Raw genomic sequence first — 55211 nt, 5'->3', positions numbered from 1 at the left:
CGGCAGCGCGCCGGTAACCGCGCTGATCTGCAGGCGGAAGCTTTCATCCGGCTCGGCGATGGTGTCGCCTACCGCGTCCACCGCAATGCTGGCAGTGCGTTCGCCAGCGGCGATGCGCAGGGCAGTGGCGGGCAGGGCGACGTAGTCGCTGCCGGCGGTGGCGGTGCCATCGACGGTGGCAGCGGTGAAGCTCACCCCGCCCGCGCCGGCCGGCTGGCTCAGGCTCAGCGTGAACACGACGCTGCGGGTGCCGGTATTGCCCTCGGCCTGGCTGACATCGGCCAGCGTAGCGATCGGTTGGCCGCCGCCGCTGCACAGGCGCGCACCGCTGGCGCTATTGCGCGGTGCCGGCGCACCGGTGGCGAAATCGGCTGCGTTGTTGTCGGTGTCGGTGCAGCCTTCATTGCCGCGCAGCACCGCCAGCGTGTTGCTGGGCGCCGCCGTGGGTGCGTTGCCTTCGGCGCAGCTGGCATTGCTGCCGTAGCCGACCAGATCCGCGTAACCGGTGGGGCAGGTGCCGCTCAGCGCGGAGGCGCTATTGCTCAGCGCCACCTTGCCGGCGGTGCCGCTCATGGCCAGCGTGCCGGTGGCATCGGGCGTGGGCAGCGCCACGCTGCCGCCGCTGCCATCGGCCTGCTTGACCAGGTAGTAGCCGCCGGCCGGCACGCTGCCTGCCAACGGGGTGACCTGCCAGCTGCTACCGGCAGCCGAGGCGTACTGCACCGACCAGCCGTCCAGGCTGACTGTGCTGCTGCCGATGTTGTGCAGCTCGATGAAATCGCTGCGGAGGGTGGCGCCGCTATTGCCGCCACCGCCGTAAACCTGGCTGATGACGACCTGGGCATTGGCATGGCCGGCTAGCGCCAGCCCACACAAAAGTAAGGCTGCACGACACTGCAACACTGGCATGAGATGAGAGTCCCCTGGATCCTTGAGACGTGAAACGCTCCCCTGGTCCGGCCACGTCCCTGGCCGGCAGCGCCGTTCGATTCTGCATGAATTTGCAGACCTAGGTTGACGATAGGGTGACAGCGGCGCAGTGGATGCGACTGCGCCGGACCCCTGCTGAGTGGTTCAGAGGTGAAAGAAGCGGCCTCGACGCGGAGGGCTGGGTGTGCCACTCGTGCGTATGGGTTTTCTACGAGGTACCTGCGCAGGTATCTCGCTGGCCCCGATCCCCTCAGGGAAGCCCGCCGGGGCTGCAAGCAGCCAAGCCAAGGCCGGCATGGCCATGGCCGAATACTCCCCGCCATCCGCCATCCGCCATCCGCCATCCGCCATTCCCCATTCCCCATTCCCCATTCCCGAATCCCGAATCCCGAATCCCCGCCGCTGCGCTACCCTGCGTGGCCCGATCTTCAGCGCTGCGCCATGCCCGTCGACAAGAACCTGCGTGACCTGGAACCCGGTATCCACACTGATCTGGAGGGGCGGCTGACCTATGGCGGCTATCTGCGGCTGGACCAGCTGTTGTCCGCGCAGCAGCCGCTGTCCGAGCCGGCGCATCACGACGAAATGCTGTTCATCATCCAGCACCAGACCTCCGAGCTGTGGCTGAAGCTGCTGGCGCACGAACTGCGCGCGGCCATCGTGCACTTGCAGCGCGACGAGGTCTGGCAATGCCGCAAGGTGCTGGCGCGCAGCAAGCAGGTGCTGCGCCAGCTCACCGAACAGTGGTCGGTGCTGGAGACGCTCACGCCCAGCGAGTACATGGGCTTCCGCGATGTGCTCGGCCCCTCGTCGGGCTTTCAATCGCTGCAATACCGCTACATCGAGTTCCTGCTCGGCAACAAGAACCCGCAGATGTTGCAGGTGTTCGCCTACGACCCGCAGGGCCAGGCGCGGCTGCGCGACGTGCTGGAAGCGCCGAGTCTGTACGAGGAATTCCTCCGCTATCTGGCGCGCTTCGGGCATGCGATTCCGCAGCAGTACCAAGCGCGCGACTGGACCGCCGCGCACGTGGCCGACGACAGCCTGCGCCCGGTGTTCGAGCGCATCTACGAAAACACCGACCGCTACTGGCGCGAGTATTCGCTGTGCGAAGACCTGGTGGATGTGGAAACCCAATTCCAGCTATGGCGCTTCCGCCACATGCGCACGGTGATGCGGGTGATCGGCTTCAAGCGCGGCACCGGCGGCTCCAGCGGCGTGGGATTTTTGCAGCAGGCGCTGGCACTGACATTTTTCCCGGAACTGTTCGACGTGCGCACGTCGGTGGGCGTGGACAGCCGCCCACCGCAGGGCAGTGCGGTACGTTAGAGCGCGCTGAAGCCCCTCTCCCGGCGGGGCGATAAGGCATTGCTTGCGCGCACGGGCGCGCTTGCCTCGGAGCGCCCGCGCCGCGAGCGCGGGCCGGGGCGCGGAGCGGGGGTTGGGGTGAGGGTACGGGCTTCATCCTCTTGGATCAGCCAGAGCCAAAGCGAGTCCCGCAATCGGCACCATCCAGCGGCACCGCACCCTCATCCGCCCTACGGGCACCTTCTCCCGGCGGGAGAAGGGAATGCGGGCATGGCCGCCATGTTCTGAGCCCCTCTCCCGGCGGGGCGATAAGGCATTGCTTGCGCGCACGGGCGCGCTTGCCTTGGAGCGCCCGCGCCGCGAGCGCGGGCCGGGGCGCGGAGCGGGGGTTGGGGTGAGGGTACGGGCTTCATCCCTATGGATCAGCCAGAGCCGAGGCATGTCCCGCAATCGGCACCATCCAGCGGCGCCGCACCCTCATCCGCCCTACGGGCACCTTCTCCCGGCGGGAGAAGGGACGGCGCGGCGGCGATAGGGGATAGGGGGGGCACTGTCGACGCAAACACCTCGGCACCATCCTGGGCCCTGGCAATGGTCTCGCACACCCAGGTGAGAGACCCATCACAGCTGCCAAATCGCGCCCAATCCAACCACTGTCATCAAGCCGCCGACTCCGGCGAATTTGACGCGTACATGACGTCTAAGTGATCCTCGCGCGTCGCCCAGGGTTCGGCCCTGGTGCACCCAGCCATTACTGAATACGCAAGGGACTCCACATGAGCGTTGACGCAACTGCGCCGACATCCGCTTCCACTCCGCCGCAGCCGCCTGCGCCTCCCGAGTTCCCCACGTTGCTCGGCCACCCCCGGCCGCTGTGGATGCTGTTCATGACCGAATTCTGGGAACGCTTTGCGTTCTACGGCATTCGCTGGGCGCTGGTGCTGTACATCGTGGCGCAGTTCTTCGGCGGCGATGCCACCGGCCAGGCGCCGGCAGGGCGCACCTACGGCGCGTATCTGGCGCTGGTGTATGCGGCGGCGATCTTCGGCGGCTACGTGGCCGACCGTGTGCTCGGCTACCAACGCTCGATCCTGGTGGGCGCGGCGGTAATGGCCACCGGCCTGTTCCTGATCGCCATTCCCGACCACACCATGTTCGAGATCGGCCTGGCCACCGTGGTGGTGGGCAACGGCCTGTTCAAGCCGAACATCTCCACCATGGTCGGCAAGCTGTATTCGGTGGCCGATCCGCGCCGCGACAGCGGCTTCACCATCTTCTACATGGGTATCAACCTGGGCGCGATGATCTCGCCAGTGCTGACCCAGCTGCTGGCCGAAAAGGTGTTCGGCACCGAGGCGATGCCGGCGTACAAGATGGTGTTCATGGCCTCCGGCGTGGGCATGCTGGTGAGCCTGGTGTGGTTCTGGATCGGCCGCGCCCAGCTCAAGGGCATCGGCGCGCCGGCACCGCACGCGCAGGGCCTCGGTCGCGTGCTGACGGTGCTGGTGGGCTGCCTGCTGGCAATCCCGGGTGTGTACTTCCTGCTCGCCGTGGGTGCGGACGTATTGCAGATCGTGCTGACGGCGCTGTTCATCGGCCTGTCGGTGATGCTGCTGGTCGAAGGCATTCGCGAGGGCAAGGTGCAGCGCGACAAGGTGATCGCGATGCTGATCATCTTCGCCTTCAACGTGCTGTTCTGGATGTTCTTCGAGCAGGCCGGCAGCTCGTTCACCTTCCTGGCCGACAACATCGTCAACCGCAACTTCGGCAGCTGGACCTTCCCGACCGCGTGGTTCCAGTCGGTCAACTCCATCGCCATCATCGCGCTGGCACCGGTCATTGCCTGGATCTGGGTCAAGTCCGGCCGCTTCAATCCGTCGATTCCGCGCAAGTTCGGCCTGGGGCTGATCTTCAACGGCCTGGCCTTCCTGCTGCTGATGTTCGCGCTGTCCAGCCTGGTGAGCGATGCCGGCAAGATCCCGTTCTGGACCTTGTTCATGGTCTACGTCATCCAGTCGGTGGGCGAGCTGTGCCTGTCGCCGATCGGCCTGTCGATGGTGACCAAGCTGGCGCCGGTGCGCCTGGTCGGTTTCGGCATGGGTGGCTGGTTTTTGTCCACCGGCATCGGCAACAACCTGTCGGGTATCTTTGCCGGGCATGTCAGCGGAAGCGAAGGCATGAGCGTGGCGTCGGCGCTGGGCGGATATACCTTCGGGTTCTGGGCGCTGGTGGGCGCCGGCGCGCTGCTGTTCCTGATCGCGCCGCTGATCAACAAACTGATGCATGGTGTGAAGTGAGGAGAAAAGCGATGCCGATCAAACCCCTGGTCTGTGGCCTGTTGCTGACGGGCCTGTTGAGCGCCTGCGGGCAGCCCACCGAGCAACAGGAGGCGCCACGGCCGCTGGATACGTCGATGCAGAAACCCCCCAGCGCCGACCCCAGCCAGCCGGTGTCCTCGGGCAACACGCCAACCGCGGCCGATATCGCCGCGGCGGCCGCACTCAACGCGCAGTACGACCCCTCGCGCGATCCGGCGGCGGATCTGGAAACCGCCAAGGTCGAGGCCAAGCGCGGCGGCAAGCGCATCGTGCTCAATGTCGGCAACGCCGCCTGCGAGCCGTGCAAGGCCTTGGACGAGCTGATGGGCGGCGACGCCGAGCTGCGCAGCTTCCGCGATGCGCATTTTGTGGTGGTCAAGGTCAACCGCGATGCAGCCAATGAAAACGCCGCGTTCCTGTCGCAGTTTGCCCAGCTCAACGACTACCCGTCGCTGCTAGTGCTGGACAACGACGGCAAGCTGCTGACCACCCAGGCCGGCCCGGAGCTGCGCAAGGGCGAGGGTTTCGATCGCAAGAAGTTGTTCGATTTCCTCAAGCAGTGGGCACCGCCAGAAGCCTGAGCGCACCTCACGGTGCGGCCTGCGTGCGCAAGCGTGTGGCCGGGCAGTGTCTGCGAGGATGCGCCGAGGAGCGGCCCTCATCCGGCGCGTTGCGCCACCTTCTCCCGCAAGCGGGAGAAGGGAGTGCGGTTGGTTGCGCGTTGGCCGGAGCGCTTCCTTCTCCCGCAAGCGGGAAAAGGGAGAGTGGTTGGATGCGCATTGGCCGGAGCGCTTCCTTCTCCCGCAAGCGGGAAAAGGGAGCGTGGTTGGATGCGCATTGGCCGGGGCGCTTCCTTCTCCCGCTTGCGGGGGAAGGTGCCCGCAGGGCGGATGGGGGCGAGCGAAGCGCGTGCCGTCAGTCCTTGCCGACCATGCGTGACAGCCGGTCCCTGGCCAGCCGAACAATCAGGTGCTTCAGCAACGGCTGCCCATCGGCGCTGAAGATCGATATCAGCCACTGGTCCATCTCGCTGACCAACGCAGCGACGGTCTCGTAAACCTGGCGCCTTCTCCTTCTCTCGCGCGCGGGAAAAGGGAGTGTGGTTGGTTGCGCGTTGGCCGGAGCGCACCTTCTCCCGCAAGCGGGAAAAGGGAGCGTGGTTGGAAGCGCATTGGCCGGAGCGCTTCCTTCTCCCGCTTGCGGGGGAAGCTGCCCACAGGGCGGATGGGGGCGAGCGAAGCCTGCCCTCAGTCCTTGCCGGCCATGCGTGGTAGCCCATCCTTGGCCAGCCGGTCGATCAGCCGTTCCAGCAGTTGCTGTTCCTCGTCGCTGAACACCGACATCAGCCGTTGTTCCATCTCGTTGACCAGCGGCGCGACGGTCTCATAGACCTGGCGCCCGGCCGGCGACAGTGCCAGCATCGAACGGCGGCGGTCGTCGCCATGGGTTTCGCGGCGGATGAAGCCGCGCTCCAGCAGCCGGGCCACTGCGCGGCTCACTGCCACCTTGTCCATCGCCGTGCGGTCGGAGACCTCGCTGGCCGAAGAGCCCGGATACAGCGCCAGGATGGTGATCACCCGCCACTCCGGAATGGCCATGCCGTAACGATCGCCGTATACCTTGGCGATGTTGCTGCTGATGCGGTTGGACAGCACGCTCAGCCGATACGGCAGGAACTGCTCCAGGTTGAGCAGCACGGGGTGTTGCGGCGGATGGGGGGCGTCGTGATCGCTCATGTTGCACTGTGTCTTGATTTTGGTTTCATTTGCAACTAGAAACGGAGGGTGGCCTGCGCATTCTCGCGGGTCTTCTGCTAGTCCGCATAGCCCTGCGACGCCCCAGCGTGGAGAAACGACGATGAGCGCACAACCGAACACCACTGTAGCCCGCCCGAATCCGGGTATGCAGGTCACCACCTTCGACAATCCGATGGGCATCGACGGGTTCGAATTCGTCGAGTTCGCCGCACCGGCTGGCCAGGCGGCGCAGCTGCACGACTATTTCCGCGCGATGGGCTTCAGCGCCGTGCTGCGTCACCGCAGCCGCCCCATTACCGTCTATCGCCAGGGCGGGGTCAACTTCCTGCTCAACGAAGACCCCGATTCGTTTGCGGCCGATTTCGCCGCCGCGCACGGCCCCTGCGCCTGCGGCTTTGCCATCCGCTTCCGCACGCCGGCCGACACGGTGCTGCAGACGGTGCTGGGCAACGGCGGCGAAGCGGTGCAGAACAAGCCCGACACCCGTGCGGTGCCGGCGCCGGTGGTCAAGGGCATCGGCGACTGCATGCTGTACCTGGTGGACCGCTACGGCGATGCGGGCAGCATCTACGATGCCGACTTCGAACCGATCGAAGGCGCCGACCAGCACCCGGCCGGCTTCGGGCTGACCTTTATCGACCACCTCACCCACAACCTGTATTTCGGCAACATGCAGCGCTGGTCGGATTATTACGAGCGCTTGTTCAACTTCCGCGAGATCCGCTACTTCGACATCAAGGGCGCCAAGACCGGCCTGGTGTCCAAGGCGATGACCGCCCCGGACGGCATCGTGCGCATCCCGCTCAACGAATCGTCCGACCCCAAGAGCCAGATCAACGAGTATCTGGACGCCTACCAGGGCGAAGGCATCCAGCACATCGCCTGCTTCACGGACGACATCTATACCAGCGTGGAGAAGATGCGCGCCGCCGGCGTGAGCTTCCTGGATACGCCGGACACCTATTTCGACGTGGTGGACCTGCGCATTCCCGAACATGGCGAAGATGTCGAACGCCTGCGCCGCAACAAGATCCTGATCGACGCCGATCCGGATACCAAGCAACGCAAGCTGCTGCAGATATTCACCACCAACTGCATCGGCCCGATCTTCTTCGAGATCATCCAGCGCAAGGGCAATGAAGGCTTCGGCGAAGGCAATTTCCAGGCGCTGTTCGAAAGCATCGAGCGCGACCAGATCAAGCGTGGGGTGCTTTGAGGGCGGGGATTGGATATTGGTGATTCGGGATTCGGGTCAGCTGCACATTGGCACGTAGTGGAGCCCCCGCACTCCGTAACGCGGTTGCCTGACAACATAGGCCAATGAAACCGCACGTGCTTAAAGCCCCTCTCCCCACGGGAGAGGGGTTGGGGGAGGGTACGGTGGAGCGATGCGAATCAAACCGCCATTACCCACCGTTGGACTCACCAATGCGCGCGCGTTACGAACAGCAATGACCGACGCAGAACGCGCGCTCTGGCGCTGTCTGCGTGCGAATCAGCCCCGAGGCTTCAAGTTCCGACGGCAGCATCCGATTCCGCCGTACATCGCAGATTTCTGTTGTGTCGACGCAATGTTGATTGTTGAGTTGGACGGATCGCAACATCAGGAAGTCAGCGATCAAGCAAGAACGCAATGGCTGCAATCGAAGGGTTGGACAGTGCTGCGCTTTTGGAACAACGATGTACTGCTTTCGCTGGACGCGGTGGTTGAAGCGATCTTCAAAACAGTCGCTATACCGTACCCTCACCCCAACCCCTCTCCCGGTGGGAGAGGGGCTTAAATCCCAGCCTCCTTGGGGCTCATTCGGACGCATGCCATGCACAACCCACAGCGCTACATGACTGGCTTCGGCAACGAGTTCGCCACCGAAGCCGTTGCCGGTGCTCTACCGGTCGGGCAGAACTCGCCGCAGCGCGTGGCGCATGGGCTGTATGCCGAGCAGTTGTCCGGCACCGCGTTCACCGCGCCGCGCGGCGAGAACCGGCGCAGCTGGGTGTATCGCATTCGTCCGGCCGCCGTGCATGGCAGTTTCTCGTTCATCGAGCAGTCGCACGTGCACAACGCCTTCGGCAGCGGGCCGGTGCCGCCGGATCAGCTGCGCTGGAGCCCGTTGCCACTGCCATCCGTGCCCACCGATTTTGTCGATGGCCTGTACACCATGGCAGGCAATGGCGGCCCGGAAGCGATGACGGGCGTGGCCGTGCATCTGTATGCCGCCAATGCCTCCATGCACGAGCGGTTCTTCTATAACGCCGATGGCGAGTTGTTGCTGGTCCCGCAGCTGGGCCGGCTGCGCGTGTGCACCGAGCTGGGTGTGCTCGAACTGGAGCCGCAGCAGATCGGCGTGATTCCACGCGGCGTGCGGTTTCGCGTTGAATTGCTGGATGGCACCGCACGCGGCTATGTGTGCGAAAACTTCGGTGGCCTGTTGCGCTTGCCCGATCTGGGGCCGATCGGCTCCAACGGGCTGGCCAACCCGCGCGATTTCGAAACGCCGCATGCGGCCTTCGAACAACGCGAAGGCGCGTTCGAACTGGTCGCCAAATTCCAGGGTCATCTGTGGCGTGCCCACATTGGCCACTCGCCGCTGGATGTGGTTGCCTGGCACGGCAATTACGCGCCGTATCGCTACGACCTGCGTCGCTTCAACACCATCGGTTCGATCAGTTTCGATCACCCCGATCCCAGCATCTTTACCGTGCTGACCTCGCCCAGCGACACGCACGGCACCGCAAACATGGACTTTGCCATCTTCCCGCCGCGCTGGCTGGTGGCGCAGCACACCTTCCGCCCGCCATGGTTCCACCGCAACGTGGCCAGCGAATTCATGGGCCTGGTGCAGGGCGTCTACGACGCCAAGGCCGAGGGGTTCGCACCCGGAGGCGCCTCTTTGCACAACTGCATGAGCGGGCACGGCCCGGATGCGGCGACATTCGAGAAGGCTTCGCAGGCGGACCTGACGCGTCCGGACGTCATTGCCGACACCATGGCGTTCATGTTCGAAACCCGTGCGGTGCTGCGCCCCACTCAACAGGCGCTGCAGGCCAGTCATCGGCAGGGCGACTATCAGCAGTGCTGGTCCGGCCTGCGTGCTGCATTCACCAATCCGTCCACAGACTGAGCAGCGCCGCAGGAAATGCAGATCGCGCCAACTGGCGCAGAGTCGCAGAGTCGATCAGGTACGTGATCGCCAGTGATCCTGTCCTTGCGTCAACCGCCACGCATCGACAAGCGGCTGCAATCAGGCGGCCTGCAACGCCTCCGGAAGCAGTTCGCCGATACGCGCCCGCACGCGTTCGGCGTACGAGGCCGAGGTGAACTGCGGCAGCTCCTGCAATGCCACGCCGATGGCGATGCCGATCGCGTCGTCCGCACGCGCCGCCTGCAGCTGGCGATGCAGCACTGCGGCGGCCGGGTTGCGTTGCAATTGCAGGATGTCCAGCAGATACAGCCGGGCGTTGGTGGCCGCGCGCCGGCGCTGGCGGTGCAGGTCGTCGGCGGTGGGCATCGCTTGCAGGGTCTGGACCACCGTGGGCGCCGTCGCAATCAAGGAAGCTGCGGTCCGTGCAGCGGTCTCGGGCACGGCTGCCTTCGCGCTGTCGTCGGCAGGCGTCAGATAGCCCATTGCACACAGCGTCTGCACCAGCGCGGTGCCGTTGTCGCCGAGCAACTGCGCAAGTGCGGTCAAGTCACGTTGGCCATCGGCCAGGATCAACGCACGGCGCTGCAGCAGGGTCAGCGGGCTGCGATGCGACTGCAGCGCAGTCAGGGCGAGTGCGGTCTTGCGTGGGGTCATGGCGGCGATCCTGCGAAGCCGGCAGGGTGAGCGTTGCCAATGAAACGCCGATGACATTGGCGCGACACCTTGCACCATACGTGCCAGTGTCAGCATCGGTGGCAATGACCTCCACCTCCACATCGCCACCCTGCGCGCTGTGTACGCTTGGCCAACGCACAGGAGCATATCGATGACATCCAGATTGTCTGGCTTGCTGGGAATGGTGCTGGTCGTTGCAGGCTGCCATCGCGCGGACGACACGCCGGCTGCAGCAGCGCCGGCCGAGGCGGCCCACACGCCGGTGGCGTCCGCCAACGACCAGCCTGCGGATGCGGTACCGCCGGCCACGGCGCCGGTAGGCACGTTTCCACCGCAGGTGCGGCCGCAGCCCACCACGCTTGCGCGGATGGATGGCTACGGCGACCTGCGCCTGGGCATGGATGCCACGCAGGCGCGCACGGCGTGGGGTGGCGAGCTGCGCGGCAGTGCAGCCAGCGACGGCGGCTGCTACCTGCTGCGTCCGCAATGGGCCCAGGATGCACGGGAATTCGGTTTCATGTTCGAAGGCGATCGCCTGGTCCGTTACCAGACCACTGAGCCCAAGGAAGTTGCGCCAGGGGGCGGCAAGGTCGGCATGACGCTGGCGCAGCTGCGCGCGTTGTATCCGCAGGGGCTTGAAGCGCAGCCACACAAATACCTGCCGGGCGCGCAGACGCTGCGGCATGCCGATGCCGCCACCTCGTCGGCGCTGGTATTCGAGACCGATGCCGAGGGCAGGGTGAGCAGCTGGCGAGTCGGGCAGCCGCCCCAGGTGGACTACGTCGAGGGCTGCAGTTAGCCGCCTGCGTGCGAGCAGGGCGCGACGCCATCGGTCAGAAGCGTGGCACGCGACCTGCCGGGCATTGCCTCAATTACAACAACGCGTGCCAGACATGCAACGTGGCGGCGACGGGCCTGCAACGATGCGGGTGCGGGTGCGATCCGACTCAGTCGCAGTGCGCGATCCGGTGCAGTGCGCGCTCCGGCATGCCACGCGCAGCAAGAACACTGCGCCCTAGCCAGCGCAGCCGCAGCCGCTGCCGCAGCCGCACGCTCAGCGCGGCTCGGACGACGGCCGCTCGTGCTGCCCGGCGGTTTCCTCGTTCTCGCCGATATCGCCGTCGCTGGCCGGCGTGGGCAGGCCTTCGTTTTCCATCTCGCCGTGATTGGGCACTTCCGGGCGATCTTCCATCATCAGCGACAGCGCGGCCTTGGCCATCATGTGGGCGCTGATCGGTGCGGTAATGAACAGGAAGACGGTGATCAGCAACTCGCGCGGCTGCGGGTCCACGCCCAGGAACAGGTGATAGCCCACCGAGCCCAGCAGCACGCAGCCCACGCCTAGGGTGCTGGCCTTGGTCGGCGCATGCAGGCGCTTGAAAAAGTCCGACAGCTTCACCAGCCCGAAGGCGCCGATCAGGATGAAGAAGGTGCCGACCAGCAGCAGCGCGCTCAGCAGATATTCGGTGAGCGCGATCATTCGACGATGTCCCGGCGCAGCACGTACTTGCTCAATACCACGGTACTGCCGAAGCCCAGCATCGCAATCACCAGCGCGGCCTCGAAGTAGATCGGCGAATCCAGGTACATGCCCAGCAGCATCAACTCGGCGATGGCGGTGATGGACAGTGTGTCCAGCGCCAGGATGCGGTCGGGTACCGTCGGCCCGCGCAGCAGTCGCCACAGTGCCATGAGGATGGCCAGGCCCACCGCATGCATGCAGATGACGATGGTCGATTCGATGAACATGTGACCGGTCATGGAAAGATCTCCATCAGGGGCTTTTCGTAGCGGGCCTTGATCTCGGCGATCAATGCGTCCGGATCGTCCAGATGCAGCACATGCACTAGCAGGTACTTGCGGTCGTCCGACAGCGCAGCCGACACCGTGCCGGGCGTGAGCGTGATCATGCTGGTCAGCGCGGCAATGCCATGGATGTTGGCGATATCCAACGGCACCCAGATGAAACCGGGATGGATACGCGACTCCGGCCCGAGCACCTGCACCGCGACCTTGATATTGGAGCGCACGATGTCGCCTGCGGCCACCAGCAGCATGCGCGGCACCGAGCGTAGCGAGCCGATGCGGGCGAATTCGCGGTCCAGCCGTGCGGCGAAGATCGGTACCACCACGCCCAGCAGCGCGCCCAGCACCCACTGCTGCGGGCCGAAGCTGTCGCTGAGCAGCAGCCAGAACACGAAGACCATCACGCTCAACGGCGCGGATGGAAAAAGCCGGCGCCGCCACGGCACGCGTGCGTTCATGGCTGCCTCCGTTGCGGGGTGGTCGCGCGCACCTGTTCCACATAGCGGCCGGGGTCGCGCAGCTGCGCTGCGGCATCGTCGGTGTAGCGCATCAGCGGCCCGGCGCAGACCGTCATTGCTACCAGCCCGCTCAGCAGCAGCAGCGTGGCGGCCGTTTCCACCGGGCGCATGCGGCCACGGCGCTGCGGTTGCAGCTCGGGCGTGTCTTCCACCGCCGCCGGCACGCGCCAGAACAGGCGCACGCCGGCGCGGGTCAGGCCGATCACCACCAGCAGGCTGCTGCCAAGGACCGCGCTCCAGACCGGCGCCACCAGGCCTGCGGGCACGTGCTGCAGCAGCGCGGCCTTGGCCAGGAAGCCGGACAATGGCGGCAGCCCGGCGACCGCCACGGCAGCGACCATGAACATGGTGCCCGGAATGGCGCGGCCCGGTAGCGGTGCCACCACTTCCTTGCGGTCGCTGGCGCTGCCACGCCGCCGCCGGATCAGGTCCGAGACCATGAACAGCGCCGCGGCCACGAAGCTGCTGTGCGGCAGGTAATACAGGCCCGCGCCGAGCGCGCCTGCGTCGTCGAGCGAAAAGGCGATGAACAGGGTCGCCGCGGAAAACACCACCAGATACGACACCATCACCCGCAGCCGCGAGGCGGCCATCACCCCGAATGCGGCCATCAGCAGCGTGCCGATGCCCAGCCACAGCAACGCGTGTCGGCCGAAGTCGTGCAAGGCCCCGGCACCGGCGCCAAACCACAGGCTCGACACGCGCAAGACCGCGTACAGGCCCACCTTGGTCATGATCGCAAACAGCGCCGCCACCGCCGCCGGTGCGCGCGAGTAGGTCTCCGGCAGCCACAGGTACAGCGGCAACAAGGCGGCCTTGCTGCAGAACACCAGCAGCAACAGTCCGAGCGTGGCCTTGGCCATCGGCACATCCTGCGCCGGCAGCTCGGCGATGCGCTGCGACAGCTCGGCCATGTTGAGCGTGCCGAACACGCCGAACAGCAGCCCCAGCCCGATCAGGAACAAGGTCGAGGCGCACACATTGAACACCACGTAATGCAGACCCACACGCATCTGCAGGCCACGTCCGCCGCTGAGCAACAACCCATAGGAGGCGATCAGCATCACTTCGAAGAACACGAACAGATTGAAGATGTCGCCGGTCAGGAACGCACCATTCAAGCCCATCAGCTGGAACTGGAACAGCGCATGGAAGTGCGGCGCGCGGCGGTCCCAGCCGGCGCAGGCATGCAGCAGGCAGGCCGTGCCCAGGACCAGCGTGGTCAACAGCATCCACGCAGAAAGCCGGTCGCCCATCAGCACGATGCCCAACCGCGCCGGCCAATCGCCCAGCAGGTACACCAGCACGTTGCCCTCGGCAGCGCGGGCAAACAGCGCCAGCACCGCGGCGGCCAGCAAGCCCATGCTCACCCAGGCCACGCTGCGCTGCACGCGCGGCCCGTAGCGACGGTGCTCGACGAACAGCGACGCCGACGCCCCCAGTATCGGGATCAGGATCGGCAGGATCAGCAGATGGTTCATCGCCGCGCCTGCCGCGTATCGACACCGGTGGCGGCATCTTCATGCGCATCCACGTGGTCGCTGCCATTGTCGCTGCGGCTGCGGATCGCCAGCACCAGGCTCACCGCGGTCATCGCAAAGGCGATCACGATCGCGGTCAGCACCAGCGCCTGCGGCAGCGGGTCGGTGTAGTGCTCCAGATCCACCGGCACGCCATCGCGCAAGACCGGCGGCTGACCGGCGCGCAGCCGTCCGCCGGCGAAGATCAGCAGGTTGGTCGCATACGACAGGAAGGTCATCCCCAGGATCACATCGAAGCTGCGCGCACGCAGCAGCAGATAGATCGCCAGGGCGGTGAGGACGCCGATCGCGCTTGCCAATGCCAATTCCATCAATGCTGCTCCGCGGTGCGTGTCGAACGTTGGGTGGGATCGATTTCGCCGCGTTGCGAACTGCGCGTGCGCGACGGTTTGATCGTGCCCATCATCGACAGCATCAGCATCGCCGCACCGAACACCACCAGGTACACCCCTACGTCGAAGCCCAAGGCGCTGGCCAGCTCCAGCTCGCCCAGCAGCGGCAGCGGCAGATCGACATGGCCGCTGCTCAGGAATGGCAGCCCGAACAGCAGCGAACCGGCACCGCTCAGCAATGCGCACAACAGGCCAATACCGATCAAGCGGATGTAGTCGAAGCCGAAGCGCGACTCCACCGACGCGGTGCCCTGGATCACGTACTGCATCAACAACGGCACCGCCAGCACCAGGCCGGCAATGAAGCCCCCGCCAGGCGCGTTGTGGCCGCGCAAGAACAGGAACAGCGACACGGTAAGCGTCAGCGGGAACATGATCTGCGCTAGGTCCGCCGGTACCGGCAGCCGGATCGCCGGCCCCGGCATGGTGCGCTCCGGTGCCATCCGCGAGCGTCGCAGCAGCGCATGCACCACCAGCCCGGCAATCGCGAACACGGTGATCTCGCCGAAGGTATCGAAGCCGCGGAAATCCACCAGGATCACGTTGACCACGTTGCGCCCATACGCCTCGGGCAACGCGCGTTGCAGCAACTCGCTGGCCACGGTGTGGGTGGGTTGCGTCATCAGGGTATACGCCAGCGCGGCCAGGCCGGTGCCGCCAATGATCGCGATGGCGACATCGCGACACTTGCGCAGCCGCGCGCGCTCCGGCAACGAGCGCTCCGGCAGGTAGTTCATCGCCAGCAGCATCAGCACCAGCGTGACCATCTCCACCAGCAGCTGGGTCAATGCAAGATCCGGTGCGGACAGGAAGACGAAGGTCAGGCTGACCGCCAGGCCGGTGCCACCAAGCACCAGCACCGCCAGCAGGCGCTGCTTGTACAGGAACAGGCTGCCCAACGCGCACGCGATCAACAGCAGCCACACCGTCCAGCCCAGCAGCGGCATGGACGTGGGCGCAGGCCACTCCGGTAGCGCGCCCCCTTGCAGGAACGGCACCAGTGCCACCACCACCGCGCTCAGTACCAGCAGCATCAGCATACGCTGCAGGTTGCCGTTGGTCACCGCATCGGTCATGCGGGCGGTGGCGCTGAACAAGGTGCGCAGGTTCCAGTGGAACAGGGCCTTGCCGGGCGAGCGGTTCTGCACCGCGTACAGATCCAGCATGCGACGGATCGCAACGTACAGCAGCGCCCCGCCGATCATGCCGGCGATGCTCATCGCCAGCGGCCAGTTGACGCCATGCCACAGCGCCAGGCTGTACTCGGGCAGTGCATCGCCGAGAATGGCGCCGGCACCGGCGCGCAGCACCGGCGCCACGGTCCAGGCCGGCACGATGCCCACCGCCAGGCAAATCAGCACCAGCACATCCACCGGGATGCGCATCCAGCGCGGCGGCTCGTGCGGTGTGGTGTCCAGATCGAGCGGGCCATCGCCAAAGAACGTGTCGTGCACGAAGCGCAGGCTGTAGGCCACGCCAAGCACGCCGGCCAGCAAGGCGGCGATGCTCGCCAGGATGCGCATCAGCTGCGGCGCTTCGGTTTCCAGCGCCACCGCGAAGAACATTTCCTTCGACAAAAATCCGTTGAGTAACGGAATGCCGGCCATGGCCAGCGACGCGATGATCGCCAGCGCACTGGTGACGGGCATCAAACGGCGCAGATTGCCCAGCTTGCGCATGTCGCGCGTGCCGGTTTCATGGTCGATGATGCCCGCAGCCATGAACAACGAGGCCTTGAACACCGCGTGGTTGAGGATGTGGAACACGCCAGCCACCACCGCCATCGGCGTGGACAGGCCGAACAACATCGTGATCAGGCCAAGGTGTGAAATGGTCGAGTACGCCAGCACGCCCTTGAGATCATGCTGGAAGATCGCGTACCACGCTCCCACCAACAACGTGATCGCTCCGATGCTGGTAACCGTATAGAAGAACAGGTCGCTGCCGGCCAGCGCAGGGTGCAGCCGCGCCAGCAAGAACACGCCGGCCTTGACCATCGTGGCCGAGTGCAGATACGCCGACACCGGCGTGGGCGCCGCCATCGCGTGCGGCAACCAGAAATGGAATGGAAACTGCGCGCTCTTGGTGAAAATGCCCAGCAGCACCAAGCCCAATGCATATGGATACAGCGGGCTGGCGCGGATCACATCGCCGGCGGCCAGCACCGCGTCCAGCTGAAAACTGCCGACGATGCGGCCGATCATCAAGACCCCGCCCAGCAGGGCAAGCCCGCCACCGGCGGTCAACACGAACGCCATGCGTGCGCCTTCGCGCGCATCCTTGCGATGCGACCAGAACCCGATCAGCAGGAAGGAGCTGATGCTGGTGAGTTCCCAGAACACCATCAACAGCAGCAGATTGCCCGACAGCACCATGCCGAGCATTGCGCCCATGAACAGCAGCAGATACGCAAAAAAACGCGATGCGCTATCGCGTGCGCTCAGGTAGTAGTGCGCATACAGCACCACCAGGGCGCCGATGCCGAGCACCAGCAGCGCAAACATCCAGGCCAGGCCATCCAGCCGCAGCGAAAACAGCAAGCCGATCTGCGGCAACCATGCATGCTCGCTGGCAATCACCTCACCGCGCAGCACTGCCGGCGTGAGTGTGGCAAGCACCAGCAACCCCGCCAACGGCGCGGCCGCAGCCAACCACGCGGTGATCGAACGCGGCGCGCGCCGGAACAGCGCAGCGGCGGCCGCCATCAGGAATGGCAGCGCAAGCAGAATTTCCAACGAAAAAGGCATGCAGGGAACACAAGATTCGCGAGCAGGCCAGAGAGCTTAACAAACCGTTGACTGACGTCCGTGTCAACGCCGGTGCTGCATCACGCGCGGATGGGCCGCCAGATGGCTACGCAACTGCGCGGTGTACTGGGTATGCTGCCGTCATTCCCGCCTGCACCGTTGCCCTGTGACCGCTACCCATCCCGCTCCGACCACTGCCGTTTCTGCGCCGCGCGCCCTGGTGTTCGGCGGCAGCGGGCAGATTGGCGAGCGCCTGCTGACCCGTCTGCTGAGTCGCGGCTGGCAGGTCACCGCCTGGTCGCGTCAGCCGCGCGCCGCGCGCGCTGGATTGATCTGGAGACAAGGCGATCTGGCGATGCCGGCCGCCGCGGGCGAGGCGTTCGAGGTGATCTTCAGCTGCGGGCCGTTGGACCATTTCGCACGCTGGTATGCAGAAAACCCGGTGGTTGCGCCGCGCATCGTGGCGTTTGGCTCCACCAGCGTGGAGGTCAAGGAACATTCCATCGATGCCGCAGAGCGCGACGTGGCGCAGCGACTGGCCCATGCCGAACAGGCGCTGTTTTCCGCAGCGCAGGCGCGCGGTGCCACTGCCACCGTGCTGCGTCCGACCCTGGTGTACGGTGCCGGACGCGACAAGACGCTGACGCAGATCGCCGGGCTGGCGCAGCGCACCGGTGCGTTCGTCCTGCCCGCCAACGCCACCGGCTTGCGCCAGCCGGTGCACGTGGATGACCTGGCCAGCGCTGCGCTGGCGGTGATCGGCCAACCTGCCACCCAGCAACGCAGCTATGCCGTGGGCGGCGGTGAAGTGCTGGCCTACACGCAGATGGTGGAGCGCGTGCTGGCGGCATTGCCGCGACCGGCGCGGTTGTATCAGGTGCCGCCGGGCCTGTTCGGCTTCGCGCTGACCACGGCGCAGCGCCTGGGGCGGCTGCGTGGCATGAATGCGGCCGCGTTGCAGCGCATGCGCGACGATCTGGTCTTCGACCTGGAGCCGGCACGTCGCGATTTCGGCTACGCACCGCGCGCGTTCCGGCCATTGCCGGAAGAGCTCGGCATCGGCGAATAACGCGCAGACCTGGCCGGCAATGCCCGGATCAGACGCGCTTGCAGGCCATGAGGCGCCAGTCGCCGCGTCGCGCGCTGCGCAACGAGGCGATGGCCCGCAGGCAACGCTGCGCATGGCGCCGGCTGACAGCGCGCAAGCCTTGCGCCACCGCTCCTCTCAGTAACGCCACCCCAGCTGCCGGTACACCTTGGCCAACACCCAGATCGGCCCGATCAGCAGATAGGTCAGGTCGGTGAGAAAGCTCGGCTTGCGGCCTTCGATCCGGTGCCCCACGAATTGGGCGATCCACGCCAGCACGAAGACCGACAGCGCGCTGGAGAACACGCCGCCCAGACCGATCCGGCCTTCGATGAGCCGGCACAGGCAGCCGAAGAAAAAGAAGATCCCCAGCAAGCCCAGCCCGAGCGGGCGCGACAGCCGGTTGTAGTACGACCACGCCGCAAACATCGCCAGCGCCGCCCAGACCCCGCTACTGAACCAGGTGCCGCCCACCGGGATGCACCACAGCAGCCCCACCACCGACCACAGGATCGCCGGCACCGCCACCACGTGGATCAGCTGATTGGTGTCGTTGCGGTGGTCGTCGGAATAGCTGGCGAAATAGCGGTCGATCGGTCGCGCGGTCGTGGTGCGTTCGGTCATGTTCCCTCCCAGGAATGACCCAAGCATACGCGTGCGAACGGCCGTGGTGGCACTGCGCAGAAGACCGGTCCCTGCGACGTCGCAATCGCGTGGCAGGGACCGGTGCAGGTCAGTTGACCGACACCGCACTCCAGGCGGCAGCCACTGCCCGGTACTGCGTGGACGTGCCGCCATACAGATCGGTGGCCGCGCTCAGGGTGGCCCGACGCGCGGCTGCGTAGTTGGTGGAGGAGGTCATGTAGACGGTGAGCGCGCGATACCAGATGCGGCTGGCAGCGGCGCGGCCGATGGCCGTCAGCGCGGTATTGCCGTTGCAGACCAGCCCGGCCGGGGTCAGGTTGTAACTCGTGCCCGTGCCGAAACCGCTCGGCACCACCGCCCCTTCGGCCAGCAGATAGTAGAAATGATTCGCCACGCCGGAGCTGTAGTGCACGTCGATGGAGCCCAGATTGCTGCGATAGCAATCGGGCGAATCGCCGTCCAGGCTCGGCTTGAACATGTAGCGCAAGGCCAGCGTGCCGCTGCTGTTGCCGGCGATGAGTTTCTCGCCGATCAGATAATTGCCCGGCTGCGCGCTGTTGTTGGCGGAGAATTCCACCATTGCGCCCATGATGTCGGAGGTGGCCTCGTTCAGGCCGCCGGACTCACCCGAGTACACCAACCTTGCCGAGCGACTGGTCACCCCGTGCGTCATCTCGTGCCCGGCCACGTCCACCGACACCAGCGGTGTAAACGTGCTGCCGTCGCCATCGCCGAAGGTCATGCAGAAACAGCTGTCCGACCAGAAGGCATTGTTGTAACGGCTGCCGTAATGCACGCGGCTACGCGCACCCTTGCCATCGTTGGCGATGCCGCTGCGCGCGTGGGTGGTCTTGAAGTAATCCCAGGTCAGCGACACCCCGTAGTGCGCATCCACCGCCACCGTGGTGGTGTCGCTGCTGGCGCCGCTGCCCCACGCATTGTCGGCATCGGTCAGCAGCGTGCCGTTGCCCGAGGTGCTGTTGCGCATGTTGTAGGTGGCGCCGCCACCGCGGCCCAGATCGGTCATCTCAAAGCCGCTGCTGCACCGCGTGGTCGCCAGGCCCACGCTGCCCGCGTACAACGAACGCCCGGTGCCGGCGGCACTGGTGCCACCCGCGCAGGCGGTATGTACCGTGTCCCAGGCGTCGAGGATGCGTTGGTCCACCGCATCGACGATGTAATGCATTTCGGTCGGCGTCTGATCCGGCTTGATGCCGCTGTAGATCACCTCGTACGCCAGTTGTGGTGTCCCCTGGCGCGCGTACAGTGCCAGGCTTGCACGTGGCGCGGCATCCTGCGGCACATCGAACTGCGCGCCGGCCACACGCAGCGCGGTGGTGGCGTCGATGCCGGGCGCAAGGTCCGGACGCACCGGCGTGTCCAGAGTCTGGCTCAACTGGCGCATCACCCCACGCCGCGAGTGCACCACCACGTCGCCGCCGATCACCGGCAGCCCCCGATGAGTGCGATCGAAGCGCACGTGCTCGCTGCCATCGGCATCGACGATGCTGTCGCGAGCGACAAAGACATCGGCCGGCGCACGATTGGCCATGGCCGACGCGGTATTCCCCAGCAGCGTCTGCGCACGCGTGACCGCCGCATTTGCAGAAAGATCGGCCGCACCAGCGGCAGCAGAAAACGATAGCGCGCAGCAGATGGCTGCGCCCAGTACATGGAATTGCATGACGACTCTCTCCCAGAACGTGCAATGCAAAAACCGGCGAGATGACGCACGGCCGGTCGCGATCGGCAGCAGGTGCCGGCAGACAACCTTGCACAGTCCCGGACATTGCAATAGTAAAAATTACCGGCGTAGTGCGTTCTGTGCGTCGGGCCACATTGCGTTGGGCAACGTATCGCACTGCGATGGATGGCCGGTCGCCTTACCGATCTGTCCTGCTTGAACGTCGCTTGGCAACACGTGCGCTACGACCGATGACTGGGAATGCGTCGAGCGTTGCAGATCGCTCACTGCTCATAGTCCATGCGGCGCGCCATGGTCGCGGTGCTCACAACGCGCACCGTGTCGGCCGCTGCCAGACAGGATGCAATCGCGCCGACGCGTGTAGCCGGGCATGAAAAAGCCGGCCATTCACTGGCCGGCTTTTTTGGTTGCACCCGTCACACCTCAGCGCGCACCCATTGCCACCTTCTGCTGCTCCTCGCGGACCTGGTGCTGCTGCGCCTGGCCGGCCAGCAGCTGCGCGCTGGTCTGCTCCAGCGGCGGCGCAGGCTGGTTCAGATCCACCGCCGCACGGAAACCCGGCGTGGTGCCCATGACGAACGCCTTGCCATCCTGCACCGTCACGCTCTGCAGCTTGTCCGCGCTGTCGATGCCGTTCTGCTTGGCCTGCAGCGTGACATGGGCGGCCGCATCGTTGGAGATCATGCTCGGCAGCCTGCTGCGGATTGCGTTGTGCAATGCATGGTCCGGATGCGACGCATCGGTGAGCGAGGGCCCGGTCGGCGCTGCAACCGGGGCCTCACGTGTAGGCGCCTGCGTGTGTGCCGGCATAGCCGACAACGCCGCCTGCGTGTTGCGGCCAACGATCCCGTCCTGTTGCAGTCCATGCTGCTTCTGGAACGCCATCACCGCTTCGCGCGTGTTGTCGCCAAAGCGCCCATCCTCGGCAAGCCGATTGCCTTGCGCATCGCGCACGCCAAGGCGGTTGAGGTCCTGCTGCAGCTTGCCGACCTCGCCGCCTTGCTCGCCATGACGCAGCGTGCCGTTGCCGGCCGCTGTCGCTGGCTGTGCGTGGCGTGCCCCCGACTCCTGCTGGTGGCCCTGATTCCAGAACGTCTCCGGACTGGTCAGCTTGCCGTTGGCATCGCGCAGCTGGTAATGCACATGCTGTGCGTACTGGCTGTTACCGTTCGGCCCGCGCCCACCCATCGTGCCGATGGCATCGCCCGCCGCCAGCGTCTGGCCCTCCTTCACCTTGAGTCCGTCCAGGTGCAGGATCTCGTGCGAGTTACCCTGTGCATCGCGAATCTTGACGGTCCCGTAATTGCCACCCGCGAACGTGACCGTGCCTGCCACGGGCGAATGCACTGTCGGATGCTGAAGATTACGGCCGGTCTGGCCGCCCTGGTAATTGAAGTCGGTTCCGCCGTGATCGCGTGCGCTACGGTGCTCGCCGTAGTGACCGGTGATATGCGGCGCAACGCCGTTCTGCGGAGGCAGCATGCGCTCCATGGTGGTCTGGAACGATCCCGACCCTGCCGCTTGCACCGGTGCATGCGCCGCATGCTGCGCGGGCGCCACCGTTTGGCCGAGCTGGCCGTGTTCGAGCTTGCCCATCAGCTCCGGCGTGATGTCGCGCTGCCAGCGCGCAAAGCGGTTTTCGCGATCGGCCAGTCCGTTCGGAGGGTCGCCGCCATTGATCGCCACCCCGGCAGCATGTGCGTCCTGCCTGGCGGCCTGGGGAACGTTGTTCTGCCAGTACCAGGTGGCGATTCGCGAGGCATTTTCTGGCTGCGCGGCCAGTTCGGGATGTGCCACCAGATCCAGATCCAGCGCTTCGCCTGCGGCGCGATACTGGTCCTTGCCGGTGAGCTGGATGTAGCCCCGGCCACGGTAGAGGTAACCATCGCCGGGTTCGGTATTGCCCATGCGTCCGCCGTACATCAGCTCGGCCAGTTTTTCCGGCTGGCCACGCAGCGCTTCCAGACGTGCTTCTTCCAACGCCTCCGGCCCTTCGCGCAGTGCTGACCGCACTTTCGAGCTGACTTGCGACGGCCCGCGCGTATAGCGGAACCCTTCTTCAAGCCGGTTGAGGCCCATTGATTCATGGCCGACCTGGGCCATGAAGTTTGCCAGCTCTTTGGGCTGGGTAATGCCTGCTGCATAGGCCGACTGCAGCAGCCCTGTTTCGCGATCGGTTGCCATGGTGTAACTCCTCATTTCTCAGCAACATGAAATAACGGACTCCTTCCTTGTCCGCGCCAACCATTACGTCCCTTTAATTCGTTTTCTCGTCCGCGGCCTCGTTCAGGGCCGCTGCCTTCTTCAGCGTGGCGGGATCAAACTCCTGGAACGCCACCATGCCGAAATCGTTCGTGGTGAGTTCCAGCGTGTTGTGTTGTTCGGTCTCGGTATCGGACAGATCACGTACCACCTTGTCCAGCAGCCAGGTGCGCTTGTCTGCCGAATACTTGAACGTGAAGTCATCGGCCCAACGCTCGCGCGATCCGCCGGAGATGGAGATGGTGAATTGACCGGGTTGAATGCGTGAAAACGCATACGGGTCGCCCGCCAGGCCGCCGCAACGGGCACATGGCACGATCTTGCTGTTTTCCGCCGCTTTCTGGAACGCGCCATCGGCTTGTTGGGTCAGCAACATCACCGTGCGCGGCGTTCCCTCGCCGAGTTTCTCGGTACCGGTGGATGGCGGTGATACCACCAGCAACGCATCGGAGCGTCCCGCGCCGGTCAGATCGCCGCGGATGGTTTCCAGAGCCTTCGATCCAGCAGGAACGAAGGAGTCGATCGTGCCCATGGGTACAGTCCCTTGTGTCGATGTGGCGGAAGGTGGTGAAGCGGGGGGGGACGGCTGCGACGTCGCAGCGGCTGCAGTGGCCGCCGGCGTGTCGGGCGCACCTGCCGCAGCCTGCGGACCGTTGCAGGCGGCCAGCGCAATGGCCAGCGCAGTGGCCAGCACCGGGCACGTCAATCGAAATGAATGCAAGGTCGTCTCCTGAAACGTAGGTGGTGGCGGTGCCGGCAAGCGCGCCGGTTACAGGGCCTGATCGTCCACCTTGATCAATGTCCAGCAGGGGCGCTGGGCGAAGTGGTAGACCTGCTGGTCGCCGGTGTCGGGGGTGCGGATCATCACCTGCTGACCGTTGCCTTGCTGGGAGACGACCACTTCGCGCCCGCTGCTGCGCACCGCTGCCAGGTCAGGAATGACGGGCCATTTGACTTGGGCCAATGGCACCTCGTGCGTCACGGGTGCCGGCTCGGGCTGCGCCTCGGAGTCGATCTGGATCATGGTCAACGGGTCGGCCGTCGCCTTTTCCTGGACTGCGATCTCTGCGCTGAAGCGCTTCAAGAAGGCAGGGAAGTCGGCATCGGGACAGCTGGCTGAGGTTGCGGGCGCTGGGGCCGCGCTTGCGGCTGCGGCAGGTGCGGTCGCCGAGGCAGTGGCCCGCGATTCCGGGGCGGTGGAGGCTGCCGGCGGCGCCTGTGCAGAGCAGGCTGCAAGCGCAAGGCTCAATGCCAGAGCAGGCAGGGACGTACGGAAACTAGCCAATGGATCCTCCTGATCGTATCGGGGCGGCATGTGCGCGGGCGAAAGTCTATCGGCGGCCCGGTTGCGTCATGTGAATGCGCCGGCCTCCACCGCCGGCCCGCATTGATGAAGGGGCGATGGCACGGCATTGCCGTGTGATCGGCTACGCGTCCGCTGTCATTTGCTGCGCTCGGATGTGCCAGTGCACATCTCCCCCCCTCGACCGCCCGACCAAAGCCCCGTCTCCGGGGCTTACAGCATCAATCGACCGAAATCCCCGCCAGTCGCTGCAGTGCTTCGGCGTATTTCGCACGGGTGCGATCGATGACGTCAGCCGGCAGGCTGGGGCCGGGTGCGGTCTTGCCCCAGTCCAGGGTTTCCAGATAGTCGCGCACGAACTGCTTGTCGTAACTCGGCGGGCTGGCGCCCACTTCGTACTGGTCGGCCGGCCAGTAGCGCGACGAGTCCGGGGTCAGCATCTCGTCCATGATGTACAGGCGGCCATCGGCATCGGTGCCGAACTCGAACTTGGTGTCGGCCAGCAGGATGCCGCGTTCGGCGGCAAAATCAGCGGCGAAACGGTAGATGCGCAAGGTGGCATCGCGTACGCGTTCGGCCAGTTCGGCGCCCACCGTTTTGACCATCGCATCGAAGTCGATGTTCTCGTCATGGTCGCCGACCGCTGCCTTGGTCGATGGGGTGAAGATCGGTTCGGGCAGTTTTTCGGCCTGGCGCAGGCCGTCAGGCAATTCGATGCCGCTGATCTTGCCGGTGCGCTGGTAGTCCTTCCAGCCGCTGCCGATGAGATAGCCGCGCGCGATCGCTTCCACCGGCACCGGCTTAAGCTTGCGCGTCACCACGGCACGCTTGGCGTACAGGGCCGGGTCCACACCGTCGGGCAGCACCTGCTCGACGCTGATGTCCACCAGGTGGTTGGGCATCAGGTGGTCGGTCTTGTGGAACCAGAAGTTGGACACCTGGCACAGCATCTCGCCCTTGCCCGGAATCGGATCCGGCAGCACCACATCGAAGGCGGACAGGCGGTCGGTGGCCACCATCAACAGGTAGTCGCCCGGGGGGGCGTCGGCGGGCAGGCGGTCGCGCGGAATATCGAAGACATCGCGGACCTTGCCACGGTGACGCAACGGCAGGCCGGGCAGATCGGATTGCAACAGCGTGGTCGACACAGGCACTCCTAAGGACGTCGCTATGACGCTGTCCCCGGGACCCGGCGGGCCCGCGGGTGGGCAGCGGGCCGCGTAGTGTACGGCGCTTCGTGGCGCCCTGCTGGGATTTGTCGGACGGCTCTGCCTACCGGCTGTAGAGGGCCCGTCAGCCAGGCCGGACGGGCGTTCGGGTAAGATCGCCAACCCGCCTTCCCCACGCCGATCGCCCATGTCCTGGTACGGAAAACTGCTCGGCGCACTGGCCGGCGCCTTGCTGTTCCGTGGCGCGCCGTTCGTGGGGCTGATGATCGGCCTGGCCATCGGCCACGCGGTGGATGCCGGCTGGTTCAAGCGGCGTGCGGAAAACCCGTATGAGGCCCTCGGGCTGGAGCCGGACGCGACCACGGCGGAGATCGACCTGGCCTATCGGCGGCTGATGTCGCGCTATCACCCGGACAAGGTGGCCAACGCCGAGCCGGAAGCGCGCCGCCAGGCGGAGAAAAAGGCCAGCCAGATCAATGCCGCCTACGATCGTATCCAGCGGATGCGCAAGCGCTGATCGCATGGCGCGTGGTTGTGTGTGGGTACCGCCAGAACGGTGTGAAAGGTCAGTGGGGAAGTTGAGTCGCCGATGGGTCGACCGTACCTTCATCCCAGCCCCCGCTGCGTGCCACGGCCCGCGCTTGCGGCGCCGGCGCTCCAAGGCACACGCACCAGTGGCGCGTGTGCCTTCTCACCCCTGGCGGAAGAGGGGCCTGGCGCGATACGCAGAAGTAATACGTGATTCGCAGGTCTGGCCAGGACATCAAGCCGCGTTACAAGGCGCAGCTAGCGCTGGCCGGGAAACAGCACTGCGAATCAGCAATCAGAACTTGTAAGTGGCCGTCAGCCGCACCGCGTTGGTGGAAAAGTCCGTATCGGTGCGACGCAGATCGGTGCCGGCCGGATTGACACGCAGGAACGGGTTGGTCGCCGGCGCGGTGCCCGGCCCGACGCGCACCCGGGTGTCTTCGTCCTGCAGGCGCGTAAACAGGTATTCCACGCCCACCGACACGTTGTCGCTCAAGCGACGCTGCAGGCCAACACCGGCCTGGTAGCCATTGGCGCTGTCGCCGCCGCTGCCGGTGAAGCTGTTGGCGGTGTTGCTGCTGACGAAACTGTGATCGAACTCGCCGCGGGCCGCGCCGGCGGTGAAATACGCCAGGTAGTCGCCCTGCTCGCCGAACGCATAGCCGATCCGGCCGCGCAGCGCGGCGGTGCGGTTGAGCTGGCGGGTGAAGGTGTACAGCGCAGGCGTCGTGCTGAAGGCGCTGACGCTGTCGCGGATGTCGTTGCGGGTGTACTCGGCCACCACGCCGTAGACCCAGTTGCCGACCTGCCAGTCGTAGCCCAGCCGCGCACCGTACTCGGCACCGCCCTTGTCCTTGCTGCAGCCGCTGGCCGGCGTGCGGCCGGCGGCCGCCCCGCCGCAGAAGCCCGGAGAAAACGCATCGGCACCGGTGGCGGTGCTGACCTGATCGCCGTCACGGCCATCCAGGTTGGTGTCGAAGCCGAAGCGGCCGCCGGAGACGCCGGCCGGATCGGCACCGCCGACATTGGCGCCGATGGAAAAGCCGGACCAGTCGGCCGGGCCGGATTGCGCCCAGGCCGATGGCGCAAGGGCCAGCAGGACGATGGCAGCGGAGGCGAGCGGGGTGGTTTTCATGAAGTCTCCTCAAGTCGGGCGCGGCGCGCCGGTCAAGGGCATACGCAGCAGAGCCCGCCACGGATGCACGCCTTTCCTCGTCGGGGCCGGGTTGCGACAATGCGGTTTCCGTCTTCCTACGAGCTGCCCATGCAATCGACGGCGATCGCCCCGTCCATCCTGTCCGCTGATTTCGCCCGCCTTGGCGAGGAGGTGAACAACGTCCTGAAGGCCGGCGCCGACTGGGTGCACTTCGATGTGATGGACAACCACTACGTGCCCAATCTCACCATCGGCCCGATGGTCTGCCAGGCGCTGCGCAAGCACGGCATTACCGCCCCGATCGATGTGCACCTGATGGTCGAGCCGGTGGACCGCATCGTGCCGGACTTCGCCGAGGCCGGTGCCACCACCATCAGCTTCCACCCCGAAGCCAGCCGCCACGTGCACCGCACCATCCAGCTGATCAAGTCGCACGGCTGCCAGGCCGGGCTGGTGCTCAACCCGGCCACGCCGGTGGATATCCTGGACTGGGTGCTACCGGAGCTGGATCTGGTGCTGGTGATGTCGGTCAACCCGGGCTTCGGCGGGCAGGCCTTCATCCCCTCGGCGCTGGACAAGCTGCGTGCCATCCGGAGCAAGATCGACGCCACCGGCAAGCCGATCCGGCTCGAAATCGACGGCGGGGTCAAGGCCGACAACATCGGCGCGATTGCCGCGGCCGGTGCCGACACCTTCGTGGCCGGCTCGGCGATCTTCAACGCGCCCGACTATGCCCAGGTGATCGCACAGATGCGCGCGGCCGTGGACGCGGCGCGATGAGCCAGCCCGCGCCGCAGATCCGCAGTGCCACGCCCGCGGATGTGCCCCTGTTGCACGAGTTGATCACCGCACTGGCGGTCTACGAACGCGAGCCGGATGCGGTGACGGCCACTCAGGACGATCTACACGCCAGCCTGTTCAGCGACGGCGCCACCGCGCACGCACTGATCTGCGAGCAGGACGGCCAGGCGCTGGGTTTTGCGGTGTATTTCTTCAATTACTCGACCTGGCTGGGCCGCAACGGCCTGTATCTGGAAGACCTGTTCGTGCGCCCGCAGGCGCGCGGGCGGGGTGCAGGCCTTGCGCTGTTGCGGCATCTGGCGCAACTGGCCGTACAGCGCGGCTGCGGGCGTTTCGAGTGGTCGGTGCTCGACTGGAACCAGCCGGCCATCGACTTCTACCAGGCGGTCGGCGCCCGCCCGATGGACGGTTGGACCGTCTACCGGCTCGATGGCGAACGCCTGGCCGCGTTTGCCGCCGGCACCTGAGCGGGCGCTGCGCTGCGCCACCGGCGCTGGGCAACCTGCCTGACAAAGGAAGGCCGCCCCATCGGAGCGGCCTTCAAGAAAATTGGAGGCTGATCCTGCCTCCGCCCGTCGTCCCTGCTATGGCCTTCTATCCTCCGGGTCAGCCATGACATGGCAATGACAGCCGGGCGACAGCACGTATTCACGATCCCCCGAGTGGCGCGCTGCTAGCCTGCGCCAATCACCCTTACAGCATCGGCAGCGCGCATGGTCCCGTCCCACTGGCGTCTGATCCTCAACGGCAAGTCCACCGACAATCTGGACCTGCGTGAGGCGGTGGGAACGCTGCGCAAGCGCGGTCTGCAGCTCGAGGTCCGGGTCACCTGGGAAGACGGTGATGCCGAGCGCTACGTCGCCGAGGCGGTGGCCGACGGCGTGCAGACGGTGATCGCCGCCGGTGGCGACGGCACGCTCAGCGAAGTGGCTGCCGCCCTGGCGCATCACGACGCCGACGCGGCCACCCTGCCATCGCTGGGCCTGGTGCCCCTGGGCACCGCCAACGACTTCGCCACGGCGGCCATGATTCCCATCGAACCCTTCGAGGCGCTCAGCCTGATCGCCGAGCGCCCGGCACAGGCGATCGACCTGCTGCGCCTGGACACCGCGCACGGCCCGCACTGGTGCGCCAACGTCGCCAGCGGCGGCTTCGGCACCCAGGTCACCGTGGAAACCGACGAAGGTCTGAAGAAGATGCTCGGCGGGCTGGCCTATCTGATCACCGGCATGTCGCGACTGGGCCGGATCGACCCGATCAGCGCCCGCTTCAGCGGCCCGGACTTTGAGTGGGACGGCGAATTCATCGCGCTGGGCCTGGGCAACGGACGCCAGGCCGGCGGCGGCCAGGCGCTGTGCCCGGAGGCCTTGATCGACGACGGCCTGCTGGATGTCACCATCGTCCCAGCCCTCAACGGCGAAGTGGCTGCCACCCTCGGCACCCTGGTCACCGGCGGCAAGCAGGCGGCCCTGGAACGCGTGGCCGTGCGCGCCCGCGTGCCGTGGCTGGAGATCGCGTCCCACCAACCGCTGACCCTGAACCTGGACGGCGAACCGGAAACTTCGCTGCATTTCCGCATCGCCTGCGTCCCGGCGCGGTTGCGGATGCATTTGCCTGCCGATTGTCCATTGGTCGGGGGTTGAGTGCCGGGAATCGGGAATCGGGAATCGGAAGAGCGTGATCGGCCTGTGCTGATGTGCGATCGCCCGGTCGATGCATGCGCGCGTACGGGTAGCCACTCCATCTCGACGATCAAGGCTAGCTGGCTTCGGACAGTCGCACTCAAATCAATCAATGCCGGCAGAAGCGAATAGCTGCGTCACAAGCTGAGCAACGGCGGCACACCCGAAGTGGCTGCGTCACAAGCGCAGCAACCAGCAAGCGGCCCTAAGCCCCTCTCCCGCCGGGAGAGGGGTTGGGGTGAGGGTCCCTGCGCCGACATTGGCGCCGCCACCACGACCTACGCCCCAAAGCAAACCGCTCCTACAGCGCACCACACCCACACCCCGACGCACGCTGCCCGCGTCCGACGTCAGCCAATGCGCAAGTTCACACAACCCAGCCCGCCTTCGCAATTCGCACCGCCTTGGCCCCGGCCTGCTGCCCTGGGCCGACACTTGCGCTACAGTACCCGGGTGTCCCGCCTGACGACCCCACGCTCCTTCTCTTCCGCTCGCCGCTGGTGGCGATGGTGGCCCGTTGCCGTCGTCCGCCCCGCCACAGAGTCCCGGAAGGAAAGTCGTCTTGATCACTGCAGAGCAGTTCCAGCGCCAGGCCGCTGAAGGTCACACCCGTATCCCCGTTGTCCGCGAAGTGCTGTCCGACCTGGACACGCCGCTCTCGGTCTATCTCAAACTCGCCGACGGCGCCTACACCTACCTGTTCGAATCGGTCGAAGGCGGTGAGCGCTTCGGGCGCTACTCCATCATCGGCCTGCCGGCGCGGCGCGTGTACAGCTTCCGCGGCCACACGCTGGAAGTCAGCGAGCACGGCGAAGTCATCGAGACCCGTGAGGTCGCCGACCCGCTGGCCGAAGTCGATGCCTTGCGCGCCGAGCATTCGGTGCCGCAACTCGATGGCCTGCCCGGTTTCACCGGCGGGCTGGTGGGCTGGTTCGGTTTCGAGTGCATCCAGTACATCGAGCCGCGGCTGGGTAGTGGCGACAAACCCGACGAACTCGGCACGCCCGACATCCTGCTGATGCTCTCCGAAGAGCTGGCGGTGTTCGACAACCTCAAGGGCCGGCTGTACCTGATCGTGCACGCCGACCCGCGCCAGCCGCAGGCCTATGTGCGCGCCAACCGGCGTCTGGACGAACTGGCGCACCGCCTGCGTCAGGGCGGCGCCGGCTATCCGCAGGCGCAGATTTCCGATGCCATCGACGAATCGGATTTCCATTCCTCGTTCACCCGCGAGGAGTACCACGCGGTGGTGCGCAAGGCACAGGAATACGTGCGTGCCGGCGACATCTTCCAGGTGGTGCCGTCGCAGCGGCTGCGCGTGCCGTTCCGCGCGCGCCCGGTGGATGTGTACCGCGCACTGCGCGCATTGAATCCGTCGCCGTACATGTATTTTCTCGATGTCGGCGGCACCCAGGTGGTCGGCTCCTCGCCGGAAATCCTGGCGCGCCTGCGCGATGGCGTGGTGACCGTGCGCCCGATCGCCGGCACTCGCCCGCGCGGTGCTACGCCGGAGCTGGACAAGGCGCTGGAAGAAGAATTGCTGGCCGATCCGAAAGAGCGCGCCGAGCACGTGATGCTGATCGATCTGGGCCGCAACGATGTGGGTCGCGTCGCCGAACCGGGCACGGTCAAGGTGGGCGAGCAGTTCGTGATCGAACGCTATAGCCACGTCATGCACATCGTCAGCGAAGTGACCGGTACCTTGAAGGCCGGCCTGAATTACAGCGACGTGCTGCGCGCCACGTTCCCGGCCGGCACTGTCAGCGGCGCGCCGAAGATCCGTGCGCTGGAAATCATCCGCGAGCTGGAGCCGGTCAAGCGCAACGTGTACTCCGGCGCGGTCGGTTACATCGGCTGGCACGGCGATGCCGACACCGCCATTGCCATCCGCACCGCGGTGATCCAGGACGGCTATCTGTATGTGCAGGCCGGCGGCGGGGTGGTCTACGACTCCGACCCGGACCTGGAATGGCAGGAGACGATGAACAAGGGCCGCGCACTGTTCCGCGCAGTTGCCCAGGCGGCCAAGGGCCTGTGATGGACGGGCAGGGTAGTGGAGCGCGCATCAGTTTCCGCAACGACTACAGCGAAGGCGCGCATCCGCGTCTGCTGCAGGCGGTGGTGCAGGCCAGCGCCGAGCAGCACGCCGGTTACGGCACCGACCGGCTGAGCGCACGTGCTGCAGAGTTGATACGCACTGCCGTTGCGCAACCGCACGCGGATGTGCATCTGCTGGTCGGTGGCACGCAGACCAACCTGATTGCGATCAGCGCGTTCCTGCGCCCGCACCAGGCGGTGATTGCGGTGGAGGCCGGGCACATCGCCACGCATGAAACCGGCGCCATCGAAGCCACCGGCCACAAGGTGCTCACCGTGCCTGCGCTGCACGACAAGCTGACGCCTGCATTGATCGCGCCGGTGCTGGAGGTGCACAGCAACGAGCACATGGTGCAGCCGCGCCTGGTCTATATCTCCAACAGCACCGAAAGCGGCACCATCTACACGCACGCCGAACTCGACGCGCTGTCGCGATTCTGCCGCGCAAACGATCTGCTGCTGTACCTGGACGGCGCGCGCCTGGGTGCCGCGCTGACTGCCAACGGCAACGATCTGGATCTGCCCACCATTGCCGCACTGACCGATGCGTTCTACATCGGCGGCACCAAGAATGGCGCGCTGCTCGGCGAAGCACTGGTCATCGTCAATCCCGCATTGCAGGCCGATCTGCGTTACCTGATCAAACAGCGTGGCGCATTGCTGGCCAAGGGTATGGTGCTCGGCTCGCAGTTCGCCACCTTGTTCGAAGACGGCTTGTTCTTCGAACTGGCCGCGCACGCCAACACCATGGCGCAACGCCTGCGCGCCGGCCTGCTCGCGGCCGGCGCGCACTTCACCAGCGACTCGCCAACCAATCAACAGTTCATCGCCGTCAGCGCGCAACACGCTGCGCAGTTGGCACAACGCTACGACTTCGAGCGCTGGGAAGTGCGCGCCGACGGCAGCCACGTGATCCGCTTCGTGACGTCGTGGGCCACCATGCCCGAAGCGGTGGATCGCCTATGTGCGGATGTTGCAGCTCTGCTGCAGGGTCCTGCCGTGCAGGGCCATGAATAGACATCAAGGAAGACGACAATGAAAAAGATCATCGCTTGGGTGCTTGCCGCTGCCCTGATCCTGCCCGCCGTGGGCGCAGCGCAGATCAATACCTTGCCTTCGCAGCCGCATTTGCTGGTGAAAGGTCAGGCGTTCCGCACAGTGGACCCGGATCGCTTCATCATGGACCTTAAGGTCAGCAAGACCGATCCGCAGCCCGATCTGGCGCGCAAGTTCGTTGAAGACCGTGCACGGGGTGTTCTGGATGGATTGCAGCGAAATCACGTACTCAAAGATTCGCTTTATGCTTCCGCGCTGACGATTGCCCCGCAGTCGCGTTACGAGGCAGGCAAGTCCGTCTTCGAAGGGACCCGGGTGGAGCGCAAGATCCGCGGCACCTTTACATCGTTGAAGGATGTACGTGCTTTTCTGGGCGGCTTGGACGCCAGTGAGTCCGTGCAGGTGCTGTCGATGCAGACCGCCTACGGTGATGCAGCTGCATTGCGCGCTGAGCTCAAGCGCGAAGCTGCTACGCAGTCGCGCGAATCCGCCCAAGGGCTCGCGGCCGCCTATGGCGTGCGCCTTGGTGGGATCTACAGCATTTCCGATGTCGCCCCCAGCTTTGCCTACGGCGTCGAAGCAGGCACCTGGTCGGCCCCCAATGCGCCAAGGCCGGGCTCGGTAGTGTCTCCGCCATCTCCACCGGCCCCACCGCCGCCGCCCGCTCCAAGCGCGGGTGCACAGGGCATTGGCGAAAGTCTGCTGACCGGCACCATTACCTATACCGAAAACATCTATGCGGTCTTCCTGATCGCGCAATGAGTCCTTTGCCATGCTGCTGATGCTCGATAACTACGACAGCTTCACCTACAACCTTGTGCAGTACCTGCAGGCGCTGGGCGCCGAGGTGACGGTGGTGCGCAACGATGCGATGAGCGTCGACCAGATCGCCGCGCTCAGGCCCGAGCGCATCGTGATCTCGCCCGGTCCGTGCACGCCGAACGAGGCCGGCATTTCGCTGCAGCTGATCGAACAGCTGGGGCAGACCACGCCGATCCTGGGCGTGTGCCTGGGCCACCAGAGCATCGGTCAGGTGTATGGAGGCGATGTGATCCGTGCGGGCAACATCATGCACGGCAAGACCTCGCCGATTCGCCACGAAGGCAGGGGCGTGTTCGCCGGCCTGCCGGACAGCTACGAGGCCACGCGCTATCACTCGCTGGTGGTGGACAAGACCACTCTGCCGGACGCGCTGGAAGTCACCGCCTGGACCGAAAATCCGGACGGCTCGGTGGAAGAGATCATGGGCCTGCGCCATCGCCAGTTTCCGGTGGAAGGCGTGCAGTTCCATCCCGAGTCGATCCTGACCCAGCACGGTCATGCACTGCTGAAAAATTTTCTGCAGCGTTGATCGCGATGGTCCTCGCGCACATGGTCGTCATCGGCGCAGCTTGCATCGGCATCCACGCACCAGTGGGGAGCGCAGCTGTCTACGAGACGCTGCGCCGCCGCTCGCGGACGGCCACGCCGACGCATGCAACCAGCGCTTTTCCCACCCAGTAATGCCTGCGCGCGTCGCAGTCACCCGAGATCGCTTCACGATGAACCAGCCCGACCACAACGTCCATTTCTATGAGCCGACCCAGGGCCACGGTCTGCCACATGACCCGTTCAATGCCATCGTCGGCCCGCGACCGATCGGCTGGATCGGCTCGCGCAGCGCCGAGGGCATTGCCAATCTGGCGCCGTATAGCTTTTTCAATGCCTTCAACTACACGCCGCCGATCGTCGGCTTTGCCAGCATCGGTCGCAAGGACAGCCTGCGCAATATCGAGGCCACTGGCGAATTTACCTGGAACCTGGCGACCCGCCCGCTGGCCGAAGCAATGAACGCCAGCGCGGCGATGGTGTCCTCCGAAGTCGACGAATTCGATCTTGCCGGCCTGCAGATGGCGCCATCACGCCTGATCGCTGCGCCACGGGTTGCCGCCAGCCCGGTGAGCTTCGAATGCCGGCTCAGCCAGCTGCTGCCGCTGCAGACCGCCACCGGCCACGCCATCGAGACCTGGTTGGTGCTGGGCGAGGTCGTCGGCGTGCATCTGGCGGCGTCGGCACTGTACGAGGGCATCTACGACCCGGCCGCGGTGCAGACGATTCTGCGCGCAGGCGGGCCGGCCGATTACTACGAAGTGCAGCCGCAGGCACGCTTTCGCATGAAGCGTCCAGGCCAATGATCGCCACAGGTGCAGCTGCTTGGCCTTGGTACATCTGCTAGCTTCCGCGCGTTCCCACACTGATCGAGCGCGGCGCACGTCGCCTGCGTAGCCACCCATCACGTTCTGCCATGGTTGTTCCCATGCCCATCACACCGCAAGAAGCCCTGCAGCGCACCATCGAACACCGCGAAATCTTCCACGACGAAATGGTCGAGCTGATGCGGCAGATCATGCGTGGCGAGGTGTCGGACATGATGGTCGCCGCCATCCTCACCGGGCTGCGGGTCAAGAAGGAAACCATCGGCGAGATCGCCGGCGCCGCCACCGTGATGCGCGAGTTCTCGCGCCGCGTAGAGGTGAGTGATCGCCAGCACATGGTCGATATCGTCGGTACCGGCGGCGATGGCTCGCACACCTTCAATATTTCCACCTGCGCGATGTTCGTGGCTGCGGCCGGTGGCGCGAAGGTGGCCAAGCATGGCAACCGCAGCGTGTCGTCCAAGTCCGGCAGTGCCGATGCGCTGGAAGCGCTGGGCGCGGTGATCGAGCTCCAACCCGAGCAGGTGGCGGCCTCGCTGGCGCACACCGGTATCGGCTTCATGTATGCGCCGGTGCATCACCCAGCCATGAAGGTGGTGGCGCCGGTGCGTCGCGAAATGGGCGTGCGCACCATCTTCAACATTCTCGGCCCGCTGACCAACCCCGCCGGTTCGCCCAACATCCTGATGGGCGTGTTCCACCCGGATCTGGTCGGCATCCAGGCGCGTGTGCTGCAGGAACTGGGCGCCGAGCGCGCACTGGTGGTGTGGGGCCGCGATGGCATGGACGAGCTTTCGCTCGGCGCCGGCACCTTGGTGGGCGAACTGCGCGATGGCCAGGTACGCGAGTACGAAGTGCACCCGGAAGACTTCGGCATCGCCATGTCGGCCAGCCGCAACCTCAAGGTGGCCGATGCTGCGCAATCGCGCGCGATGCTGCTGCAGGTGCTGGACAACGTGCCCGGCCCCGCCCTGGACATCGTCGCGCTCAACGCCGGCGCTGCGCTATACGTGGCCGGTGTGGCCGAGAGCATCGCAGACGGCGTCGTGCGCGCCCGCGCGGTGCTGGCCGATGGCTCGGCGCGCGCGCGGTTGGACGGCTATGTCGCCTTCACCCGCCAGATCGCCGCATCGGCCTGACCATGCACCTGCCAGCACTGCGCCGGCCATCACACCGCGGCATCCTCACCAGTGCGCAGGCATGCTGCGCAGGTGGGCGCGCAGCGACGGTGCGGTGTCGCCGTCTTGACCGATAATGCCCGCCCGCCAGGACCCGATACGATGAGCGACATCCTCAACACCATCCTTGCCCGCAAGGCCGACGAAGTGGCCGAGCGCAGCGCGCGCGTGCCATTGGCAGAGCTGGTCGCGCGCAGCGCGGATCTGCCGTCCACGCGCGGTTTTGCCGCCGCCATGCAGGCCAGCATCGCCGCCGGCGACCCGGCGGTGATCGCCGAGGTGAAAAAGGCCAGCCCGTCCAAGGGCGTGATCCGCCCGGACTTCCACCCGGCCGACATCGCGGTCAGCTACGAATTTGGTGGCGCCAGCTGCCTGTCGGTGCTGACCGACGTGGATTTCTTCCAGGGCGCCGATGCCTACCTGCGCCAGGCGCGGGAGGCCTGCACGCTGCCGGTGTTGCGCAAGGATTTCACCGTCGACCCGTACCAGGTCTACGAGGCGCGCGTGCTGGGGGCCGACTGCATCCTGCTGATCGTCTCGGCACTGGAGGATGCGCAGTTGGCCGACCTGTCCGGTCTGGCCATGCAGCTGGGGCTGGACGTGCTGGTGGAAGTGCACGACATCGACGAGCTCGAGCGCGCGGTGCAGGTGCCGGTGCCGCTGATCGGCATCAACAACCGCAACCTGCGCACCTTCGAAGTTTCGCTGCAGACCACCCTGGACATGCGCGCCGCGGTACCGCGCGACCGCGTCCTGGTCACCGAGAGCGGCATCGTCACCCATGCCGACGTGCAGCTGATGCGCAGCCACGGCGTGAACGCGTTTCTGGTCGGCGAGACCTTCATGCGCGCGCCCGAACCCGGCGAGTCGCTGCGTCAGCTATTCTTCGCGCATGACTGAGTCGTTTCCCGCACCGCGCGACGATGCACCGCTGGTGGTCTTCGACTTCGACCACACGTTGTACGACGGCGATTCCGGCAGCCATCTGTTCGCCTGGCTGATCAAGCGCAACCCGTTGCGCCTGCTGGTAGCGCTGCTGGCATCGCCCATTCTGGGGCCGATGGTGGCGATGTTGCCCACCCGCCGGCGCGGCGTGTCCGGCTACGTCTGGATCGCCACGTTCGGCCTGCACCGCGCGCGCGAGTTCAACCGGTTCATCGACGCCTACGTGCTCAAGCATGAAGCACAGATCCGGCAGCGCCTGCTGCCCCACGCCTTGAAGGTGTTCACCGACCATCGCGCCGCCGGCGATCGCGTGGTGGTCGCCACGGGGGCGCCGCCCGAGCTTGCGCGCGCCATTCTCGGCTTTGTCGCCCACCAGGATGTACCGGTGATCGGCAGCCTGGTCGGCCCGCGCCTGGGTGCGGTCACCGCGCGGCGGCACTGCCACAACGAAGAGAAGATGCGCATGTTGCGCGAGCGCGGCTACGCCGACATTGCCATTGCCTATTCCGACAGCACGGCAGACCTGCCGCTATTGAAGGCGGCCCGCGCGCCGGTGGTGGTCAATCCCAAGGCCAATCGCGAAGCGTTGTTCCGCCAGGTGCTGCCTGCCGGCACGCCGATCCTGAACTGGGGTTGCCGCGACCGCGGCGGCAAGGCGCTCTAAGGCCCGCTTGTTTCTACACAGCGGGACGCGATGCACATCTGAGGGCTCGCAAGCCCAAGCCATGCAGCACCGCGTCAGGCACAGGCGTAAGCACTGAGCAGACGCAAGCAATGAAACCAGCGTGTCGCGGCGGCGGCAGTCAGCGCCACCGCAGCGGCTCGCGAAGGCGCAGCCACCAGTGCAAGCACACGTCGATGCACAGACTGCGTTGGGCCTGCACTACTGACGACGCGCAACGTACGCACTGCGCACCAGCTCGACACGAGCTCCGCGCAGCGGTGTGTGTGGGGGGGGGGCGCAAGCATCAGCCCGCTGCAGCCTGGATTGCAGCAGCCCGGTTTGCCGTTCCGGAAACCACGGTCGGTGCTACTTCCGCACCGACCGTGGATCGCTGGCGGTTTCTTAGCGCGTGCCGTACAGCACCACGGTCTTGCCGCGTGCATGCAACAGGCCGTCGGCCTGCAGCTTCTTGAGTACACGGCCGGCCATTTCGCGCGAGCAGCCGACCAGGCGTGCCAGCTCCTGTCGCGACACCCGCAGCTGCGTGCCCTGCGGGTGGCTCATCGCCTCGGGCTCCTTGGACAGATCGTGCAGGGTGCGCACGATGCGGTCGGTCACGTCCAGGAAGGCCAGGCGGCTGGCTTTCCTTGTGGTGTCGAGCAGCCGTTTTGAAAGCTGAACACCCAGTGCGTACAGGATGCGCGGTGCATCCGGCGACAGGCTGGTCTGGAACAGCTGCTGCAGGCGCTCGTAGCTGATCTCCGCCAACTCGCACTGGGTGCGGGTACGCAGGATCACTTCGCGGGTATCGGATTCGATGAACAACCCCATCTCGCCGACGAACTCGCCGCTCCCGAAGTAGCCCAGCACCAACTCACGATCGTCATCTTCTTCGGCAATGATGCTCACCGAGCCGCTGATGACATAGTAGAGGGTGCCGGCCGGGTCTCCTGGCCGGAACACATCGGTCCGGGTCGGATAGCGCCTGCGGTGGCTGTGCGCCAGAAAACGCTCGATGGTGCCCGCGTCCAGCGCCAGGGAAGGGGTAGCGTTACGTACCGTCGTAGTCACAACCGTCGTGTTTCCTGGGCTCATGGTAGTTCCGCGTGTAATTCCTGAAGCTTAACGGCATGAGTCATGCAAGGTAAACCATTCTCAACATCGGCATTTCGTTGCTGGGATCTTTGGCTCATAATTGACTCCTTTCCCGCTTTCCATAAGGACAGACCGACGTGGTCAAGCCGTTGCCTCGCCTGAGGCTACAGGGGTTCAACAACCTCACCAAGGCGCTGAGCTTCAACATCTACGACGTCTGTTATGCGCGTACCGAAGAAGAGCGTCAGCGCTACATCGAGTATATCGATGAGCAGTACGACGCCGATCGCCTGACGCAGATCCTGACCGATGTGGCCGAGATCATCGGTGCCAACATCCTCAATATCGCACGCCAGGACTACGATCCGCAGGGCGCATCGGTGACGATCCTGATCTCCGAAGAGCCGGTGATCGACAAAAAGCAGGCCGGCAAGGAGTTGATCTCCGATGCCGTGGTTGCTCATATGGACAAGAGCCATATCACGGTCCATACATATCCGGAAACGCATCCGCAGGAAGGCATCGCCACCTTCCGCGCCGACATCGACGTCGCCACGTGCGGGGTCATCTCGCCGTTGAAGGCGCTGAACTACCTGATCGAGAGTCTGGAATCAGACATCGTGATCATGGACTACCGCGTACGCGGCTTCACGCGCGACGTGAAGGGCAAAAAGCATTACATCGATCACAAGATCAACTCGATCCAGCACTTCCTGGCCAAGAACGTGAAGTCGCGTTATGAGATGTTCGACGTGAACGTCTATCAGGAAAACATCTTCCACACCAAGATGCACCTCAAAGACTTCGATCTGGATCAGTACCTGTTTGAAGAGCGTGCCAAGAACCTTTCGTTCAAGGAGCGCATGAAGATCGAAACGCTGCTCAAGCGCGAGATCGAAGAGCTGTTCCACGGGCGTAACCTGAGCGAGTAAGCGCAGCGAACGACCGATGCGCGCCTGTTTGCAGGTGCGCAACCGAATCAAGGCGGGACGGCCCGCCACGCGATGACCTCGCGTTCCACAGCCGACGGCGGCCCAGTGTGCACACACTGGGTCGCTTTTTTTTTGTCCGTTTTTTCTGTGAGGAGTACTGCAATGCCTTGGATCTATCTCGTTCTGGCCGGTGTGTTCGAAATCGGCTTCGCCATGGGGCTCAAGTACAGCGATGGCTTCACCCGACTGTGGCCAACCGTGCTGACCATTGGCTTGGCCGGCATCAGCCTGTGGTTCCTGACCCAGGCCCTGAAGACCATTCCGGTAGGCACCGGCTACGCGATCTGGACCGGCATCGGCGCGCTGGGCGTGACCATCGCCGGCATCGCACTGTTCGGCGACAGCGCTTCATGGTCACGGCTGGCCTGCATCGGGCTGATCGTCGCCGGCGTGATCGGGTTGAAGTTGGTCAGTTAGTCAGCCCGCTGCACGGGCCGGCGCCCCACGTTCGCCATCCCGAATCCCGGCTAGAGCCGGTAGGCCACCGTCTTCATCAGCTTGGACGCCAGGGCCATGGCGGTGGGGATGGGGGGTGGCAGCAGGCGTGCGCCGGCCTGCTCGGCCTGATCGGCGTGGCGGGCTTCGTCGATCTTCATCACGCGCAGGATCGCGCGGCTGCGCTGGTCGGTCGCGGGCAGGGTTTCCAGGTGCTCGTCCAGGTGGGCTTCCACCTGGCGTTCGGTCTCGACCACGAAGCCCAGGCTCCAGTCGTCCCCGCGTAGCCCGGCCAGCGCGCCGAGTGCGTAGCTGCCGGCATACCAGAGCGGGTTGAACAGGCTGGGGCGGCTGTCCAGCTCGTGCAGGCGATCGGCACACCAGGAGAGGTGGTCGGTTTCTTCCTGCGCGGCCTCCAGCAGATGGTGCTGGGTGTGTGCGTCGCGGGCGACCGCGGCCTGCCCGAAATACAGGCCTTGGGCGCAGACTTCGCCGACGTGGTTGATGCGCATCAGGCCGGCGGCATGGCGGCGCTGGTCGGGTGACAAAGCGGTCTCCGGGGTGTCGGCGGCGGGATTGGGGCGCTCGGCAGGCGGGTTGCCGAAGACGGTCTCCAGCGCGCGCTGGGCTTCGACCAGCAGCCGGTCGAGCGGACTTTGCAGTCGGGTAGGGGAGGTCTGGGTCATGCAGGGATTCTGGCCCCCGGCCGACCCGCTGCCAACCGCCCGCCACTCGTGGCGGGGGCAGCTTGCGCCGCGGTGGGCTGGCGCGTACAATCCCGCCTCTTCCGTTTCGCCTTCACAACGCGTGGCAAAGTTCCAGTGGTCTTCGGCCGCTGCAATCCGCCCGACCACTCAAGAGTTTTCTCATGACTACGTTCACCGCCAAGTCCGAGACCGTCCAGCGCGACTGGTATCTCGTTGACGCCGCCGGCAAGACGCTCGGCCGTCTGTCCACCGAACTGGCCCGCCGCCTGCGCGGCAAGCACAAGCCGGTTTATACCCCTCACGTCGATACCGGCGATTACCTCGTGGTGATCAACGCCGAGAAGATCGTCGTCACGGGCAACAAGCTGAAAGACAAGAAGTATCACCGCTTCACCGGCTACATCGGTAACCTGAAGACCGAGAGCCTGGAGCAGGCGCTGCAGCGCCACCCGGAGCGCGTGATCGAAATCGCCGTCAAGGGCATGCTGCCGAAGGGCCCCCTGGGCCGCACCATGTACCGCAAGCTCAAGGTCTATTCGGGTGCCGAGCATCCGCACGCCGCCCAGCAGCCGCAAGTTCTGGATATCTAATCATGGCTATCACGCAAAACTACGGCACTGGCCGCCGCAAGTCCTCCACCGCTCGCGTGTTCCTGCGCAAGGGCACCGGCAAGATCACCGTCAACGACCGTCCGCTGGACGAGTTCTTCGGCCGTGAGACGGCGCGCATGATCGTGCGTCAGCCGCTCGAGCTCACCAAGAACACCGAGAGCTTCGACATCCTGGTCACCGCGTCCGGCGGCGGCACCACCGGCCAGGCCGGTGCGATCCGTCTGGGCATCGCCCGTGCGCTGGTCGAGTACGACGAAACCCTGAAGTCCGAGCTGCGCAAGGCTGGCTTCATGACCCGCGACGCCCGTGAAGTCGAGCGTAAGAAGGTCGGTCTGCACAAGGCACGTCGCGCGACCCAGTTCTCCAAGCGCTGATCCATTGCGTTTGCTGCGCCCCGGTTCGCCGGGGCCGCTGCTTCAAAAGCCCGGCATTGCCGGGCTTTTGTCGTTTTGGGCGATCCCTATGCGCGCGCCCGCGGAGGGCAATGGCAGGGCAGGGGCTTTGCACCAATCGATTGGCGTGGCACGGCAGTAGTCGCGGGCAGGAGGGGCGAAGCGGCATGGCGCGCATGCGTCGGTCGGTGCGGCCGTGCGTCCGGAGGGCCAGACGGCAGCGCGGCGCTGCTTCGTGTGTCATGCGCCGATGGCGGTTTCGGTTGCCTGACAGTCGTCCCGTACGAGCGCGATCAGCTCGGGCGACGTCGTAGTGCCTGTCCTGGTATCGGTTGGGTGGAGGTGGCTGCGCTGTTGGGCGCGTTGCTCTGCGAACGGCCGAGCCGGGTCATGGCGGCAACAAAAAAGGCCCGATCTTTCGATCGGACCTTCTGTGTCTGGCTGCCCCGGATGGATTCGAACCACCGAATGCCTGAGTCAGAGTCAGGTGCCTTACCGCTTGGCGACGGGGCAATAAAAACGTGTTGTCCCAGAGTATCGCATGCCTGGGTAGGTCTGGATACCTTGGTGGCTATGGGTGGACTCGAACCACCGACCCCAGCATTATGAGTGCTGTGCTCTAACCGGCTGAGCTACATAGCCTAGGGAGCCGGCAATTCTTACGAAGCATCCGTGCGTTGTCAAGCATTTCGTTTTCAGCTTGTGAGCCGGGCGTCGCCGTGGCAGAGTCGGTGACAGTAGATTTTCAGGAGTCCGCATCGTGATCGATCCGGACGGCTTCCGGCCAAACGTCGGTATTGTGCTGATGCGCAAGGATGGTCAGGTGTTCTGGGCACGACGTGTGCGCAGGGACGGCTGGCAGTTCCCGCAAGGCGGCATGAACACCGACGAGACGCCCGTCGAAGCCATGTACCGCGAGTTACGCGAAGAAACCGGGTTGTTGCCTGAGCATGTGGAACTGCTCGGCGCCACGCCCGGCTGGCTACGCTATCGCCTGCCGAGCCGGGCGGTGCGCCGCAACGAGCGGCAGGTCTGCATCGGGCAGAAGCAGGTGTGGTTCCTGCTGCAGTTCACCGGCGACGAATCCCATCTCAAGCTCGACCATACCGACACGCCGGAGTTCGACCACTGGCGCTGGGTGGATTTCTGGTACCCGGTCGAGCACGTGGTGATGTTCAAGCGCGGGGTCTATGCGCGTGCGCTTCGCCACCTGGCGCCGCTCGCGCAGAATCTGGCGGGGCCGGCAGCGGTCGGGGTCATGCCGGAGCGTGCGCTGGAGGCATGGTTGCCGGGCAGCAGTGCGGCCGGTCACGACAGCCCGCGCAAACGCCCACGCAAGCGGGGCGGGCCTCGCCAAGTGCGGATTAATAATGATTAACGTTTGGAATTGACACCTATTCTCGTTTGCGGTGCAATCGGTGCCGGTCCTCTCCGGATCGCAAGCACCCGACCGATACCGTGTACGTCTGCATCTGTAATGGGGTCACCGACCACCAGATCCGCGAAGCGGCCGACAACGGCTGCGCCAGCCTGGCCGAGCTAACCATGCGAACCGGCTGCGGTTCCAACTGCGGTTCGTGCCTGGACATGGCAGCCGACCTGCTGCACCAGGCGCACGCAACACGTGCGCTGCCGCTACCGCTGGTGGGGCTGGCAAGCGCTGCCTGAGGTGTAACCTGCTGCGTGGCGGTCAGTCGTGGCGGCGTCTCCTGGCCCGCTGTGGATCGCTCCCCTGCATAGCCGCGCTATCGGGTCGCTGCCTCCGGACTTCTGCCCAAGCCAGAGACGAGGTCTCTGGGCTCCATCGTGGTGTGTGTCTCTGACTTCAGTGTGGTGCTGTCGCGCTTATTGCACTTGCGTTGGTCGCAGCTCGCGCATCGGCAAGTGCTTCGCTGCGGTCGTTGCGATGACTGCCGGGGAGCAGCCCGCTCGCCCCTAGAGATGGCCTCGTTGGTCTCGGCGGGCATCACGCAACTGATCACGATTCGCGTTCCTTCATGCCTTGCGCCAACGCGTTAAAGTGCGGCCGGCTCACTGTCTCGGAGACATCGCATGAAGGGCGATACCAAGGTCATCGAGTACCTCAACAAGGTGCTCTACAACGAACTCACTGCGATCAACCAGTACTTTCTGCACGCCAAGATGCTGAAGAACTGGGGCCTGAAGGAACTGGCCGAGCATGAGTACAAGGAATCCATCGATGAAATGAAGCATGCGGACAAGCTGTCCGACCGCATCCTGTTTCTCGAGGGACTGCCGAATTTCCAGGCGTTGGGCAAGCTGCGCATCGGCGAAAACCCGACCGAGATGTTTCGCTGTGACCTGACGCTGGAGCGCGAGGCGGTGGTCGTGCTGCGCGAAGCCGTGGCGTATGCGGAGACCGTCGGTGACTACGTGAGCCGCCAGCTGCTGGTGGATATTCTGGAGTCCGAAGAAGAGCACATCGATTGGCTGGAAACCCAGCTGGATCTGGTGGCGCGCATCGGCGAGCCGAACTACCTGCTGACCAAGCTGGATGACTGAGCGCCCCGTGGGCGCAAGTTGTTGAGTTGGTGATGGGCAGTTGGGCCGGGTAAGAGCGGTTGGCTACTGGTCGTTGTTTCGCTTCGGGCGTCTGGCTTCGCGCCTGAATTGCATGCTTCGCGCGTAGCTGCACCTCATGCATCTTCCGGTGGGGAATGGACTTGGTGCACCCCTGTCGTGTGATGCGTTCTTTGTTGTTCGGTGCGTTGTCGCGATGGTTACGCAGGCGGGAATGCGCGTGGGCGCCGGAGTGCTTGTCACTTGATGCTGTTGGCCGTGGTTCGCGTTGCGTGTTGGTGCAAAGCTCGTTGCGTGCATCGCGATGGGTGTGAATTGCGGGTGGCCTTGCCCCGTACCCTCACCCCAACCCCTCTCCCGGCGGGAGAGGGGCTTAGTCATGCGCCAGCTTCTGGCAACATCTGACTGACGTCAGACGTCAGACGTCAGACGTCAGACGTCAGACATCCCGCATCCCGCATCCCGCATCCCGAATCCCGAATCCCGTAAAGATGGCGATCGTCAGCCGGCTGCGCGGGTTGCGGCCTGCAGGCGGGCGACCTGGCCCAGCAGGGCGAGGCGGGCGCGGGCGTATTCGGCGATGACCAGGGCGACCATGACCGAGGGCCGTTCGATGGTGCCTGTACGCGCGGCCAGTTCGATGCGGCGTGCGGCATTGGACACGGTCAGGGCGCCGACGTTGGCGCTGGACGACTTGAGGGTATGGGCCAGGTCGCGCAGCTGCATGCTGTCGCGGTTGGCGGCCGCAGCTTCCAGCTGTTCGATGATGCCCGGGGTGTCGTCCAGGAACAGCTGCAAGATGGTGATGGTGTCGGCGCCTGCCACTTCGTACAGCTCGTCGATGACGCTGCTGTCCAGGATCGGCAGCGCGCGGGCCTGGGCGCCGGCGCTGGCGCTTTCGGGATCGGCCGGGGCTGCACCGCTGGTGGGGCCCGGGAGCAACGGCTGACGGGGCAGCCAGCGCTGCAGGCAGGCATCGAGCTGCTCGCGGGCGACCGGTTTGGAGAGGTAGTCGTCCATGCCGGCAGCCAGGCAGCGCTCGCGGTCGCCGGCCATGGCATTGGCAGTCATCGCCACGATCGGGATCGGGCGGCCGCCGCTTTCGGTTTCCATTGCACGCCAGCGGCGGGTGGCGGCATAGCCATCCAGTACCGGCATCTGGCAATCCATGAACACCATGTCGTAACGGGTCGATTCCATGCGGCTCAGTGCCGCTTCGCCGTCGGTGGCGGTGTCGGCCTCGAAGCCCAGAACCGCCAGCAGCTTCTGCGCCACCAGCAGGTTTACCGGGTTGTCCTCGACCAGCAGGATGCGCACCTCGCGCGCATTGGCCATGGGCGGCGCCAGCGGCTCGGGAATCATCGCCGACGTCAGTGCAGATCCATGCACGGGCTTGGGCTCCGGTGGCAGCACCAGCGTGCGCAGCAGCTCGTCCGGACTCTGCCGTGGGACCAGGGTGGCGTTGTGCTGCAGTTCGGCGGGCACCGGCTCGTCGCCGTAGAGCCAGATCAGCTGCAAGCCGCTGCTGTCCTCCGCGCGGGCCAGCGCGCGATGCACGGCGCGCGCGCTGTAGCGCAGGGTGTCGTGGTCGGCAATGACGCAGCGGAAGCCTTCGCCGTCGCTGTGGCGGCGCACGCGTTCGAGCGCGTCCTGGGTGGTTTCCATCAGCACATGCGACACGCCCCAGCTGTCGAGCAGGCGCTTGAGCCGCTGCGTCAGGCGCGCATCGGAGCTGATCACCATGACCCGCGCTGCATCGGCGCCGGTGGCCTGCTGCAGGTCGCCGATGACCTTGAGCAAGGGAATCTCGAACCAGAACGTGGCGCCGCGCCCGGGCTCGGATTCCACGCCGATGCGGCCGCCCATCAGGTCGATGATGCGCTTGCAGATGGCCAGCCCCAGCCCGGTGCCGCCGTACAGGCGGGTGGTGGAGGCGTCGGCCTGGGCGAAGGAGCGGAACAGGCGCGCCTGCTGGTCCGGGGCGATGCCGATGCCGGTGTCGCGCACCTGGAAGCGCAACAGATGCTGGCCGCGGGTTTCGCCCAGGCGGCGCAGCTGGATATCGATGCTGCCACGCTCGGTGAACTTGATCGCATTGCCGATCAGGTTGCCCAGCACCTGGCGCAGGCGGATCGGGTCGCCGCGTACCAGCAGGCGCACCGATGGCTCGATGTCCAGCCCCAGGCGCAGCTGGCGGCTTTCGGCGGTGCGCTGCAGCAGCTGCACGACGCCGTCGAGCAGCTCGCGTAGGTTGAAGGTGGTGATTTCCAGTTCGAGTTTGTTGGCTTCGAGCTTGGAGTAATCGAGGATGTCGTCGACGATGCGCAGCAACTGCAGCGAGCTGCCGGTGGCGGTCTGCAGCATGTCGCGTTGGTCCAGGCTGAGCTGGCCACTGGAGATGAGCTCCAGCATCGGAATGATGCCGTTGAGCGGGGTGCGGATTTCGTGGCTCATGGTGGCCAGGAACTCGCCCTTGGCCAGCGCAGCGGCTTCGGCTGCCTGCTTGGCGCGGAGCAGTTCCTGCTCGAGTTCGCCGTGGCGTTGCAGTTCCTGCTGCAGCCGCTCGCGCGCGAGGTCGGCTTCTTCCAGGCGCTGCGCCAGCAGTTGCTGCAGGCGGACGCTGCGATAGGCCGCTACGGCCGCGCAACCGGCAAACACCACCGCCAGCGCGGCAGCGGCGGCGGTCAGCGCGCGCCACGGGCCCGGGACGGCACTCCATTGCAGGCCTGCGCCCAGTGCTGCGGCGAGTGCGGCGACTGCAACCAGGATGCTCCAGCCGCGAAGGCGTCCTGCCTGTACCGTCACTCAGAGCACCGCGTTCGTGAAGTCGAAGTCCAGTTCCTTGCCGACGGTCTGCACCAGGTTGCCCTGGATGAAATCCACGCCGCTCATCCACATGGCGGCCGCTGCCTGCGGGTCTTCGATGCGTTGGCCGATGATCAGCAGGCCGCGCTGGTGGGCGATGTCGATGACGCCGCGCAACTGGTCGCGCACCGTGGCATTGCCATGCGCATCGGCAAAGCGATTGGCCATGCGCACGAAGCTCAGCGGCAACTGGCTCAGCAGCGCATTGGCTTCGTCGCTGGGCTCGAACTGGCTCAGGCAGAACTGCACGCCGGCGGGCATCAACCTGGCGCAGAACTGCTGCACGGTGACGGCGTGGATCAAGGCATCGTCCAGGCGCAGGTCCACGATCAGCGATTGCCCGGCCACGCCACGTTCGACCAGTGCCTTGAGCAACCAGTCGGCAAACGCGTCGCGCGCCAGCGTGCGCGGGGATTGCGACACGAACAGGCGTAGCGGCGGGCTGGCGTGCTGGTACAGGTGCAGCAGGCCCAGCGCGTGGTCCATGACCTGCTGGTCCAGATCAGCGATGCGCCCGGCCGCTTCGGCGGCAGGAATCACCTGGCCGGCCGACAGCAGCGTGCCGTCGGCCTGGCGCAGCCGCAGCAGCACCTGGTACTGCGCGGTGTCGCCGCCGGCCACGGCGACGATCGGCTGATAGGCCAGCTCGAGCTGGCCTTCGACCAGGCGCAGTTGCTCCTGCTGTTCGGCCTGGCTGGGGGCCAGATAGGTCTGCACGCCGTTGCTGCGCAGGCGCGCCTGCAGGGCGGTGCGTTCCACTGCTTCCAGCGCGCTGCCGGTATCGTCGAAGCCCAGGCTCAACGCTGCCGCGCCGATGGCGCAGCGCACGTGCACGGATTCTTCTTCGCGCACCGGGAAGCCGTTGGCGGAAAGCCGCTCGCGGATCTCCAGCGCGCGCTGTTCCAGGCCGGCTTCGTCCATGTCCACGGCCAGCAACAGGAAGCTGTTGTCGTTCAGACGCGCCAGCGGGTACGGCTGGGCGGCGGTGGCCAGACGATGGCCGGCCTGGGTCATCAGGCGCTCGTAGGCGGCATAGCCATAACGCTCGCGCAGGCCGAGCGCACTGGCGATCTCGATGAAGAACAGCCCGCCGGACTGCTTGCGCTCCAGCGCATCGGCAAGCAGCTGCATCACGTGGCCACGCGTGGGCAACCCGGTTTCCGGGTTGCTGCGCACGCTGACCTGCTCGCCGGCCTGCTGCAGCGCCTGCTGGCGTGCGCGACGGATGCGGTTGGACACCGCGGCGATCAGGTGGCGCGGGCGGATCGGCTTGGTCAGGAAGTCGTCGGCACCGCTGTCGAGCACTTCGAACTGACGCTCCGGGTCCGGGTCGCCGGTGAGAAAGACGATCGGCAGCAGGTGCTGGCCGGGTTGCTGGCGGATCAGGGTGGTCAGGCGGATGCCGTCCAGCTCGGGCATGTGCAGATCCATCAGGATCAGATCCGGGTGATAGTCCTGGATCGCCTGCGGCACGCTGGCAGCGGTCATTTCCACCTGCGCATGCATGCCGGCGCCGTGCAGCACGCTCTGTGCGAACAAGGCCTGCGAACGGTCGTCTTCGACGATCAGCACCCGATACGGCGCGTCGGCAGCGATGGTGTCGCTGCCGTCGAGGCTGGCGCCAGCCATCGCCGCGGTGGGGGACGACGCCGCTGCAACGGGCGAGTGGCCGGCCTGGCTCACCGCCCGCACTGGCGCGACCATTGGCGTGAGGCCCGGGGCGGCAGCGAGGATGGGGGCGGGAATGATGGCGGCGCTCACCGGCGCGGCAGCGTCGGATGCGCCGGCGGCCTCATCGGCCCAGCGGCGCCAGTAGTCGGCCGGCGGTGTCTCGGCGCGCAGCGGGCGATTACGCGTGGCGGTGTCGTCACGGGTGGTGAAAGGAACCGGATCTCGGGCGGCCATCGATACTCCCTGCAGTCGCGATGATTATGCGATGAACTTCACGATAGCGGGGAGCGGCGTGGAGCCGGCGTGCTGGCAGCGCGCACCGGCGCCACCAGCCGGCGCATGCCACGCCACAACAGCCGCCACACCCACCACACCACCAGCGCGGCCACCACGCTGGAGCCCACCGCAACACCCAGTGCCAGCCACGGATGCGCCAGGGCCATCGCCAGGGCGGTGGTGGCGATGGTGTCTTCGGCCAGCGAGGCGACCCAGTTGCTGGCCGGTTCGGGCGAGGTATTGAGCAGGGCGCGGGTGCCGGCCTTGAGCGTGTGGCTGGTCAGCGCCACGCCGGCACCGGCCGCCAGGGCGCCGGTGCCCAGATCGCCATCCGGCGACAGCGTGGCGGCGGCCAGAAATGCACCGGCCGGCACGCGCGCCAGGGTCTGCAGCAGATCCCAGCCCGAGTCCACGCCGGGAATCTTGTCGGCGAAGAATTCGGCCACGGCCAAGGCGCCGGAGGTACCCAGCACCCACCACGACTGCGCCGGATGCAGGGCGGGCGGCAGCTCGATCCAGCCGAGCAGCCCGGCCAGGCCGACGCCGAACACGGTGAGGTAGACGCGGATGCCGGCCAGCCAGGCCAGCAGGATGCCGATCACGAACAGATGGGCTTCGCTCATGGCGTTGCTTCCTGCGGACAATGCAGAACTATCGGATAACGGCCGTTCCAGCGCCAGCGCGACGGTCGACAAGGCTCTGGCACACTACGCCGCCGACCACAGCGCCGGCCCGTCCGGACCCGATGCCCATGAGACCAGCCGCACGCGTTCAGATCGTCCACCGGGAGTCGGGCGGTGGCCGTGCGACCGGCCGCTGGCTGTGGATCGTGCTGGCCCTGGTCTGGCTGGCGTCGTTGGCCGGGGTGTGGTGGATGGCCACGCGCACCGCCGCACCGCGCCTGGTCCAGGCCGAGGCGGCACTGCAGCAGGCCCAGCGCAGCCAGGCCCAGCAACGGCGCACCATCGAGCAATTGCAGCAGCGCCAGGTCAACCTGGCGATGTCGGACAAGATCAGCCGGGCCGCCAATACCGAAGTGCAGGCCTCGCTGGCCGAGCGCGACGAGCAGATTGCCGCGCTGCGCGCCGATGTGGCGTTCTACGAGCGGCTGGTGGGCTCCACGGCGCAGCGCAAGGGGCTCAACGCGCATTCGGTGCAGTTCACCGCCGAAGCCGGCGGTACCTGGAATTACAGCGTGGTGCTGACCCAGAACCTCAACCGCGGCGCGATCAGCCAGGGCCAGCTGCGCTTTGCGGTGGAAGGCGTGCGCGCCGGCAAGCTGGTGACGGTGAGCTGGAACGAGTTGCACCAGACGCCTGATGCCGCCGGCCAGCCGTACTCGTTCCGCTATTTTCAGCAGCTCGATGGCAGCGTCATCCTGCCGAAGGATTTCACCCCGCAACGTGTCAAAATCTCCCTGAGCGGCGATGGGGCGCCGGTCACTCAGACATTCGACTGGAAAGTCGCCGGCAATGGCGCGGGGGAGTAGCTCATGTTCGGAAACAAATCCAACCGTGGTGCGCAGACCGTGGTCGACACCTTGATCGGCCCGCAGGTGGTGATCCGCGGCGATGTGCTGTTCAGCGGTGGCCTGTACGTGGAGGGCCGCATCCTGGGCAAGGTGATCGCCGAGGACGGCGCCAGCGCCACCTTGACGGTGGCCGATCAGGGCAGCATCGAGGGCGAGGTACGTGCACCGGTGGTGATCATCAACGGCCAGCTGACCGGCGATGTGCATGCGGCCGAGCGGGTCGAACTGGCTGCCAATGCGCGCGTGCAGGGCAATGTGCATTACCAGGTGGTGGAAATGAGCGCCGGTGCGCAGCTCACCGGGCGCCTGATCCATGCGGCCGCCGCGGCGGGCGTGACCGCTGCATTGCCGGCCCCGGACCCGAGCCGCGCCGAGCCGGCCAAGGCCTTGCAGGCCGAAACCGCTGAGGCCTGAGCCGGTGGGCGGCTGAAGCGCGGCGCGCTGGCCGTCGGGAGCGGCTTGAAGTAAGGCCGCCCGACCCCCATGCTGGGGCCATGAGTACGCTCGTTTCGCTTCCCACCGCCGCCCCGGCGCCGGACTACCAGTCCATCGACCGGCCGCTGAACTTTTCCGGAGCTGCCGCCGCCAAGGTGCGCGAGCTGATCCAGGAAGAAGGCAATGCCGACCTGGCCTTGCGCGTGTACATCGAAGGCGGCGGGTGTTCCGGCTTCCAGTACGGGTTCGAGTTCGACGAGAACCGTGCCGAAGACGATCTGGCCGTGGCGACCGATGGCGTGACGCTGCTGGTCGATCCGCTGAGCCTGCAGTACCTGATGGGCGCCGAGGTGGACTACACCGAAAGCCTGACCGGCGCGCAGTTCGTGATCCGCAACCCGAATGCCAAGACCACCTGCGGGTGCGGTAGCAGCTTCAGCGTCTGACGCCGGCTGGCCGGAAACGTCCGGTCAAAGGCGGCGCGCGATGGGTCCGGCACCGCCATGAACCTGCGACGCCGGGTCAGCCGGGTCGGCCAGATGCGCCATGCGGGTTCGTCCGTATCGATGGCATAAACCATCCGTCGATCTGCCGGTGGCTCACGCCATGGCTGTAGCGCACACGTCATGGCGATGACGCCGCGCACCTGCTGCGCGGACCTGCGGCCTGGTGCGGTAGTCACCGTCTGAACGCGCGCCGCGAGATTGCCGGCGACCGTGCGCTGCATGGTTGCGGGTGTGGCCGATTATCGGCAGGCTTGCGCCGATGTCAGAGTCCACTTTTCCGTTGTCCGGTTTTGCCTTCAGCCACGCGCCGCTCGACCGCGGCGATGCGCTGCGTGACGATCCTGCCGCGCTGGCGCAGCTGTGGCCGCAGGGCCGTGTGCTGTTGATCGATGCCAAGGGCACCGCCCTGGCCGATGCACAGGGGCAGCCGCTGGTGCTGCAGGGCGCGGCGCTTGCCGATGGCCCGGAGGCGGCGATCTTCCTGGGACTACGCGGGGAGGAGGGCTGGTTCTGCCTGTCGGCCGATCCGCTCGACCTGAAGGCGCCGCAGCGGGTGGATCTGCGCCAGGCGGCGGCCGAGTGGCCGGCGGAGATCGCCACCGCAGTGGCGTATGCGCGGGCGATGCTGCATTGGCAGTCGCGCACGCGTTTTTGCGGCGTGTGCGGCGGGGCGATCGTGTTCCGCCGCGCCGGCTTCATCGCACACTGCACGCAGTGCCAGACCGAGCACTATCCACGCGTGGACCCGGCGATCATCGTGGCGGTCAGCGACGGTGCGCGCCTGCTGCTGGGCCGCCAGGCCAGCTGGGCGCCGCGCCGCTATTCGGTGATCGCCGGCTTCGTCGAGCCGGGCGAATCGCTGGAGCAGACCGTGGCGCGCGAGGTGCATGAAGAAACCCGCGTGCGGATCCGGCACTGCAGTTACCAGGGTGCGCAGCCCTGGCCGTTTCCCGGCGCGCTGATGCTGGGCTTCAGCGCCCATGCCGACGCCAGCGAAGTGCCGCAGGTGACCGGCGAACTGGAAGATGCACGCTGGGTCGGCCATGCCGAGATCGGCGCCGCGCTGGCCGGGCAGGGCGGCGAGGAGGGCATCGGCCTGCCGCCGGCCATCTCGATCGCCCGTGCGCTGATCGAGCACTGGTATCGCACCCATGGCTGAGCGCATCGGCGGCGCGCGCACGCGTCGGGTGGGCAGCGCAGCCCATGGGTGCCCGGCACAGGTGGGTGGTACGTGGCCGACCTGCCCGTTGCGCGGCGGTTGCGCCCGCTCGGCTAGACTCGGCTGAGGAGGGACACCCATGTTCACGACCCTGGTTGCCGTTGTCGTTGCACTCACGCTGGGCCATCTGGTGCCGGCGCAGGTCGCCAGGTTGCGACGGTTCGACTGGTTCGGCCATTGGCTACGCCGGCTGGACAGCCATGCCGCCGGCCGCGGCGCCTGGCAGGGCCGCTATGGCGTGCTGCTGGCGCTGCTGCCTGCGTTGTGTGTGGTCCTGCTGCTGCAATGGCTGCTGGACGATGTGTGGCACGGCTTTCTGTCACTGGTATTCGGGGTGGCGGTGCTGGCCTGGACCTGGGGCCCGCGCGATCTGGATCGCGATGTGGAAGCGGTGATCGATGCCGACGAGCCCGGCGCGCGGCGCGAGGCTATTTCGCACCTGCAGGCGGCCGGTGGCAGCGTGCACGAAGATGCGCCGTCGCTGGTGGAGGCGGTGGTGATCAACGGACTGCGTCGCTGGTTTGCGGTGCTGCTGTGGTTTCTGCTGCTGGGGCCATTCGGCGCGGTGCTGTACCGGCTGACCGCACTGGCGGTGGAAAGCCCGCTGTCGGTGTTGCTGCCGCCACGCAATCTGGCTGGCGCGCGCTGGCTGCTGGCGGCGCTGGAATGGCCGGTGGCGCAGTTGATCACCGTGTCGATGGCATTGGTGGGCAACTTCGACACCGTGTTTCGCGCATGGCGCGAGGCGCATGGCAATCGCTGGACGTTGGAGCCGCATTTTCTGGGTGCGGTGGCGCGTGCCAGCGTGAGCGCCGAGCTACGCGAGGAAGCGCACGACTACACCGATTCGGGCCTGGTACCGGTATGGCGCCGCCTGCCGGAAGTGCGCGATGCGATGAGCCTGGTGTGGCGTGTGCTGCTGCTATGGATGGTGGTGCTGGCGTTGCTGGTGATAGCGGGGTGGGTGCGGTAACGCCGTGCCCGACGAGAGGCAGTCAACCAGCTGCGTCATCGGCATGGAAAGCGCAGGGGCATTGCCATCGCCATCGACGTCCACCAAGAGTCGGCTTTCATCGTCGAACTGGATGACAATTTCGCCAGTCGGCGACGTCTCGCAGTTTTCCTGGCTAATCGCTCAAGAGCGTGCCTGGAGTCTTGCCCCGAGACCGCGGAGTTGTTTCTGACGACCTAGCCCGGCGCCAGCAGCGTGAACGGGTACCACGGCAAATTGCGGGCGATCCAGTAGGTGGGCAAGGCCCATAGCCAGAACTTCGGTTCGGACATCGTCTGCACGACCGGGGCGAACCAGCGCGCGCGCCAGCCGGCTTTCCAGGCGATCAGGCCGGGCAGGGTGAACAGGCCGAGCACGGCGGCCGGATTCATTGCGAAGGCGCCGGGGAGATCGAAATGCACCAGCGCATAAAGTGCGCGGGTCATGCCGCAACCGGGGCAGTAGCAGCCGGTGACGGCACGGAACACGCAGGGCGGGAACGGGCTGTTGCTCGCGTTCGGGTCGAAGCGATACAGCAGCGACACGCCAAAGGCGGCCACGCTGGTGGCCGCCCCCAGTCCAAGCCAATGGCGTGGACGCAGCTGCATTACTGCATGTGCTGCAACTGCTGCATGTAGTCCATGTAGCCCTGCATGCCGCCGGTGGCGACCATGCCGATGTTGATCAGCAGGCCGATCGCAGCCAGCACGCTGGTCACGATGCACCAGGTCTTGGCGGTGTTGGAGGCGCGACGCGCGCCGTCGATGTCGCCCTGGTTGAGCAGGCCGTTGACCTTGCTGGAGAACACGATCGCCACGATGCCGGAGATCAGGGCCGGGCAGCACAGGCAGAAGCCGAGCACGGTGGAGACGATCGCCCAGATCAGGTGATTGGGCACCGGGCCAGGTGCGGCGCTGGACGAGGGATGGATCGGCGGTGGGATGGCACTCATGGTGAAGCTCCTTGGGTGGTATACAACTGCGAACTGATGGGTGAGTGGGGTGTGTTATCCGGGGATGAGTGCATCGGCATGCCTATCGCCGCCGGCACGACAGCCAGCCGCTGAAGTGAGCGACGCCCGCCGATCACGGCAGACGCCTCAGGCGCGATGATGTTGAGCACAACGACTTCCCCCGGTGCGGCCTGTCGCGCTCGCTTGGCGAACGCGGCGGCAAAGCGTGCAGTGGCGCACAGGCTACTCGCGGTGCGCGACAGACGCAAAGCCCCCGCCCGCCAGACTCAGGCGCGGTCCTCACGCAATGCGCGCACCTGCTGTTCGAGCGATGCGGCGCTGGCTTGATCGCCGGCCACGGCGGGGCCGGCTACCACGTCGATC

The 55211-nt window shown here is 66.0% G+C and carries 56 protein-coding genes and 2 tRNA genes (2 of these 58 running past the window's edge); 32 read left to right on the top strand and 26 right to left on the bottom strand.

Features of this window, described 5'->3' with window-relative positions:
• A protein-coding gene (locus ABQZ09_RS08575; protein WP_349776660.1) for a lamin tail domain-containing protein crosses the window boundary here: on the bottom strand, positions 1-909 show its 5' portion. Its footprint begins 2679 nt before the window's first position; the window shows 909 of its 3588 coding nt (coding positions 1-909); its start codon is at positions 907-909; its stop codon lies beyond the left edge, outside the window.
• 462 nt (positions 910-1371) lie between these two features.
• On the opposite strand from ABQZ09_RS08575, the gene ABQZ09_RS08570 reads away from it, so the two are divergent.
• The 3 genes from ABQZ09_RS08570 (at position 1372) to ABQZ09_RS08560 (ending at position 5137) form a co-directional block, all read left to right on the top strand.
• Complete coding sequence (locus tag ABQZ09_RS08570; RefSeq protein ID WP_228313416.1) at positions 1372-2259, top strand: tryptophan 2,3-dioxygenase; 888 nt, start codon at positions 1372-1374, stop codon at positions 2257-2259.
• 755 nt (positions 2260-3014) lie between these two features.
• A complete protein-coding gene (locus ABQZ09_RS08565) occupies positions 3015-4535 on the top strand; it encodes a peptide MFS transporter (protein WP_349776659.1) in 1521 nt (506 codons plus the stop codon).
• 11 nt (positions 4536-4546) lie between these two features.
• Entirely contained in the window at positions 4547-5137 is a 591-nt protein-coding gene (locus ABQZ09_RS08560; RefSeq protein ID WP_039412695.1) for a thioredoxin family protein, read from the top strand.
• 666 nt (positions 5138-5803) lie between these two features.
• On the opposite strand, the gene ABQZ09_RS08550 is transcribed toward ABQZ09_RS08560, so the two are convergent.
• Positions 5804-6292 carry a MarR family winged helix-turn-helix transcriptional regulator gene (locus ABQZ09_RS08550; RefSeq protein WP_039412698.1) on the bottom strand — a complete coding sequence of 163 codons (489 nt, stop codon included), beginning with the start codon at positions 6290-6292 and terminating at the stop codon, positions 5804-5806.
• Positions 6293-6413: 121 nt separating this feature from the next.
• On the opposite strand from ABQZ09_RS08550, the gene hppD reads away from it, so the two are divergent.
• The 3 genes from hppD to hmgA all read left to right on the top strand — a co-directional run bounded on the left by hppD (position 6414) and on the right by hmgA (position 9435).
• Positions 6414-7529, top strand: coding sequence for a 4-hydroxyphenylpyruvate dioxygenase (hppD, locus tag ABQZ09_RS08545; RefSeq protein WP_349776658.1), 1116 nt, complete (start codon positions 6414-6416; stop codon positions 7527-7529).
• 172 nt (positions 7530-7701) lie between these two features.
• Complete coding sequence (locus ABQZ09_RS08540; protein ID WP_349776657.1) at positions 7702-8094, top strand: endonuclease domain-containing protein; 393 nt, start codon at positions 7702-7704, stop codon at positions 8092-8094.
• Between the two features lie 36 nt (positions 8095-8130).
• Positions 8131-9435, top strand: a complete 1305-nt coding sequence (hmgA, locus tag ABQZ09_RS08535) for a homogentisate 1,2-dioxygenase (protein WP_349776656.1) — start codon at positions 8131-8133, stop codon at positions 9433-9435.
• Between the two features lie 120 nt (positions 9436-9555).
• Here hmgA and ABQZ09_RS08530 read toward each other — a convergent pair whose 3' ends face one another.
• The gene (locus tag ABQZ09_RS08530) at positions 9556-10110 is read right to left on the bottom strand and encodes a hypothetical protein (RefSeq protein WP_349776655.1); all 555 of its coding nucleotides are present in this window, start codon (positions 10108-10110) and stop codon (positions 9556-9558) included.
• A 172-nt stretch (positions 10111-10282) separates the two neighbouring features.
• Between ABQZ09_RS08530 and ABQZ09_RS08525 the strand changes: the two genes are divergently transcribed.
• The gene (locus tag ABQZ09_RS08525; RefSeq protein ID WP_503018757.1) at positions 10283-10930 is read left to right on the top strand and encodes a lectin; all 648 of its coding nucleotides are present in this window, start codon (positions 10283-10285) and stop codon (positions 10928-10930) included.
• A gap of 255 nt (positions 10931-11185) precedes the next feature.
• Here ABQZ09_RS08525 and ABQZ09_RS08520 read toward each other — a convergent pair whose 3' ends face one another.
• The 6 genes from ABQZ09_RS08520 to ABQZ09_RS08495 are packed head-to-tail and all read right to left on the bottom strand — an operon-like array spanning position 11186 to position 17135.
• On the bottom strand, positions 11186-11611 hold the full coding sequence (locus ABQZ09_RS08520) for a Na+/H+ antiporter subunit G (protein WP_349776654.1): 426 nt from the start codon (positions 11609-11611) through the stop codon (positions 11186-11188).
• Positions 11608-11892 carry a K+/H+ antiporter subunit F gene (locus ABQZ09_RS08515; RefSeq protein ID WP_039412714.1) on the bottom strand — a complete coding sequence of 95 codons (285 nt, stop codon included), beginning with the start codon at positions 11890-11892 and terminating at the stop codon, positions 11608-11610. The genes ABQZ09_RS08520 and ABQZ09_RS08515 overlap by 4 nt, the downstream gene beginning before the upstream one ends.
• A complete protein-coding gene (locus ABQZ09_RS08510; RefSeq protein WP_047693959.1) occupies positions 11889-12395 on the bottom strand; it encodes a Na+/H+ antiporter subunit E in 507 nt (168 codons plus the stop codon). The genes ABQZ09_RS08515 and ABQZ09_RS08510 overlap by 4 nt, the downstream gene beginning before the upstream one ends.
• The gene (locus ABQZ09_RS08505; protein WP_349776653.1) at positions 12392-13936 is read right to left on the bottom strand and encodes a monovalent cation/H+ antiporter subunit D; all 1545 of its coding nucleotides are present in this window, start codon (positions 13934-13936) and stop codon (positions 12392-12394) included. Before ABQZ09_RS08505 ends, ABQZ09_RS08510 begins: the two co-directional genes overlap by 4 nt.
• Complete coding sequence (locus tag ABQZ09_RS08500) at positions 13933-14307, bottom strand: Na+/H+ antiporter subunit C (protein WP_039412723.1); 375 nt, start codon at positions 14305-14307, stop codon at positions 13933-13935. Before ABQZ09_RS08500 ends, ABQZ09_RS08505 begins: the two co-directional genes overlap by 4 nt.
• Entirely contained in the window at positions 14307-17135 is a 2829-nt protein-coding gene (locus ABQZ09_RS08495) for a monovalent cation/H+ antiporter subunit A (RefSeq protein WP_349776652.1), read from the bottom strand. Before ABQZ09_RS08495 ends, ABQZ09_RS08500 begins: the two co-directional genes overlap by 1 nt.
• A 166-nt stretch (positions 17136-17301) precedes the next feature.
• Between ABQZ09_RS08495 and ABQZ09_RS08490 the strand changes: the two genes are divergently transcribed.
• Positions 17302-18204, top strand: coding sequence for an NAD-dependent epimerase/dehydratase family protein (locus ABQZ09_RS08490; protein WP_166749704.1), 903 nt, complete (start codon positions 17302-17304; stop codon positions 18202-18204).
• A 156-nt stretch (positions 18205-18360) separates the two neighbouring features.
• On the opposite strand, the gene ABQZ09_RS08485 is transcribed toward ABQZ09_RS08490, so the two are convergent.
• The 6 genes from ABQZ09_RS08485 to ABQZ09_RS08460 form a co-directional block, all read right to left on the bottom strand.
• Positions 18361-18846 carry an Mpo1 family 2-hydroxy fatty acid dioxygenase gene (locus tag ABQZ09_RS08485; RefSeq protein WP_349776651.1) on the bottom strand — a complete coding sequence of 162 codons (486 nt, stop codon included), beginning with the start codon at positions 18844-18846 and terminating at the stop codon, positions 18361-18363.
• A gap of 109 nt (positions 18847-18955) precedes the next feature.
• A complete protein-coding gene (locus ABQZ09_RS08480; protein ID WP_349776650.1) occupies positions 18956-20551 on the bottom strand; it encodes a M4 family metallopeptidase in 1596 nt (531 codons plus the stop codon).
• Between the two features lie 444 nt (positions 20552-20995).
• Entirely contained in the window at positions 20996-22756 is a 1761-nt protein-coding gene (locus ABQZ09_RS08475) for a peptidoglycan-binding protein (protein WP_349776649.1), read from the bottom strand.
• Positions 22757-22829: 73 nt separating this feature from the next.
• Positions 22830-23366 (bottom strand): hypothetical protein, encoded by a 537-nt coding sequence (locus ABQZ09_RS08470; RefSeq protein WP_349776648.1) that lies wholly within the window; start codon positions 23364-23366, stop codon positions 22830-22832.
• 237 nt (positions 23367-23603) lie between these two features.
• A complete protein-coding gene (locus tag ABQZ09_RS08465; RefSeq protein WP_349776647.1) occupies positions 23604-23858 on the bottom strand; it encodes a hypothetical protein in 255 nt (84 codons plus the stop codon).
• 500 nt (positions 23859-24358) lie between these two features.
• Positions 24359-25285, bottom strand: coding sequence for a phosphoribosylaminoimidazolesuccinocarboxamide synthase (locus tag ABQZ09_RS08460; RefSeq protein ID WP_039412742.1), 927 nt, complete (start codon positions 25283-25285; stop codon positions 24359-24361).
• A gap of 208 nt (positions 25286-25493) precedes the next feature.
• Between ABQZ09_RS08460 and ABQZ09_RS08455 the strand changes: the two genes are divergently transcribed.
• Entirely contained in the window at positions 25494-25823 is a 330-nt protein-coding gene (locus ABQZ09_RS08455) for a J domain-containing protein (RefSeq protein WP_039412744.1), read from the top strand.
• A gap of 306 nt (positions 25824-26129) precedes the next feature.
• Here the strand turns inward: ABQZ09_RS08455 and ABQZ09_RS08450 are convergent, their stop codons facing one another.
• Positions 26130-26969: an outer membrane protein gene (locus ABQZ09_RS08450; protein ID WP_047693976.1), complete on the bottom strand. Its 840-nt coding sequence runs from the start codon at positions 26967-26969 to the stop codon at positions 26130-26132.
• 129 nt (positions 26970-27098) lie between these two features.
• Between ABQZ09_RS08450 and rpe the strand changes: the two genes are divergently transcribed.
• The 11 genes from rpe to ABQZ09_RS08395 all read left to right on the top strand — a co-directional run bounded on the left by rpe (position 27099) and on the right by ABQZ09_RS08395 (position 37608).
• Positions 27099-27770 (top strand): ribulose-phosphate 3-epimerase, encoded by a 672-nt coding sequence (gene rpe / locus ABQZ09_RS08445; protein WP_047693978.1) that lies wholly within the window; start codon positions 27099-27101, stop codon positions 27768-27770.
• Positions 27767-28258 carry a GNAT family N-acetyltransferase gene (locus tag ABQZ09_RS08440; protein WP_047693980.1) on the top strand — a complete coding sequence of 164 codons (492 nt, stop codon included), beginning with the start codon at positions 27767-27769 and terminating at the stop codon, positions 28256-28258. Before rpe ends, ABQZ09_RS08440 begins: the two co-directional genes overlap by 4 nt.
• Positions 28259-28504: 246 nt before the next feature.
• Positions 28505-29434 carry a lipid kinase YegS gene (gene yegS / locus ABQZ09_RS08435; protein ID WP_349776646.1) on the top strand — a complete coding sequence of 310 codons (930 nt, stop codon included), beginning with the start codon at positions 28505-28507 and terminating at the stop codon, positions 29432-29434.
• Between the two features lie 601 nt (positions 29435-30035).
• The gene (gene trpE, locus ABQZ09_RS08430; RefSeq protein WP_349776645.1) at positions 30036-31511 is read left to right on the top strand and encodes an anthranilate synthase component I; all 1476 of its coding nucleotides are present in this window, start codon (positions 30036-30038) and stop codon (positions 31509-31511) included.
• Positions 31511-32587 (top strand): threonine aldolase family protein, encoded by a 1077-nt coding sequence (locus tag ABQZ09_RS08425; protein ID WP_349776644.1) that lies wholly within the window; start codon positions 31511-31513, stop codon positions 32585-32587. The genes trpE and ABQZ09_RS08425 overlap by 1 nt, the downstream gene beginning before the upstream one ends.
• An 18-nt stretch (positions 32588-32605) precedes the next feature.
• A complete protein-coding gene (locus ABQZ09_RS08420; protein WP_184388864.1) occupies positions 32606-33388 on the top strand; it encodes an SIMPL domain-containing protein in 783 nt (260 codons plus the stop codon).
• Positions 33389-33398: 10 nt separating this feature from the next.
• Complete coding sequence (locus ABQZ09_RS08415; protein ID WP_349776643.1) at positions 33399-33977, top strand: anthranilate synthase component II; 579 nt, start codon at positions 33399-33401, stop codon at positions 33975-33977.
• Between the two features lie 190 nt (positions 33978-34167).
• The gene (locus ABQZ09_RS08410) at positions 34168-34800 is read left to right on the top strand and encodes a flavin reductase family protein (protein ID WP_349776642.1); all 633 of its coding nucleotides are present in this window, start codon (positions 34168-34170) and stop codon (positions 34798-34800) included.
• A 122-nt stretch (positions 34801-34922) separates the two neighbouring features.
• Positions 34923-35960: an anthranilate phosphoribosyltransferase gene (gene trpD / locus ABQZ09_RS08405; RefSeq protein WP_184553261.1), complete on the top strand. Its 1038-nt coding sequence runs from the start codon at positions 34923-34925 to the stop codon at positions 35958-35960.
• Between the two features lie 141 nt (positions 35961-36101).
• Positions 36102-36899, top strand: coding sequence for an indole-3-glycerol phosphate synthase TrpC (trpC, locus tag ABQZ09_RS08400; RefSeq protein ID WP_047693413.1), 798 nt, complete (start codon positions 36102-36104; stop codon positions 36897-36899).
• A complete protein-coding gene (locus ABQZ09_RS08395; protein ID WP_047693412.1) occupies positions 36892-37608 on the top strand; it encodes a haloacid dehalogenase-like hydrolase in 717 nt (238 codons plus the stop codon). Before trpC ends, ABQZ09_RS08395 begins: the two co-directional genes overlap by 8 nt.
• A 402-nt stretch (positions 37609-38010) precedes the next feature.
• Here the strand turns inward: ABQZ09_RS08395 and crp are convergent, their stop codons facing one another.
• Entirely contained in the window at positions 38011-38703 is a 693-nt protein-coding gene (gene crp / locus ABQZ09_RS08390) for a cAMP-activated global transcriptional regulator CRP (RefSeq protein WP_029218612.1), read from the bottom strand.
• A gap of 137 nt (positions 38704-38840) precedes the next feature.
• Here crp and speD point away from each other — a divergent pair, with 137 nt between their 5' ends.
• A complete protein-coding gene (gene speD / locus ABQZ09_RS08385) occupies positions 38841-39635 on the top strand; it encodes an adenosylmethionine decarboxylase (RefSeq protein WP_005990692.1) in 795 nt (264 codons plus the stop codon).
• A gap of 162 nt (positions 39636-39797) precedes the next feature.
• Positions 39798-40112, top strand: a complete 315-nt coding sequence (locus tag ABQZ09_RS08380; protein ID WP_166743688.1) for a DMT family transporter — start codon at positions 39798-39800, stop codon at positions 40110-40112.
• A gap of 50 nt (positions 40113-40162) precedes the next feature.
• Here the strand turns inward: ABQZ09_RS08380 and coq7 are convergent, their stop codons facing one another.
• Positions 40163-40816 (bottom strand): 2-polyprenyl-3-methyl-6-methoxy-1,4-benzoquinone monooxygenase, encoded by a 654-nt coding sequence (gene coq7, locus ABQZ09_RS08375; protein ID WP_184553259.1) that lies wholly within the window; start codon positions 40814-40816, stop codon positions 40163-40165.
• Between the two features lie 182 nt (positions 40817-40998).
• Between coq7 and rplM the strand changes: the two genes are divergently transcribed.
• Positions 40999-41427, top strand: a complete 429-nt coding sequence (rplM, locus tag ABQZ09_RS08370) for a 50S ribosomal protein L13 (protein WP_003483082.1) — start codon at positions 40999-41001, stop codon at positions 41425-41427.
• A gap of 2 nt (positions 41428-41429) precedes the next feature.
• Positions 41430-41822, top strand: a complete 393-nt coding sequence (rpsI, locus tag ABQZ09_RS08365; protein WP_005990700.1) for a 30S ribosomal protein S9 — start codon at positions 41430-41432, stop codon at positions 41820-41822.
• A gap of 456 nt (positions 41823-42278) precedes the next feature.
• Here the strand turns inward: rpsI and ABQZ09_RS08360 are convergent.
• Together ABQZ09_RS08360 and ABQZ09_RS08355 are read right to left on the bottom strand one after the other, a co-directional pair.
• A tRNA-Gln gene (locus tag ABQZ09_RS08360) sits at positions 42279-42353 on the bottom strand.
• Between the two features lie 52 nt (positions 42354-42405).
• Positions 42406-42482: transfer RNA gene (locus tag ABQZ09_RS08355), tRNA-Met, on the bottom strand.
• 118 nt (positions 42483-42600) lie between these two features.
• Here ABQZ09_RS08355 and ABQZ09_RS08350 point away from each other — a divergent pair.
• From ABQZ09_RS08350 to bfr, 3 genes are all read left to right on the top strand, one after another.
• Positions 42601-43218, top strand: coding sequence for an RNA pyrophosphohydrolase (locus ABQZ09_RS08350; RefSeq protein ID WP_047693410.1), 618 nt, complete (start codon positions 42601-42603; stop codon positions 43216-43218).
• 80 nt (positions 43219-43298) lie between these two features.
• Complete coding sequence (locus ABQZ09_RS08345; protein WP_039408037.1) at positions 43299-43508, top strand: (2Fe-2S)-binding protein; 210 nt, start codon at positions 43299-43301, stop codon at positions 43506-43508.
• A 384-nt stretch (positions 43509-43892) separates the two neighbouring features.
• The gene (gene bfr / locus ABQZ09_RS08340) at positions 43893-44363 is read left to right on the top strand and encodes a bacterioferritin (RefSeq protein ID WP_039408039.1); all 471 of its coding nucleotides are present in this window, start codon (positions 43893-43895) and stop codon (positions 44361-44363) included.
• 519 nt (positions 44364-44882) lie between these two features.
• Here bfr and ABQZ09_RS08335 read toward each other — a convergent pair.
• From ABQZ09_RS08335 to ABQZ09_RS08325, 3 genes are read right to left on the bottom strand one after another with little or no spacing between them, the layout of a single operon-like run.
• Positions 44883-47147, bottom strand: a complete 2265-nt coding sequence (locus ABQZ09_RS08335; RefSeq protein ID WP_349776717.1) for an ATP-binding protein — start codon at positions 47145-47147, stop codon at positions 44883-44885.
• A 39-nt stretch (positions 47148-47186) separates the two neighbouring features.
• Positions 47187-49151, bottom strand: a complete 1965-nt coding sequence (locus ABQZ09_RS08330) for an EAL domain-containing protein (RefSeq protein ID WP_349776641.1) — start codon at positions 49149-49151, stop codon at positions 47187-47189.
• Positions 49152-49189: 38 nt separating this feature from the next.
• On the bottom strand, positions 49190-49816 hold the full coding sequence (locus tag ABQZ09_RS08325; RefSeq protein WP_184553253.1) for a DUF4126 domain-containing protein: 627 nt from the start codon (positions 49814-49816) through the stop codon (positions 49190-49192).
• 128 nt (positions 49817-49944) lie between these two features.
• Here ABQZ09_RS08325 and ABQZ09_RS08320 point away from each other — a divergent pair, with 128 nt between their 5' ends.
• The 5 genes from ABQZ09_RS08320 (at position 49945) to ABQZ09_RS08300 (ending at position 53857) form a co-directional block, all read left to right on the top strand.
• Positions 49945-50682, top strand: coding sequence for a DUF6776 family protein (locus ABQZ09_RS08320; protein ID WP_047693404.1), 738 nt, complete (start codon positions 49945-49947; stop codon positions 50680-50682).
• Between the two features lie 3 nt (positions 50683-50685).
• A complete protein-coding gene (locus ABQZ09_RS08315; protein ID WP_039408055.1) occupies positions 50686-51138 on the top strand; it encodes a bactofilin family protein in 453 nt (150 codons plus the stop codon).
• Between the two features lie 80 nt (positions 51139-51218).
• Positions 51219-51605: an iron-sulfur cluster insertion protein ErpA gene (gene erpA, locus ABQZ09_RS08310; RefSeq protein WP_039408059.1), complete on the top strand. Its 387-nt coding sequence runs from the start codon at positions 51219-51221 to the stop codon at positions 51603-51605.
• 319 nt (positions 51606-51924) lie between these two features.
• Positions 51925-52824 (top strand): NAD(+) diphosphatase, encoded by a 900-nt coding sequence (nudC, locus tag ABQZ09_RS08305; protein WP_047693400.1) that lies wholly within the window; start codon positions 51925-51927, stop codon positions 52822-52824.
• 139 nt (positions 52825-52963) lie between these two features.
• Positions 52964-53857, top strand: a complete 894-nt coding sequence (locus ABQZ09_RS08300; RefSeq protein ID WP_039408063.1) for a cobalamin biosynthesis protein — start codon at positions 52964-52966, stop codon at positions 53855-53857.
• A gap of 215 nt (positions 53858-54072) precedes the next feature.
• Here ABQZ09_RS08300 and ABQZ09_RS08295 read toward each other — a convergent pair whose 3' ends face one another.
• The 3 genes from ABQZ09_RS08295 to ABQZ09_RS08285 all read right to left on the bottom strand — a co-directional run.
• Positions 54073-54483: a DUF2752 domain-containing protein gene (locus ABQZ09_RS08295; RefSeq protein ID WP_349776640.1), complete on the bottom strand. Its 411-nt coding sequence runs from the start codon at positions 54481-54483 to the stop codon at positions 54073-54075.
• Positions 54483-54827 carry a CD225/dispanin family protein gene (locus tag ABQZ09_RS08290; RefSeq protein WP_039408067.1) on the bottom strand — a complete coding sequence of 115 codons (345 nt, stop codon included), beginning with the start codon at positions 54825-54827 and terminating at the stop codon, positions 54483-54485. The genes ABQZ09_RS08295 and ABQZ09_RS08290 overlap by 1 nt, the downstream gene beginning before the upstream one ends.
• 287 nt (positions 54828-55114) lie before the next feature.
• On the bottom strand, positions 55115-55211 hold the end of the coding sequence (locus tag ABQZ09_RS08285; RefSeq protein ID WP_349776639.1) for an MFS transporter. Its footprint extends 1826 nt past the window's final position; 97 of the gene's 1923 nt are visible here — the last part of the coding sequence; its start codon lies beyond the right edge, outside the window; it ends in the stop codon at positions 55115-55117.

This window comes from Xanthomonas sp. WHRI 6106, assembly GCF_040202405.1.
Classification (GTDB): domain Bacteria; phylum Pseudomonadota; class Gammaproteobacteria; order Xanthomonadales; family Xanthomonadaceae; genus Xanthomonas; species Xanthomonas cannabis.
The sequence above is the reverse complement of the archived record's forward strand: the minus strand, read 5'-3'. Positions and strand labels throughout refer to the sequence as shown.

What these genes read in the sequence shown, in the direction of transcription:
- ABQZ09_RS08480 (WP_349776650.1), bottom strand. Translation starts at nt 20,551, where the DNA reads ATGCAATTCCATGTACTGGGCGCAGCCATCTGCTGCGCGCTATCGTTT.
- hmgA (WP_349776656.1), top strand. Translation starts at nt 8,131, where the DNA reads ATGCACAACCCACAGCGCTACATGACTGGCTTCGGCAACGAGTTCGCC.
- trpC (WP_047693413.1), top strand. Translation starts at nt 36,102, where the DNA reads ATGAGCGACATCCTCAACACCATCCTTGCCCGCAAGGCCGACGAAGTG.
- bfr (WP_039408039.1), top strand. Translation starts at nt 43,893, where the DNA reads ATGAAGGGCGATACCAAGGTCATCGAGTACCTCAACAAGGTGCTCTAC.
- trpD (WP_184553261.1), top strand. Translation starts at nt 34,923, where the DNA reads ATGCCCATCACACCGCAAGAAGCCCTGCAGCGCACCATCGAACACCGC.
- ABQZ09_RS08395 (WP_047693412.1), top strand. Translation starts at nt 36,892, where the DNA reads ATGACTGAGTCGTTTCCCGCACCGCGCGACGATGCACCGCTGGTGGTC.
- ABQZ09_RS08325 (WP_184553253.1), bottom strand. Translation starts at nt 49,816, where the DNA reads ATGAGCGAAGCCCATCTGTTCGTGATCGGCATCCTGCTGGCCTGGCTG.
- ABQZ09_RS08415 (WP_349776643.1), top strand. Translation starts at nt 33,399, where the DNA reads ATGCTGCTGATGCTCGATAACTACGACAGCTTCACCTACAACCTTGTG.
- ABQZ09_RS08300 (WP_039408063.1), top strand. Translation starts at nt 52,964, where the DNA reads ATGTTCACGACCCTGGTTGCCGTTGTCGTTGCACTCACGCTGGGCCAT.
- ABQZ09_RS08485 (WP_349776651.1), bottom strand. Translation starts at nt 18,846, where the DNA reads ATGACCGAACGCACCACGACCGCGCGACCGATCGACCGCTATTTCGCC.
- ABQZ09_RS08440 (WP_047693980.1), top strand. Translation starts at nt 27,767, where the DNA reads ATGAGCCAGCCCGCGCCGCAGATCCGCAGTGCCACGCCCGCGGATGTG.
- ABQZ09_RS08380 (WP_166743688.1), top strand. Translation starts at nt 39,798, where the DNA reads ATGCCTTGGATCTATCTCGTTCTGGCCGGTGTGTTCGAAATCGGCTTC.
- coq7 (WP_184553259.1), bottom strand. Translation starts at nt 40,816, where the DNA reads ATGACCCAGACCTCCCCTACCCGACTGCAAAGTCCGCTCGACCGGCTG.
- ABQZ09_RS08425 (WP_349776644.1), top strand. Translation starts at nt 31,511, where the DNA reads ATGGACGGGCAGGGTAGTGGAGCGCGCATCAGTTTCCGCAACGACTAC.
- rplM (WP_003483082.1), top strand. Translation starts at nt 40,999, where the DNA reads ATGACTACGTTCACCGCCAAGTCCGAGACCGTCCAGCGCGACTGGTAT.
- ABQZ09_RS08525 (WP_503018757.1), top strand. Translation starts at nt 10,283, where the DNA reads ATGACATCCAGATTGTCTGGCTTGCTGGGAATGGTGCTGGTCGTTGCA.
- ABQZ09_RS08570 (WP_228313416.1), top strand. Translation starts at nt 1,372, where the DNA reads ATGCCCGTCGACAAGAACCTGCGTGACCTGGAACCCGGTATCCACACT.
- ABQZ09_RS08295 (WP_349776640.1), bottom strand. Translation starts at nt 54,483, where the DNA reads ATGCAGCTGCGTCCACGCCATTGGCTTGGACTGGGGGCGGCCACCAGC.
- hppD (WP_349776658.1), top strand. Translation starts at nt 6,414, where the DNA reads ATGAGCGCACAACCGAACACCACTGTAGCCCGCCCGAATCCGGGTATG.
- erpA (WP_039408059.1), top strand. Translation starts at nt 51,219, where the DNA reads ATGAGTACGCTCGTTTCGCTTCCCACCGCCGCCCCGGCGCCGGACTAC.
- ABQZ09_RS08315 (WP_039408055.1), top strand. Translation starts at nt 50,686, where the DNA reads ATGTTCGGAAACAAATCCAACCGTGGTGCGCAGACCGTGGTCGACACC.
- ABQZ09_RS08500 (WP_039412723.1), bottom strand. Translation starts at nt 14,307, where the DNA reads ATGGAATTGGCATTGGCAAGCGCGATCGGCGTCCTCACCGCCCTGGCG.
- rpsI (WP_005990700.1), top strand. Translation starts at nt 41,430, where the DNA reads ATGGCTATCACGCAAAACTACGGCACTGGCCGCCGCAAGTCCTCCACC.
- ABQZ09_RS08450 (WP_047693976.1), bottom strand. Translation starts at nt 26,969, where the DNA reads ATGAAAACCACCCCGCTCGCCTCCGCTGCCATCGTCCTGCTGGCCCTT.
- ABQZ09_RS08330 (WP_349776641.1), bottom strand. Translation starts at nt 49,151, where the DNA reads ATGGCCGCCCGAGATCCGGTTCCTTTCACCACCCGTGACGACACCGCC.
- ABQZ09_RS08470 (WP_349776648.1), bottom strand. Translation starts at nt 23,366, where the DNA reads ATGGGCACGATCGACTCCTTCGTTCCTGCTGGATCGAAGGCTCTGGAA.
- ABQZ09_RS08510 (WP_047693959.1), bottom strand. Translation starts at nt 12,395, where the DNA reads ATGAACGCACGCGTGCCGTGGCGGCGCCGGCTTTTTCCATCCGCGCCG.
- ABQZ09_RS08475 (WP_349776649.1), bottom strand. Translation starts at nt 22,756, where the DNA reads ATGGCAACCGATCGCGAAACAGGGCTGCTGCAGTCGGCCTATGCAGCA.
- ABQZ09_RS08565 (WP_349776659.1), top strand. Translation starts at nt 3,015, where the DNA reads ATGAGCGTTGACGCAACTGCGCCGACATCCGCTTCCACTCCGCCGCAG.
- ABQZ09_RS08530 (WP_349776655.1), bottom strand. Translation starts at nt 10,110, where the DNA reads ATGACCCCACGCAAGACCGCACTCGCCCTGACTGCGCTGCAGTCGCAT.
- crp (WP_029218612.1), bottom strand. Translation starts at nt 38,703, where the DNA reads ATGAGCCCAGGAAACACGACGGTTGTGACTACGACGGTACGTAACGCT.
- ABQZ09_RS08520 (WP_349776654.1), bottom strand. Translation starts at nt 11,611, where the DNA reads ATGATCGCGCTCACCGAATATCTGCTGAGCGCGCTGCTGCTGGTCGGC.
- rpe (WP_047693978.1), top strand. Translation starts at nt 27,099, where the DNA reads ATGCAATCGACGGCGATCGCCCCGTCCATCCTGTCCGCTGATTTCGCC.
- ABQZ09_RS08560 (WP_039412695.1), top strand. Translation starts at nt 4,547, where the DNA reads ATGCCGATCAAACCCCTGGTCTGTGGCCTGTTGCTGACGGGCCTGTTG.
- ABQZ09_RS08420 (WP_184388864.1), top strand. Translation starts at nt 32,606, where the DNA reads ATGAAAAAGATCATCGCTTGGGTGCTTGCCGCTGCCCTGATCCTGCCC.
- ABQZ09_RS08290 (WP_039408067.1), bottom strand. Translation starts at nt 54,827, where the DNA reads ATGAGTGCCATCCCACCGCCGATCCATCCCTCGTCCAGCGCCGCACCT.
- ABQZ09_RS08495 (WP_349776652.1), bottom strand. Translation starts at nt 17,135, where the DNA reads ATGCCTTTTTCGTTGGAAATTCTGCTTGCGCTGCCATTCCTGATGGCG.
- nudC (WP_047693400.1), top strand. Translation starts at nt 51,925, where the DNA reads ATGTCAGAGTCCACTTTTCCGTTGTCCGGTTTTGCCTTCAGCCACGCG.
- ABQZ09_RS08465 (WP_349776647.1), bottom strand. Translation starts at nt 23,858, where the DNA reads ATGATCCAGATCGACTCCGAGGCGCAGCCCGAGCCGGCACCCGTGACG.
- ABQZ09_RS08410 (WP_349776642.1), top strand. Translation starts at nt 34,168, where the DNA reads ATGAACCAGCCCGACCACAACGTCCATTTCTATGAGCCGACCCAGGGC.
- ABQZ09_RS08320 (WP_047693404.1), top strand. Translation starts at nt 49,945, where the DNA reads ATGAGACCAGCCGCACGCGTTCAGATCGTCCACCGGGAGTCGGGCGGT.
- ABQZ09_RS08505 (WP_349776653.1), bottom strand. Translation starts at nt 13,936, where the DNA reads ATGAACCATCTGCTGATCCTGCCGATCCTGATCCCGATACTGGGGGCG.
- ABQZ09_RS08540 (WP_349776657.1), top strand. Translation starts at nt 7,702, where the DNA reads ATGCGAATCAAACCGCCATTACCCACCGTTGGACTCACCAATGCGCGC.
- ABQZ09_RS08550 (WP_039412698.1), bottom strand. Translation starts at nt 6,292, where the DNA reads ATGAGCGATCACGACGCCCCCCATCCGCCGCAACACCCCGTGCTGCTC.
- yegS (WP_349776646.1), top strand. Translation starts at nt 28,505, where the DNA reads ATGGTCCCGTCCCACTGGCGTCTGATCCTCAACGGCAAGTCCACCGAC.
- ABQZ09_RS08515 (WP_039412714.1), bottom strand. Translation starts at nt 11,892, where the DNA reads ATGACCGGTCACATGTTCATCGAATCGACCATCGTCATCTGCATGCAT.
- ABQZ09_RS08455 (WP_039412744.1), top strand. Translation starts at nt 25,494, where the DNA reads ATGTCCTGGTACGGAAAACTGCTCGGCGCACTGGCCGGCGCCTTGCTG.